Below are 56,877 nucleotides of genomic sequence, written 5' to 3'. Positions count from 1 at the left end.
GGCGTGGCCGGCCAGGCGAGGCAGGCGGTGTACGGCCCGGCGAAGTTCGTCGCGACCGGCCTGACCAAGCACCTGGCGGTGGAGTGGGCGGAGCGCGGGATCCGGGTGAACGCGGTGGCCCCGGGCACGATCGAGACCGAACGCGTCGCCGCCGCGCGCGTGGAGCCGGGCGGGCCCGAGTACCTCGCGGAGATCGTCCGGGCCCACCCGATGGGCCGCTTCGGCACGCCGGAGGAGGTGGCGGCCGCGATCCTCTTCCTGGCGTCGGACGAAGCGTCGTTCGTGACGGGCGTGGTCCTCCCGGTGGACGGCGGCTACCTGGCCCACTGACAACGCCCCCACGGGGCCCGCGCCCGGCGGGGCGGTGCCCCCGCCACCCGCCCGTGTGGGCAGTCGTCCCGCTGGGGCGGGACGGGTGGGCACACGGGACGGCTCCCATAGCGGCGCCTCCGCGTTCCGCGCCTGGACCCGCACCCCGAGCGCCGGTGCACCGGTGGTGGCCGTTCAGGCGCGGGAGCCTGGGCCCGGCAAGGGGCGCCGTTCCGTTGTGCCCACCCTCCCCCAAGCTCTCGGCTTCGCTCGAGCAGGGGGACCCCCTTGCCCCGGCGGAACGACCGCCCACAACGGGGCGGGCGGGGGCACCGTCCGCGGTGGAGCGGACGGTCGGCTAGGGGCGTCGGGGGGCGCGCCGGCGGAGCGTCACCGCGACCGTCACCGCGAGGACCACCCCCGCCCCCGCCACCGCGACCGCCGACGACGGCAGGGACGCGGGCGCGGGCGCGTCGTAACCCCCCGCCGCGCCCTTCCGCGCGTACGGCGACCCCGGCAGCTTGTCGCCGTACGCCCGTACGACCCGCTCCCGGTAGCCCGCGAGGCTCGTCCCGTTCCGGCCCACGGCCCGTACCGCGTCCTCGTCGAGCGGCAGCACCTTCTCGCCCTTCAGGACGTACCACGCGTCGATCTGCGGCTCGCGGAAGACGAAGCCGCGGCCCAGTTCCGCGTAGCGGACCTCGTCGTCGCCGGTGGCGATGTTCACGACCTGCCAGCCGCCGTCCGGCTGCCGTGCCGTCCACAGCGAGGCCTTCTGTCCGTCCGGGGCCACGGCCCTGCTGGCGCGGAACTCGACGCGGGCGACCGGTGCCCCGGGCTTCCCGGCGACGAAGTCCGGGGAGAGGAACCGCACGGGGACGGAGGCGCCCTCGACGCGCGGCGCGGCCGCCGTGCGGGCGAGGGCTCCGTCGCGGGCGAAGAACCGGGACAGGGCGTCCAGGGTCCCCGGCGCGGAGGCGGCCTGCTCGGGGGTCGGCGCGGACGGCAGGCCCTCGGCGGCCGCCGGGAGCGCCCCGAGGCCGACGAGGGCCGCGGCGGCGAGGAGGCCGGCGGCCGTGGCTCGTGCGTTCATCGTCGTCACGCCCCGATCCGGTAGAGCGAGTGGGTCCAGGAGAACGAGCCGTTGTTCACGTACCAGGCGTGCGAGGCCCAGTTGTAGCGGTCGCTGGAGGGCCAGGGGTCGCCCCAGTAGACCCAGCTGTCCGCGTCGTCGTAGCCGTAGACCACGTGCATGTGGCCGCCGCCGCTCGACCACTGGATCCGGGTCTCGACGGGCCGTCCGGCGTTGATCTCGGTCTGGAGGGTGGAGTAGCGCAGCCAGCCGTCGACGTACGAACCGGGGCTGATGCCGGCCCAGCTCAGGCCGGTCTGGACGTTGCCGAGGGTGGCCTGCCAGTTGGGGCAGTCGTAGCCCTGCCGGCGGTCGAAGGCGGCGTTGCAGAACTGGTTCTGGCTGTAGTTCCGGCCGTACCAGGTGGCGATCGTGTTGCCGCTCGCCGCCCAGCACCAGTTGGTCTTCTGCTGGGCCTGCATGGTGATGTTCAGCCGCTTGGACGCGAGGGCCGGGGCGTCCTCGCCGGCGGGGGCGGCGGAGGCCGGGGTGGTGGGGACGAGGAAGAGGGCGGCTGCGGCGAGTGCCGCGAGGTTCAGCTTTCTTCTGCGCATCGCGTTCCTCCCAGGAGCTGGGGATGAGGGGGGTGGAGGAGCGCGTCCGGACGCTGGTCAGGAGCATCTGCCGTTGTCCGGGCCGGGTCAACACGCTTCAATGCGGGATGACATCGGACCGTGAACGGTGTGACCCGGGTGTGAACGGAAACCCCCGGCCCACCTGCCCGCCCGCCCCTCGCGCCGCGTCGGTCCGTGCCCCCGTCGTGAACGTTCACCGAGGAGTCCTCGTGAGCCACACCGAGGCGGATCTGGTGCAGCTGCTGCACACCGGTCCCTTCCACCTGGCGCTGCGCACCGCGCTGGCCGTGCGCGGGCTGCCGCTCCAGCGGGTCCAGCACCATCTCGCGCACCGGGGCGTCAAGGTCGGGGTGACGAGCCTGAGCTACTGGCAGCAGGGCGCCCGCCGCCCGCAGCGGCCGGAGTCCCTGAAGGCCGTCCGGGCCCTGGAGGAGGTCCTCCGGCTGCCGGGGAACTCGCTGCTGCGGCTCCTGGCGGAGGACACGGCCGCCCGCTCCGGAGTGGAGCGCCCGGCGGCCCGCTCGTACCGCTCGCTGGTGGAGGCCTCGGGCTCGGTCGAGGAGCTGCTGGCGGACCTGGAGTCCCCGGCGGACGGCGGGCTGCACACGGTGGGGCACCACGAGCGGGTGCGGATCGGGGCGGGGCGGGAGCTGGTGGGGCGCGAGTCGCAGCACGTGGTGCGGGCGCACCGGGACGGCGTGGACCGCTACCTCGCCATCCACCACGGCGACGCCGGCTGCGACCCGTCCCGGGTGGCCGTGCGGGCGGTGGAGAACTGCCGGACGGGGCGGGTGCGGTGGCACGCCGGCACGGGCGTGGTGGTCGCGGAGCTGCTCTTCGACGCGCGGCTGCGGGCCGGGGACACGTATCTGTTCTCGTACGGCTTCGAGGACGGCACGGCGGGTCCGAGCGGGGAGTACGTGCGCGGGTTCAGCTTCGCGGGCGGGCAGTACGTGCTCCAGGTCCGCTTCGACGAGGCGGCGCTTCCGGTGCGGTGCCGGAGGTTCGCGCAGGCATCGGCGGGGGCGCCGCGCGGCGGCCGTGCGGAGCTGACCCTGAGCGGCCGGCACCGCACGGTGCACCTCGTGGAGCAGGGGGTGCGCCCGGGGATCCTGGGGATCGACTGGGACTGGGCCTGAGGCCGCGGGTTCCGGACCGCTCAGGCCTCGGGTTCCGGACCGCTCAGGCCTCGGGGCCGGCCACCAGCCTGCCGTTCTCGACGCGGATCGGGACCTCGGGGAGCGGGACGGTGGCGGGGCCGCGGAGCGCCTTGCCGGTCGTGACGTCGAAGCGGCTGCCGTGGCAGGGGCAGTTGCCCTCGTTCTCCTCGACCTTGTCGAGGACGCAGCCGGCGTGGGTGCACTGGGCGCTGAAGGCCTTGTACTGGCCCTTGGCCGGGCAGCTCACCACGAGCCGCTGCTCGCGGTAGAGCTTGGAGCCGCCGACGGGCACCTCGTCCGGGGCTCCGAGCGGGACCGGTGCGGTCGGGGTCGGGGTCTGGGCGTGGCCGAGCTTGGACTCCGTGGAGCAGGCGGCGACTCCCAGCCCGGCGGCTCCGGCGAGGGCCGCGCCTTTCAGTACGGTGCGGCGGCTGGACTGGCCGGACATGAGCGCTCCACGGTGAGATCGGGGACAAGACACCCCAGGGGTGACCGAACCGACGATACCGGCGGCCCTCCGGAGCCCGACGCCGGGGCCTGACGTGGGAGGCGGGGCCCCTGTTCGGGGCCCCGCCTCCCTGTCACGCCTGGCCGGCCCTCACGCCTTGCGGGTCCGGGCCGTCGCCTTCTTGGCGGCCGCCTTCTTCGCGGGAACCGCGCCCTGGGCGGCGACCTTCTTGGCGGGGGCCTTCTTCGCGGCGGTCTTCTTCGCCCCGCGGGCCGCCGGGATCTTCCCGCCGGCGTCGCTGATCCGGTCGGCGCCGAGGATCTCGCGGAGGAACTTGCCGGTGTGGCTCTCGGGGACCGAGGCGACCTCCTCCGGCGTGCCCTCGGCGATCACCAGACCACCGCCGCTGCCGCCCTCGGGTCCCATGTCGACGACCCAGTCCGCGGTCTTGATGACATCGAGGTTGTGCTCGATGACGATCACCGAGTTGCCCTTGTCGACCAGACCGGACAGGACCTTGATCAGCTTCGAGATGTCCTCGAAGTGGAGGCCCGTGGTCGGCTCGTCGAGGACGTAGACCGTGCGGCCCGTCGAGCGCTTCTGGAGCTCGGAGGCGAGCTTGACGCGCTGCGCCTCGCCGCCGGAGAGCGTCGGCGCGGACTGGCCGAGCCGGACGTACCCGAGGCCGACCTCGTTGAGCGTGCGCAGGTGGCGCGCGATGGTCGGGACGGCCTCGAAGAAGTCGAGGGCCTCCTCGATCGGCATGTTCAGGACTTCGGCGATGGACTTGCCCTTGTAGTGGACCTCCAGGGTCTCCCGGTTGTACCGGTCGCCGTGGCAGACCTCGCACGGGACGTAGACGTCCGGGAGGAAGTTCATCTCGATCTTGATCGTGCCGTCGCCGGAGCAGTTCTCGCAGCGGCCGCCCTTGACGTTGAAGGAGAAGCGGCCGGGCAGGTAGCCCCGGACCTTGGCCTCCATCGTCTCGGCGAAGAGCTTGCGGACGTGGTCGAAGACGCCGGTGTACGTCGCCGGGTTCGACCGCGGGGTGCGGCCGATCGGGGACTGGTCGACGTGCACGACCTTGTCGACGAGGTCGTCGCCCTCCACGCGCGTGTGCCGTCCGGGCACCGACTTGGCGCCGTTCAGCTCGCGCGCCAGGTGGGTGTAGAGGATGTCGTTGACCAGGGTCGACTTGCCGGAGCCGGAGACGCCGGTGACGGCGGTGAGGACGCCCAGCGGGAAGGAGACGTCGATGTCCCGCAGGTTGTTCTCGCGGGCGCCGTGCACGGTGAGCCGGCGCTCGGGGTCCACCGGGCGGCGGACGTCCGGGGTGGCGATCGCCCTGCGGCCGGACAGGTACTGCCCGGTCATCGACTCCTCGTTGGCGAGGAGCTCCTTCAGGGAGCCGGAGTGGACGACCTTGCCGCCGTGCTCGCCGGCGCCGGGGCCGATGTCGACGACCCAGTCGGCGACCTTGATGGTGTCCTCGTCGTGCTCGACGACGATGAGCGTGTTGCCCATGTCACGGAGCCGGACCAGGGTCTCGATGAGCCGGTGGTTGTCGCGCTGGTGGAGGCCGATGGACGGCTCGTCGAGCACGTAGAGCACGCCGACCAGGCCGGAGCCGATCTGGGTGGCGAGCCGGATGCGCTGGGCCTCGCCGCCGGAGAGCGTGCCCGCCGCCCGGTTGAGGGAGAGGTAGTCGAGGCCGACGTCGACGAGGAAGCGCAGCCGCTCGTTGACCTCCTTGAGCACCCGCTCGGCGATCTTCTTGTCGCGGGCGTTGAGCGTGAGCCGGGAGAGGAACTCGGCGCAGTCGCTGATGGACATCGCGGAGACCTCGGCGATGGACCGGTCCATGACCGTGACCGCGAGGACGATCGGCTTGAGGCGGCTGCCCTCGCAGGTCGGGCAGGGCACCTCGCGCATGTAGCCCTCGAAGCGCTCCCGGCTGGAGTCGCTCTCGGCCTCGCCGTGGCGCCGCTTCACGAAGGAGACGGCGCCCTCGAAGGCGGGGGTGGTCCAGGCGCGCTCGCGCCCGTACCGGTTGCGGTAGCGGACCTCGATCTGGGTCTTGTGGCCGTACATGAGGGCCTTCTTGGCCCGCTGCGGGAGCCCGGCGTACGGGATGTCGGTGCGGAAGCCGAGGGCCTGCGAGAGCCCGTCGATCATCCGGCCGAAGTACTCCTTGGTGTGGCCGTGCGACCAGGGGTGGATGGCCCCCTCGTCGAGGGACTTCTCCTCGTCGGGCACGACCAGCTCGGGGTCGACCTCCATGCGGGTGCCGATGCCGGTGCAGTCGGGGCAGGCGCCGAAGGGCGAGTTGAAGGAGAAGGAGCGCGGCTCCAGCTCCTCGAAGGAGAGGTCGTCGTACGGGCAGTAGAGGTGCTCCGAGTACATCTTCTCGCGCTCGGGGTCGTCCTCGGGGAGGTCGACGAAGTCGAGCACGACCATGCCGCCGGAGAGTCCGAGCGCGGTCTCGACGGAGTCGGTGAGCCGGCGCTTGGCGCTGTCCTTCACGGTGAGGCGGTCGACGACCACCTCGATCGTGTGCTTCTCCTGCTTCTTCAGCGTCGGCGGCTCGGTGAGCTGGATCGTCTTCCCGTCGACGCGGGCGCGGCTGTAGCCCTTGGTCTGGAGGTCGGCGAAGAGGTCGACGAACTCGCCCTTGCGCTCGCGCACGAGCGGGGAGAGCACCTGGAAGCGGCTGCCCTCGGGGAGCTCCAGGACCTTGTCGACGATGGCCTGCGGCGACTGGCGGGAGATGGGCCTGCGGCACTCGGGACAGTGCGGCTTGCCGATGCGGGCGAAGAGCAGACGGAGGTAGTCGTAGACCTCCGTGATGGTGCCGACCGTCGAGCGCGGGTTGCGCGAGGTCGACTTCTGGTCGATGGAGACGGCGGGCGAGAGGCCCTCGATGAAGTCGACGTCCGGCTTGTCCATCTGGCCGAGGAACTGCCGGGCGTACGAGGAGAGCGACTCGACGTACCGGCGCTGCCCCTCGGCGAAGATCGTGTCGAACGCGAGGGAGGACTTGCCCGACCCCGAGAGCCCGGTGAAGACGATGAGGGAGTCACGCGGGAGGTCGAGCGAGACGTTCTTGAGGTTGTGCTCGCGAGCGCCACGGACGATGAGACGGTCGGTCACGCCGGTCCGCACCTTTCTTGAGAGAGCGGATGTGCCTGACACACCCAACAACCAAGGATGCCGGATGCTTCCGTCGAGCCTATAGCACGCACATTCGATTTCCGGTCCCGCGGAGACCGCTTCACCCGAACGAGTGGCGGCGCACGAGCCGCCCCGTCGGTCGGGCGGGACCGGATCTGGCCCGACCCGCACGACACCCCCTAGGGTGCGGGCCATGATCGACCACGAGCGCGACCTCGCTTCCGTACGAGAAGCGACCGAGCGGCTGCTGAACGACGCCGCCTCCTGGGACAACGCGGCCGTCGCCGAGCCGTCACGGCTTCCCGGCTGGACCCGCGGCCACGTCCTTGCCCACGTCTCCCGCAACGCCGACGCCCTGGTGAACGTCCTCCGGGGCCGGCCGATGTACGCCAGCGCCGAGACCCGCGACGCCGACATCGAGCGCGACGCGGACCGCCCCCTCGACGCCCAGCTCGCCGACCTGCGCGCGACCGGCGAGCGCTTCCAGGAGGTCGGCGCGGAGCCCGCCGACTGGAGCCGCACGGTCGAGCTCCGCAACGGGGTCACCGACAGCGCCTCCCGGATCCCCTTCCGCCGCTGGGTGGAGGTGGCCCTGCACCACGTCGACCTGGGCGTCGGCTACGAGCTGGAGGACCTGCCGGAGGAGTTCGTCCTGCGGGAGATCGACTTCCTGACGGAACGGTTCACCGGCAACGCCTCCGTCCCGCCGACCCGGGTCCTGGCCACGGACCGCGCGGGCGCGTGGACCACCGGCTCCGCGGAGGGCACCGAGGTGACCGTGAGCGGCCCCTCCCCCGAGCTCCTCGGCTGGCTCGCCGGCCGCCGCGACGGCTCCGCCCTGAAGACCGAGGGCGGCCCCCTGCCGGAGCTCCCCCCGCTGTGACCGCCGTTGTCGGCCGCCGGAGCTAGTCTGAGGCCATGACGTACAGCGGAGTGGTGAAGGTCGGCGGCGCGGCGGACGTGCACGAGCTGACCGACCTGATGATCTCGAAGGTCGCCGTCGGCCCGATGGACAACAACGCGTATCTGCTGCGCTGCCGGGCGACCGGTGAACAGCTGCTGATCGACGCGGCCAACGAGCCCTCGACGCTGCTCACGCTGATCGGTGACGACGGCATCTCCGCCGTCGTCACCACCCACCGGCACGGCGACCACTGGCAGGCCCTGGAAGAGGTCGTCGCCGCGACCGGCGCCCGGACCTACGCGGGCGCGTACGACGTGGAGGGCATCCCGGTCCCCACCGACGTGCCCGTCGAGGACGGCGACACGATCCGGGTGGGCCGGGTCGAGCTGACCGCGCGCCGCCTCGTGGGGCACACGCCGGGCTCGATCGCCCTGGTCTACGACGATCCGCACGGCCACCCCCACGTCTTCACCGGCGACTGCCTCTTCCCGGGCGGGGTGGGCAACACCTGGAAGGACCCGGAGGCCTTCGCGAGCCTGATCCACGACGTGGAGACCAAGCTCTTCGCGGTCCTCCCGGACGAGTCCTGGATCTACCCCGGCCACGGCCGGGACACCACGCTCGGTGACGAGCGCCCGCACCTCGCGGAGTGGCGCGAGCGCGGCTGGTGACCCCGGCGCGCTCCTCCCGAGCTGCGCACCTCCGTACGCCCCCGTAACCGGGACGGCGGCGGGGTAGTTGGCGCGACATGCGCCACAGTCACCCTCCGTCGCCTTTCCGGCCGCCCTCGATGGGCCGGCTCGCCGCCGCCTCGCTCGTCGGCACCGCCATCGAGTTCTTCGACTTCTTCGTCTACGGGACCGCCGCCGCCCTCGTCCTCGGGCCGCTCTTCTTCCCCACCTTCTCGCCCCTCGCGGGGACCCTGGCCGCCTTCGGCACCTTCGCCGCCGGTTTCCTCGCCCGTCCCCTCGGCTCGGTCCTCTTCGGACACGTCGGCGACAGGTACGGGCGCCGGCCGGTCCTCTTCGTCTCCCTGCTCCTGACGGGCTGCGCCACCGTCGCGGTCGGCTGCGTCCCCACGTACGCGACGCTCGGCATCGCCGCCCCGGCGCTGCTGCTCACCCTCCGCTTCCTGCAGGGGCTCGGCCTGGGCGGCGAGTGGGGCGGGGCGGTCCTGCTCACCGCCGAGCACGCCCCCGCGCACCGGCGCGCGCTGTGGTCGAGCTTCCCGCAGGTCGGCCCGGCGATCGGCTTCCTCCTGGCGAACGGGGTGATGCTGGCGCTCACCGCCGGGCTGAGCGACGCGGAGTTCCGCGCCTGGGGCTGGCGGGTGCCGTTCTGGGCGGCGGGGCTGCTCGCGGTCGGCGGTCTGCTGCTGCGCTCCTCGCTCGCGGAGACCCCGCAGTTCGAGGAGCTGTCCGCGTCCGGGCGGCGCGCGGGCGCCCCGCTCGCGGAGGTCGTCCGCGACCACTGGCGGCTCGTGCTGCTGACGGCCGGGGCGCTCGCGGTCGGGTACGCCGTCTTCTACACGGTCTCCACCTGGGCGCTGGCCTACGGCACCGAGCGGCTCGGGGTGAGCAGCACGGTGATGCTGACCTGTGTCATGGCGGCGGTGGCGGTCATGGGCGCGGTGACCCCGCTGGTGGCCCTGCTCGGCGACCGCTGGGGCCGCCGTCCGCTCTGTCTGGCGGGGTGCGCGGCCTCCGCGCTGTGGATGTTCCCGATGGTGGCGCTGCTGCACACGGCGCGGCCGCTGCTGATGTTCCTCGGGTTCCTCGGCTCGCTGCTGGCCTTCATCACCATGTTCGCGGTGATCGCCGCGTACCTCCCGGAGCTGTACGAGCCCCGCGTCCGCTGTACGGGGGCGGCCGTCGGCTACAACCTGGCCGGCGTCCTGGGCGGCGCGCTGACGCCCGTCGTCGCCACCACCCTCTCCGACGGCGGCTCCGGACCGCCCTGGGGCGTCGCGGCCTACCTCACGCTGGTCGCCCTCGTGAGCCTCGGCTGTTTCGCGCTGCTCCCGGAGACCCTCCCGGGCCGCGCCGGGCGCCCGGCGCCCGAGCCGGCCGCGGCCTGAGCCGTCCCGGCGGCAGGAGACGGCGACGGCCGACCGGGATGGTCCCGGTCGGCCGTCGCCGTGTGCGGGAGGGGCGTCAGGCCTCGACGCTGTCCTTCGGAGTGTCCTCGACGGCGGCCGGGGCCTCGGCCCCGGCGCTCCGGGCCTGCTTCCTGGAGGCGATCAGGCTGGTGACGGTCGTGATGACCAGGACGCCGCCGATGACGCCGAGCGAGAGCGGGATGGAGATCTCGGGGACGTGCACCCCGGACTCGTGCAGGGCGTGCAGCACGAGCTTGACGCCGATGAAGCCGAGGATCACCGACAGGCCGTAGCTCAGGTGGACCAGCTTCTTGAGCAGGCCGCCGATGAGGAAGTACAGCTGCCGCAGACCCATGAGGGCGAAGGCGTTGGCCGTGAAGACGATGTACGGGTCCTGGGTCAGGCCGAAGATCGCCGGGATGGAGTCGAGGGCGAAGAGGATGTCGGTGGTGCCGATGGCGAGCATGACGACCATCAGCGGGGTCAGCACCCGCTTGCCGTTGGTGCGGATGAAGAGCTTGGTGCCGTGGTAGCGGTCGGCGACGCCGAACTTCTTCTCGACGGTCTTGAGGAGGCGGTTCTCCTCCCAGTCGTCCTCCTCCTCGTCGGCACGCGCCTCCTGGATGAGCTTCCAGGCGGTGTAGATCAGGAACGCGCCGAAGAGGTAGAAGACCCAGGAGAAGCTCGCGATGATCGCGGCGCCGGCGGCGATGAAGATCGCGCGGAGCACCAGGGCTATCAGCACGCCCACGAGCAGCACCCGCTGCTGGAGGTGCGTGGGGACCGAGAACTTCGCCATGATCAGGACGAAGACGAAGAGGTTGTCGACGCTGAGCGACTTCTCGGTGATGTAGCCCGCGAAGAACTCGCCGGAGGCCTGGCTGTTGCCGAAGACCAGCAGGCCGAGCCCGAAGAGCGCGGCCAGCACGATCCAGACGATCGTCCAGGTCCCGGCTTCCTTGACCGACACGTCATGGGGCTTGCGCCCGATGAAGAAGTCGGCACCGATCAGGGCGACCAGACCGAGAATGGTCAGCACCCACAGGGTCATTGAAACGTCCACTGCGCCTCCGGCGTCGTACGGCTACTGATCAGCGTCGTCGCTGCCGGAGGTCTCTTCCACCCGGTGGCGGACGGGCCGCCGGGCCGACGCCCCGGGATCGGATCGATGATGATCCGTCCGTACTGACGGGTACGCCGCGTACAGGGAGTACTCCCCTCCGCACCAAGAAGATTACCCGAAAGACCAAGAGAAGGTAAAGGGGAGGGTAAAGGCCCACCAAAACGCCAGCTCAGAACTGCTTTCCATGACGAGCGGCCGCCACTTGCCCGAGGACCTGGCGGAGGATCGCACTGCCCGGCGGAAGGAGCGGCGGCTCGTACGACCAGGCGTGCCCGACCCACGGGTCGGCCAGGTGGTCGTCGGGCACGGGGGTGAGGCGCAGCAGCGAGCGCCACAGCGGATCGAGCAGCGGCCCGTACGCGGCCGCGTCCTCCCGGGCCGCGACCATCAGGAGATGGACGCCCACCGAGGGGCCCTCGTCGGCGAGGTACCGCAGCCGCGTGACCGCCCGGTCGTCGAAGCCGTGCGGGAAGTCGTGCACGATCAGCAGCTGCCGGGCCGTGTCCAGACCGGGCGGCAGCGCGTCGGCCGCCCCGCCCCGCAGCGCCATCTGGAGCAGGTCGACCCGCTCCGTGAGCTGCTCCAGGACCGCCGAGACCCCGGCCGCGCCCCGGGCCGGCGGGGCGGCCGCCCCCGTCTCCACGAGGGGCGCGAGGGCCGCGGCGCCCGCGCCCGCCGGGTCGATCAGATGGACGGTGAACCCGCCGGTCGGATGCGCCGCGAGGAGCCGCGCCGCGTGCGCCACCGCGCAGTCCAGGGCGAGCCGTCGCAGCTCGGCCTCGTCGAGGAGCCCGGCCGCCTCGGAGTGGCCGCGCCCGGAGTCCACCCACAGGCCGCGCTCCAGCGGCAGCCGGACGAGCATGGGGATCCGCAGGTCGGGGCTCTCGGGGAGGTGGAGGTCGCCGAGGCGGACGGCCATCGGCTCCTCGGCCGGGACGCGGTAGGCGTGCCAGACGGGGTTGTCCCAGCGCGCGTAGGCGGCGGGCAGCGCCGGCTCGACGACCTCGGACTCGGCGGCGAGCTGGGCGAGGTCCCGGTCCAGGACCTCACGGGCGCGCGCCACGAGCCCGTCGTGCCGGGCACGGGCGGCGGCCCGCGCGGCGTCGTTCGCGCCTCCGGCCCGGGCGCGGTAGTCGGTGAGCGTCTCGTCGAGCTCCCGGTCGAGCCGGGACTCCGCGAAGTCGCAGGCACTGCGGTAGGCGGCGGCGGTACGGGCCAGGTCCTCGAACATGCCCCACACCTGGTTGTAGAGCCGCTCGTCCATGGACCAGCCCGAGGCGTCCCCGGCGACCGGCGCTGGCGGGGCCTGCCGGGGCTCGGGAGCGGGGGCGGGCCCGGCGGCCGGGGCCGTCCGGCGCCGGGGGTGGGAGTAGTCGATGGGGCCGCCGGCCCCGGTGCCCGTCACCGGGGCGGAGGACGGCCCCGTCGGGTCCGGAGCGGTCGCCGGGGTCACCGGTGCCGGGTCCGGAGCGGTCGCCGGAGTCACCGGTGCCGGGTCCGGAGTGGTGGGCGGCGCCGTGTGGCGTACCCGCTCCGGCCCGGGGACGCGCGACGGAGCGGCGGACGAGGGGGCGCCGGAGGAGACGGGGGCGGAGTCCGGGGACACCGCGGCCAGGATCGTGGCGGCGAACTCCGCGGGGCGCTCCAGGCCCTGGTCGCCGAGCAGGGCGGCGAGCCCGCCCTCGTACCCCTGGCCCATGGCGCGGACCTTCCAGGCGCCCTGGCGGCGGTACAGCTCCAGGGCGACGACGGCGGACTCCGTGCCGAGACCGGTGATGGTGTAGCTGGCGATCTCGGTGCCGTCGGGGCCGGTGACGGCGACGAACGGGGCCGCGAGGGCCCCGAAGCGGACGGCTCCGCCGGTCAGCGCGAGGAGGACCGAGACGCGGTGGACGGCGCCGGGGACGGCGTCCAGATCGACGGCGAGACGATGGTCGGCGGCGGCCCCTCCGGGCACGTCGACGCCGGGCAGGGAGGGCGCGCCGGGGTGGGCGATCCACTCCGCGCCCGCGACCCGGCCCTGCTCGTCGCCGAGCGTGGCTCCGGCGAGGACGGGATGACCGGCCGACACCCGGATCTCCAGTCGGGTCTCGGGCAGGGGGTGGTTCTGCCCCCGGACCAGCTCGGCCGTCATCATCTCTGTCCCCTCGGTGTTTCCAGGTGCGGATCATGCGGACAGCTCCCGGTGGCCTCGCGCCTCCGGGAGCTGTGGGTGTGCCGGGCCGGGCCCTCTACAGGTGCGGCAGGATCGCGGGCATCAGGTCCTGGAAGGTGCGGCCGTTGGCCGGGTTGCCCAAGGCCGTCATCTGCCAGCCGGAGCCGACCCGGTGCACCTTCGCCATGATCTGCGCGGTGTAGTTGCCGCCGCCGTCGAGGGTGTAGCGCGCGAGCTCCTGCCCGTTCGTCTCGTCGACGATCCGGCAGAAGGCGTTCTGCACCTCCTGGAACGTCTGGCCGGTGAAGGAGTTCACCGTGAAGACGATCTGGTCGATGTGGACCGGCACCCGCTCCAGGTCCACGAGGATCGCCTCGTCGTCGCCGCCCTGGCCGGCGCCGCCCACGAGGTTGTCGCCCGTGTGCTTGACCGAGCCGTCGTCGCTGACCAGGTGGCGGAAGAAGACCACGTCCACCGGCTGCTTCTCGGCGAAGAGGACGGCCGAGGCGTCCAGGTCGATCTCCCGGGTGCGCGAGCCGAAGAGGCCGCGGCGCGGCGCCGCCTGCCAGCCGAGCCCCATCCGCACCTGGCTGAGGCTGCCCCCGCCCCTCTTCTCCAGGCTGATGGCCTGACCCTTGGTCATGTTGACCGACACGCGCTTGCCCCTCTCGTTGGCGTTTCCCCGCGCCCGCTGTCCGGTGCGTGCGGTTGTCGAGCACCCTACGCAGCGGCACCGACACCGCGGAGGCGCGGTCCGGTTTTGTGTCGGTCTTGCAACACACCGGACCGCCGCCGACCCTCGCCGGTCAGGCGAGTCCCGCCTCCTTCATCTGGCGCAACTCCTTCTTCAGCTCCCCCACTTCGTCGCGGAGCCGGGCCGCCACCTCGAACTGCAGCTCGGCCGCCGCGGCACGCATCCGGTCGGTCATCTCCTCGATGAGAGCGGCCAGTTCGGTGGCGGGCCGGTCGCCGAGCTCGACGGTGGCGCCGGCCTTGCCGCCCTTGCCCCTGCCCTTGGCCGTGGGGCCGTGCGCGGCGAGCGAGGGCACGGGGGCCTTCGCGCCCTTGCCCTCCTTCGCCTGCCGGTAGCCGGTGCCGAGCAGTTCCTCGGTGTCGATCTCCTCGCGCGCGATGGTCGCGACGATGTCGTTGATCTTCTTGCGGAGCGGCTGCGGGTCGATGCCGTGCTCCGTGTTGTACGCGATCTGCTTCTCGCGGCGCCGGTTGGTCTCGTCGATGGCCTGTTCCATCGCCGGGGTGATCCGGTCCGCGTACATGTGGACCTGGCCCGACACGTTCCGCGCGGCGCGGCCGATCGTCTGGATGAGGGAGGTCCCGGAGCGCAGGAAACCCTGCTTGTCGGCGTCGAGGATGGCGACCAGGGACACCTCGGGCAGGTCGAGGCCCTCCCGGAGGAGGTTGATGCCGACGAGTACGTCGTACTCGCCGGCGCGCAGCTCGCGCAGCAGCTCGATGCGGCGCAGGGTGTCGACGTCGCTGTGGAGGTAGCGCACCTGGATGCCGAGCTCCAGGAAGTAGTCGGTGAGGTCCTCGGCCATCTTCTTGGTGAGGGTGGTGACGAGGACCCGCTCGTCGCGCTCGGCGCGCAGCCGGATCTCGTGGACCAGGTCGTCGATCTGGCCCTCGGTGGGCTTGACGACGACCTCGGGGTCGACGAGTCCGGTGGGACGGATGATCTGCTCGACGAAGCCGTCGCCGCGCGAGAGTTCGTACGTGCCGGGGGTCGCGGAGAGGTAGACGGTCTGGCCGATCCGCTCCTGGAACTCCTCCCACTTCAGCGGGCGGTTGTCGAGGGCGGAGGGGAGCCGGAAGCCGTGGTCGACCAGGGTCCGCTTGCGGGAGGCGTCGCCCTCGTACATCGCGCCGATCTGCGGCACGGTGACGTGCGACTCGTCGATGACGAGGAGGAAGTCCTCCGGGAAGTAGTCGAGGAGGGTGTTGGGCGCGGAGCCGGGCTCGCGGCCGTCGAAGTGCATCGAGTAGTTCTCGATGCCGGAGCAGGAGCCGATCTGCCGCATCATCTCGATGTCGTACGTGGTGCGCATCCGCAGGCGCTGGGACTCCAGGTGCTTGCCCTGCTTGTCCAGCTCGGCGAGGCGGCCCTCCAGCTCGCGCTCGATGTCGTTGATCGCCCGCTCCATGCGCTCGGGGCCGGCGACGTAGTGGCTGGCGGGGAAGACGTACAGCTGGCGGTCCTCGCTGATGACCTCGCCGGTGAGCGGGTGGAGGGTGGAGAGGGCCTCGATCTCGTCGCCGAACATCTCGATGCGGACGGCGAGCTCCTCGTACACCGGGAAGATCTCGATGGTGTCGCCGCGCACCCGGAAGGTGCCGCGGGTGAACGCCAGGTCGTTGCGGGTGTACTGGATGTCGACGAAGCGGCGCAGCAGCTGGTCGCGGTCGATCTCCTCGCCGACCTTGAGCGGGACCATCCGGTCCACGTACTCCTGGGGCGTGCCGAGGCCGTAGATGCAGGAGACCGAGGCGACCACGACGACGTCCCGGCGGGTGAGCAGGGAGTTCGTCGCGGAGTGGCGGAGCCGCTCCACCTCCTCGTTGATCGAGGAGTCCTTCTCGATGTAGGTGTCCGACTGCGGGACGTACGCCTCGGGCTGGTAGTAGTCGTAGTACGAGACGAAGTACTCGACGGCGTTGTTCGGCAGGAGCTCGCGGAACTCGTTCGCCAGCTGGGCGGCCAGCGTCTTGTTCGGCGCCATCACCAGGGTGGGGCGCTGGAGCTTCTCGATCATCCAGGCGGTGGTCGCCGACTTGCCGGTGCCGGTGGCGCCGAGGAGCACGACGTCCTTCTCGCCCGCGCGGATGCGCCGCTCGAGGTCGGCGATGGCGGTCGGCTGGTCGCCGCTGGGCTGGTACTCGCTGACGACCTCGAAGGGCGCCACCGAACGTTCGATCTTGGAAACGGGCCGCATGCAACCACCGTACGACCCGGCACCGACAGTCGGGCGGTGATCGGCTCACCGCCCGGGTGCCGGGCGTCCCGTCACCAGTCCTGGGAACGGTGTCCGCCGCGCGGGACGGCCCTCCGGGCGGCCCGGCCGGCGGCGCGGCCGGCGGGGCGGCCGGCGGGGCGGGCGCTCCAGTTGGCGGGCTCGCCGTAGGACGGGACGTGGCGCGGCGCGGGCACGCCGGGGCGGTGCGGGGTCCGGGCGGCGGGCCGCTGCCAGTCCGGGTCCCCCATCACGAGCAGCGGGTCGAACATGACGACGACGGCGGCCAGGATCAGGAAGACCGCCGGGCCGATCAGCATGGGCAGGAGGAGCGAGGTGGCGGTGTCGCCGGTTCCGGCGCGGGCCCCGGTGCCGTGCAGGTGGACGCTGACGGCGGCCATGGCGGTGTAGTGCATACCACTCACGGCGACGCCCATCACCAGGCTCGCGCCGAGACTGGCCAGAAATCCATGCACGGAGACGGCCGCCCAGAGGGCCGCGGTGGCGGCCACGACGGCGATGACCACGGAGAGGGCGACGGTGACCGTGTCGTACTCGATCCTGCCCTGGAAGCGCATACCGGCCATGCCGAGGTAGTGCATGGTGGCGACGCCGAGGCCGGTGATGGTGCCGCCGGTGACCAGGGTGAGGGCGGTCGCCCCGCGGTAGCCGACGATGAAGATGCCGATGCCGACCATGAGGACGGCGACGCCCAGGCTGGCGAAGGTGATGGGACGGTCGTAGTCGATGGGCGCCTGCGCGACGGAGAAGCCCATCATGGCGATGAAGTGCATCGTCCAGATGCCGGTGCCGATCGAGGTGGCGCCGAGGGCGAGCCAGCCCGCCTTGAAGGTGTCGTGGTGCCGGAGCGATCTGGTGGTGCACCTCAGGCCGAGGGCGCCGCCGAGGCAGGCCATGAGAAAGGCGGCCACCGGCGTGACGAGCCCGTAGCTGAATCCGTCGACCGTGCCCTGCATGAGCGTGTGCCCTCCACCCCTGGTGCAACGTCGTCCGAAAACAGTCGGTACCGCTGGGTAGTACTACCGGGGCGAGATTATGGCGCGCCCGGGACCCGGCGACCATGTGACCGGGGAATTTCCACGCGCGAGACCGGAGCGAGACCGGTCCGTGATCTCGGTGGCGGCTCCGGACCGCGTGGTCGGCGGCGGTTCCGGACCGGCTTGTCCCCGACGGGCGGGGACCGTGCCGCCGGGGAGGCGCCGGGTCGCGTTGCCGGTGAACGACTCCGGACCACGGGGTCGGTGACGGCTCCGGGCCGCGTTGTCGGTGGCGGGTCGTACGGTGGGCGGCATGGACATCGACACGGGGGCGGCGGCGGGGCCGGGCGGCCGGGAGCGGGACGCCACGGTGGAGTGGACGGTCGTGGAGAGCGCCGTCGGGCCGCTCCTCCTCGCCGCGACCGGGCGGGGGCTCGTGCGGGTCGAGTTCCACGCCGACGCGGCGCGGCGGGAGCGGATGCTCGACCGGCTGGCGGGGCAGCTCGGCGCGGAGCCGGTGGAGTGCGCCTCGGGACGGCTCGCGGAGGCGGTACGCCGACTGGACCGGTACTTCGCGGGCGAGCCGGACCGTCTCGACCTGCCGTTGGACTGGAGCCTGACGACCGGCTTCAACCGGCAGGTGCTGCGCGAGCTGGCGACGGGCGTGCCGTACGGCACGGTCGTCGGGTACGGGGAGCTGGCACGGCGCGTGGGGCAGCCGGGCGCGGCGCAGGCGGTCGGAGCGGCGATGGGCGCCAATCCTCTGCCGGTCGTGGTGCCCTGCCACCGGGTGGTGGAGAGCGACGGCGGTCTGGGCGGGTTCGGCGGCGGTCTGGAGACGAAGCGGCGGCTGCTGGCCCTGGAGGGGGTACTGCCGGCACCGCTCTTCTGAGCACGGCCGGCCCTGGAGGAAGGAGGGGGCGTTCCCATCAGATGGGACGGCTGGCACACTCACGTAAGTGACCCACACCCCCAGTGCCCCTGACTCCACCGTGCCCGACGGCATATCCGCCCCCGTCGCCCCCGCCGAGCTGCCGGCGCTCCGTCGGCGGATTCAGGCCGCGCTGATCGCCACCCAGATCCTGGGAGGCCTCGGCATCGCCATCGGTTTCGCCCTGGCCGCCGTCCTGGCGAGGGACGTCAGCGGCACCGAGGCGCTCTCCGGTCTCGCGTCGACGGCGTCGGTGGCCGGTTCCGCGCTGCTCGCCATGCCGCTGGCCACGCTGATGGCCTCGCGGGGGCGCCGGACTGGACTCGTCCTCGCCTACCTGCTGGCGGCGCTGGGCGCCGGTGTGGTGGTGCTCGGGGCGGTCCTCGGGAACTTCCCCGTGCTGCTCCTCGGCCTCGTCGGCTTCGGCGCCGGGTCCTCGGCGAACCTGGCGGCCCGCTTCGCCGCCGCCGACCTCGCCGAACCGGACCGCAGGGCCCGGGCCATCTCCACGGTGGTGTGGGCGACCACGATCGGCGCGGTGCTCGGCCCGAACGTCGCCGCGCCCGCCGGGAAGAGCGTCTCGGACCTGGGCGTCCCGGCCGCCGCCGGCCCGTTCGTCTGGGCCGCCGGCGTCTTCGTGCTCGCGGCGGCCGTGGTGGCCGTGCTGCTGCGCCCGGACCCGCTGCTCACCGCCCGCGCGCTGTCGGCCGCGGAGCCGGGCGAGGCGGGGAAGGGCCGCTCCCTGCGGGCCGGGACGGAAGCGGTGCGGAAGTCCCCGCGGGCACGGCTCGCCCTGGTCACCATCGCCGGCTCGCACACCGCCATGGTGTCGATCATGTCGATGACCCCGGTGGCGCTCACCCATCACGGCGCGGGCATCCAGCTGATCGGGCTCGTGATCAGCGGGCACATCACCGGGATGTACGCCTTCTCGCCGCTGATGGGCTGGCTGTCCGACCGCCTCGGCCGGCTCTCGGTGATCGGGCTCGCGGTCGGTCTCATCGGGACGGCGGCGCTCATAGCGGGCACCGCGGGGCCGTCCCACGGCCGGACCGCCCTGGGGCTCTTCGTCCTCGGTCTCGGCTGGTCGGCGGGGCTGGTGTCCGGTTCGGCGCTGCTCACCGACTCGGTGCCGCAGGCCGCTCGGGCCGCCGTCCAGGGGCTCTCCGACTTCGTGATGAACACGGCCGCCGGGGTCGGCGGCCTCGCGGCGGGCCTGATCGTCTCGCAGGCGGGCTACGGGCCGCTGAACGCGATCGCCGCGTGCCTGCTGCTGCCGATGGCGGCGCTCGCGCTGCGCGGCGCCCTCCGGAAGGCCTGAGCCGACCGCTCCCGGCCTCAGCGCGGCACCGCCGGGGACGAGGCCCCGCCGGCCAGCCGCCGTGGGGCGCCCGTGCCGTCGGCGGGCACCGACCAGACCGCTCCCCCGTATCCGTACGCGAGGGTGCCGGTGTCCGTCCACAGCGCCTGGTCGTCGATGCCGCGCCGCTCGGCGACGGGGTGCTCGCGCCCGGTGCGCAGCTCGTACACGTACAGCCGCCACGGCTCGCGCGGGCCGTCGGACACCCTCTTCTTGAAGGCGATCCGGGTCCCGTCCGGGGAGAGCGAGGGGCATTCGACGTTCTCCCGCAGGGTCCGGGCGGACCAGTTCCGCATGTCGCCCTCGACGAGCCGGGTGCGGCCGCCCGTCGAGACGGTGGCGTAGAAGCGGTTGTCGTCGGCGGCGAAGCTGACGCCCCAGTAGTTGACGTCGGGGGCGTGGTGACGGCGGCCGTCGAGGGTGAGCGGGATCTGCTCGATGTTCTTCACCAGGTAGCCGGTGCGCAGGTCGAGGATCGAGGTGCGGGTGGAGAAGGCCGAGCGCGCGTACGAGTCGCCGGTGGCGAACATCGTCCAGGCCAGCATGCGCCCCGAGGCGGAGACCCTGGCCCGGCTGGGGATGCCGGGCAGGGCGATGCGGCGGACCTCGCGGAGCCGGCCGTCGAGCACGAGGACGTACGAGCGGGCCGGTACGCCCGGCCGCCGCTGGAGGCAGAGGGCGGTGGAACCGGCCGCGTGGAAGCGGTCGCAGGAGGGTCCGCCCGCCACCCGTCCGCCGGGCGCGGCCGGGTCCACGCGCGCGACGCGTCCGCTCGCGGTGTCCCGGACGTAGAGCGCTCCGGTGCCGCCGTCCAGGGTGAAGCCCGGTTCGGCGGTCCCGCCGGCGGCGGCGCGCCCGGAGGCCGCGCGGAGGGTGTAGGCGGTGGCTCCGCCGCCGAGCAGCAGGAGGGCGAGGACGAGGATCCCCACACGCGCGCGCGTGGAGGCGAGGACGGTCACGGCGTGCTCCCTTCGGCGACGGTCACGGCGTGCTCTCCTCGGCGACGGTCCTGGCGCGCTTCCCTTCGGGAGCCGGCCCGGACGGCAGCAGACGGGCGGCGCAGCCCAGGGCCCCTGCGAGGGCCAGGAGCGCCACCAGGAGGGCCGTCCCCGGTCCGCTCGCCGTCCAGACGGCGCCGAAGGCGACGGCGGCGCCCAGCCGGGCGAGCGCCTGCGCGGTCTGGACGACCGCGAGGCCGCCGGCCTGCCGTCCCTCGGCGAGGAACGGCGCGGTGAGGGCCATCAGGACGCCGTCGGTGGCGGCGTAGAAGACCCCGAGCAGGAGGAGGACGCCCACGAGGGCCGCCGCGCCGGGCACGGGGGCGAGGAGCAGTCCGTAGGCGAGGAGCAGGGCCCCGTGCCCGTACAGGAGGGGCCGGCGGCGTCCGAAGCGGTCGGCGAGGCGGCCCGCCGGGACGGCGAGCAGCAGATAGACGGCGGCCGCGCCGAGCGGCAGGAACGGGAACCAGGTGGCGTCGAGGTCGAGGCGCCGCTGGAGCAGCAGGTAGAGGAAGGAGTCGCCGACGGTGGCGGCGCCCAGGAGGGCGGCGCAGAGCACGATCCGGCGGTACGCGGGTGAGCGCGGGGCCGTGAGGAGTACGCCACGCGCGCGTGGCGCCGCCGGGGCCTTCGCTCGCGTCTCCCGGTCGCCCGGCTGCCGGGCGGGCCCCCGCTGCCGTCCGGGGACGAAGAGCAGCCAGAGCAGCACGCCGAACGCGCCGACGCAGAAGCTGACGGCGAAGACCGTCTCGTAGGCCTCTGCCGTCGCCCACAGCAGGGCGAAGGCGGCGAGGGGTCCGAGGAGGGCGCCGGTGGTGTCCATGGCGCGGTGGGTGCCGAAGGCGCGGCCGAGGTCCTCGGGCGGGCTGTGCAGGGTGATGAGCGCGTCGCGCGGGGCGGTGCGGACGCCCTTGCCGAGCCGGTCGGCGGCGAGGGCGCCGGCGATCCAGCCGGTCGCCCCGCCGGCGAGGAGGAGGCCGAGCCGGGAGCAGGCGGAGAGGGCGTAGCCGAGCCCGGCGACCTGTTTGTGGCGGCCGCCGCGGTCGGCGCCGGCGCCGCCGAGGAGCCGTACGAGCGCGGTGGCGCCGGTGGTGAGGCCGTCGAGGAGGCCGAACTGGAGCGGGGAGAGGCCGAGTCCGAGGACCAGGTAGAGCGGCAGGACGGCGGTCACCATCTCCGAGGAGACGTCGGTGACGAGGCTGACCGTGCCGAGGACGAGGACGGTGCCGGGGACGCGCCGCCGGGCCCCGGTGGGGCGGGGCGGCGCGTCCCGGCGACCGGTGGTCGCGAGGTACATCAGTGGCAGGTGTAGGTCGGTCCGGAGTCCTTGACCTGGTCGTCGGTGCCGACGTACTGCCAGGTGTAGGTGGTGTCGGTGAGGTCCAGCTTCAGGACGCCGTACGTCCCGCTGATCCGCTTCTGGCTGTTCGGCTGGACCGTCTCGATGTCGTAGGGCTCGGCGCCGCCCATGCCGCCGACGATCTCGACGATGCCGTCGGCGGTGGCCCGTCCACTCGGGTCCTGCGGGGCGAAGCGCTCGTAGTGGTGGTCGTGTCCGTTGAGGACGAGGTCGGCCTTGGCCCCGTAGAGGATCTGCCAGACGGGCTTGGAGACGGGGTCGTTGCCGTGGCCGCCGGAGGAGTACAGCGGGTGGTGGAAGTAGGCGGCGACACAGCCCTTGGTGTTCCGCGCGAGGTCGTCCTTGAGCCACTGGATCTGCGCGGCGTCGTCGAAGGTGTTGGAGTCGAGGGCGACGAAGTGCCAGTTGCCCTGGTCGTAACTGTAGTAGGGCTTGCCCTGGGGGTAGGCGATCGCGCCGAAGTACGACTTGTAGCCGGAGAACGCGCCGGCCGGGTCGTAGGACTCGTGGTTGCCGGGCACGGGCCGGGTCTGCGCCTTGAAGACGCCCCAGGTCTTGTCGTAGTAGTTGCGGAAGTCCGAGAGACGGGCGTCGTCGTACTGGTTGTCACCCATCGTCAGGTAGAAGGACGGCGCGATCCGTTGGGCCAGCGCGGCGGTCTTCGGGTGGGCGCAGGAGCTGCTGGAGGCGGTGCACTGGGCGGCGATGTCGCCGGCCGCGACCACGGTGAAGGCACCGGTGGGCGGGGGCGTGGTGCCGGTGGTGCCGTAGACCTCCACCGTGTAGAGCGAGTAGCCGTACGAGGTGCCGCGCGCGGTCCCGTAGACGCGCAGGTAGCGGCCGGTGCCGGTGAGCCCGGTCCAGTCGTCCGTGCCGCCGTTGCCCGCGGTCTCGGTGGCGAGGCGGGTCCAGGTGGTGCCGTCGGCGGAGATCTCGACGCGGTAGGCCTTGGCATAGGCGACCTCCCAGACGAGCTTGACGCGGGAGACGGTGGCAGAGGGGCCGAGGTCGACCTTGATCCATTGCGGGTCGACGCCCTCGGTGCTGGCCCAGCGGGTAGTGGAGATGCCGTCGAAGGCCTTCTCCGGACCGAAGGTGGAGTCCTCGACGGAGGAGGACGTGGCCGGCCTGCCCTGGGAGATCAGGGTGTCGGCGGCGGCTCCGGCCCGGTCCGGGAGGGCGAGCAGGAGTCCGCCGACGAGCAGCAGCACGGCGGTGAGGACGAGGGGCAGTCGGTCGGTGGAGCGGCGTGGTGGGGCGGAGGCGAACGGGCGCATACCTGGGGCTCCCTGGCCTGGGGTCGGCGAGAGCTGGACACCGGTGCGGCGCACCACGGACCGGCCCGGGGTGCGGGCCGGGGCGCCCGTGCCGCGGGGGACGGACACGGGCGACCGGCCGGGTGGCGATTCGGGCGCCACACGGCGGGGTGGTGCTCGGCGGCCGGGTCAGAGCTCTCGCTGAGCGCGTCACGCCCCCTTGGACGGGGCGCCGCGCCAAGCCGCTGCCGGGAGGATAGCGGACAGGAAGGTTTCCTACCAGACTCCCGACTCCCCCTCCCCCGCCCGGACTTCAGGGGTTCGGGAGCCCTCAGAGGCTGATGTGGTACGCCTTGCGCAGGGTCTCGTGCACGGTCCAGGTCGTCCGGTCGCCCTCCCGCAGCACGCACGCGTCGCCGGGGCCGATCTCCAGGGTCTCGCCGCCCTCGACGGCGACGGTCGCCCGCCCGGAGACCACCACGAAGAGCTCGTTGGCCTCGGTGTCGGTGACGACGCCGGGCGTGATCTGCCAGATGCCGCGCAGCTGCTTGCCGTCGGCCGACTCCCACAGCACCTTGCCCGTCACCTCGGGCGTGCCGGAGACGATCTGGCCGGGGTCGAGGGGCTCGGCCTCGAGCTCCGCGTCGGGGATGTGCACGGCGAAGGAAGGCAGCTCATGAGTCGTCATGGGCGGTGACTGTAGCCGGGCCCCGAGGGCCTTTCGAGGCCGGGATCCGCTGGAAGAACGGCCTCCGTTCCGGCTCCCACCAGGGGCGATGCCGAGGACCGTCGACGGCGACGAAATCCGCACCGGCCCTCCGGAGCGGCGTCCCAAGGGTGCCGCGACCGTCGTCGCCGCCCCCGTCCGGCGTCCCGTCACGGATTCCGCAGGTGCCTCTCCGGGTGTGGCGGGAGGTCGCCGACGAGGTTTGCGGGGCCGGTGATCGCGCCAAGGAATCACACATGTCCACACAGGTGTCCGAAGAGGTACGGGAAGCGCTCCACGAGGGCCGGCCCGTCGTCGCGCTGGAATCGACGCTCATCGCCCACGGCCTGCCGCGCCCGCGCAACCTCGCCGTGGCGGCGGAGCTGGAGGAGTCCGTACGGGCCGGGGGCGCCGTCCCCGCCACGATCGCGGTGATCGACGGCACGGCCAGGATCGGCCTCGACCGGGCGGCACTGACCCGCATCGCCGAGGACCCGTCGGTGCGGAAGCTGGGCCACCGCGACCTGGCCCCCGCCCTGGCGACCGGGGTGACGGGGGCGACGACGGTCTCGGCGACGGCCTGGCTGGCGGACGCGGCCGGCATACGGGTGTTCGCGACGGGCGGGCTCGGCGGTGTGCACCGCGAGTGGAGCGAGACGCAGGACGAGTCCGCCGACCTGCGGCTGCTCGCCCGGGTCGGGATCACCGTGGTGTGCGCCGGGGTCAAGTCGATCCTCGACGTGCCCGCGACGCTCCAGCGCCTGGAGACCCTGGGGGTGACGGTCGTCGGCTACGGCACGGACCGCTTCCCCGGCTTCTACCTCTCCTCCTCGGGCGAGCCCGTCGACTGGACCCTCCGCACCCCGGAGGAGGTGGCCGGGGTGATACGCGCGCAGGACGCGCTCGGCGGCCCGCGGGCCGCGCTCGTCGTGGCCAACCCGGTCCCGGTGGCCGAGCAGTTGGACCCCGCGCTGCACGACCGGGTGCTCGCGCAGGGCCTGGCGGCGGCGAAGGAGAAGGGCATCACCGGGCAGGCGGTGACGCCGTTCCTCCTCGAATACCTGATGGTGCACACGGAAGGAGCCTCCCTGGAGGCCAACCTCGCGGCGGTGCGCGGCAATGTGCGGCTCGCCGCGGGCATCGCGGGAGCGTACGCGACGGGGACGGGCCGGGCGGCGGGGACGGGGGCCGGCGGTGCGGCGGCTTCCGGCACGGGCGCCCGTGACACCGGGTCGCACCGCGCCCCGGCGGCCGGCGCCGACGGCCGGTGACCCGGGCCGGAGGCGCGCTGCTCGTCGTCGGGGACGTGGTCACGGACGTCGTCGCCCGGCACCGGACCCCGCTCGCCCCCGCCACGGACACGGCGGCGGAGATCCGGACCCTCCCGGGCGGCGCCGGGGCCAACGCGGCCTGCTGGGCGGTGCGTTCGGGACGGGCCGACGTGCGGCTGCTCGGCCGGGTGGGGACGGACGCGGCCGACTGGCACGAGCGGGCGCTGCGCGGGGCGGGCGTGCGCCCCCTGCTCGTCCGGGACGCGGAGGCGGCGACGGCCACCGTGATCGCGCTCGTCGACGGCTCGTCGGAGCGCACCTTCCTGACGGACAGCGGCGCCGCGCTGCGCCTCTCCCCCGCCGACTGGTCAGCGAGGCTGCTCGACGGCGTGGCCAGGCTGCACCTCTCGGGGTACCTGTTCTTCGCCGCGCCCAGCCGTGAGACGGCCCGCCGGGCGCTGCGGGACGCACGGGACGCCGGGGTTCCGGTGAGCGTGGACCCGGCCTCCGCGGGGTTCCTGGCGGAGCTGGGGGCGGACCGGTTCCTCGCGGCGGCGGAGGGCGCCGAGACGCTGCTGCCCAACGCGGACGAGGCCCGGTCGCTCACCGGGTGCGGCGAACCGGAGGCGGCGGCAGCGGAGTTGAGCCGGCGTTTCCCGCTGGTCGTGGTCACCCTCGGGGCGGCGGGCGCGCTGGTCGCCGAGGACGGCGCGGTCACCGCGCGGGTGGCGGCGCCGCCGGTGCGGCCGGTGGACTCGACGGGCGCGGGCGACGCGTTCACCGGCGCGTTCCTGGCCGCGCGGCTCACGGGCGCGGACCCGGCGCGGGCAGCGGAGGCGGGCTGCCGCGCGGGCGCGGAGGCGGTCACCACCGTGGGCGGCAGACCCCCGGCGGACCCGGCCGTCGGCTGACCGGGCCATGCGCCGGACGGGCGGAAGCCGGACGGACGGAAGCCTGACGGACGGAAGCCGGACGGACGGAAGCCGGACGGGCGAACCCCGGACGAGGCCCAGGAGACGGGCGCCCCGGCCGTCGGTTGACCGGAATTCATGCACCGGACCGCCCGGAGGCGGGTGACCGGGGAGGCGGGTGACCGGGCAGTCGGGTGACCGGGAGGGAGGCGGGTGACCGGGGGCGGACGGCCCGGAAGCCCGGCGCTACGTCCGCAGCCCCGTCCAGGCCGGGTGGCGCGGGTCGTCGGCGCGCACGACGGCGTCCGCGACCTCGGCGGGGCCGACCTCCATCTCGTACCGGGCGAAGGCGGGCAGGGTCCAGGACTCCTCCGTGCGCCGGGCGAGGGCGCCGGGCGAGAGGCGCAGGTGCACGGTGAGGTCGAAGGGGAACCAGTGGCCGAGCAGGAAGGTCCCGTGCAGCACGAGCACCCCGCGCGGCGGCAGCGTGACGTACGGGCTGCGGGTCGCGCGGTCCGTGACCGGGTCCCACAGGTCGGGCAGCACGCGCCCGGTGCCGCCGGGGTCCAGCGGCCCGAAGCCCTCCCGCCACAGGGCCCCGGTGTCGGTCCACCCGCTGTAGTACGCGTCGGGGTCCTGCTTCCCGTACTCGTACCGGAGGGAAGCGGGTCTCAGGAAGCCGCCGGTGCTCACGACCTGGACCGCTCGCCCCCGCGTGCGCAGCGCCTCGGCGAGGAGCCCGGCGAGTTCGGCCCCAGGCGCGGCGGGCGGGCCGTCGATGCCCACCTTGAGCCAGTCGTCGCCCGCCGCGGCGGCGGACGCGTCGAGGTGGCCGGCGAGCGTCTCCGCCAGCCGGTCCCAGGTGATCGCCTCGTATCGCATGCCCCCATCCTGCCTGCCGCACCCGCCTCTGACGTGTACCGGCCGACGTCTTCGGCCGTACGGTGACGTGGCCGCGCGACCGCACGGCAGCCACGGAGGAGAGGACTGGTTCCCCATGAGCCGGCGTCAGGAAGCCCTGCCCTACGAGACCGCGGAGGCGACCACGCCCTTCGGCCTCGGGCTGCACCACGTGCAGCTCTCCCTGCCGCCGGGCGAGGAGGAGGTGTGCCGCCGGTTCTACGTGGACGTGCTGGGCATGACCGAGATCCAGAAGCCGCCGGTCCTCGCGGCGCGCGGCGGTCTGTGGGTGCGCTCGGACGCGCTGGAGATCCATCTGGGCGTCGAGGAGGACTTCCGGCCGGCCCGCAAGGGGCACCCGGGCATCCTGGTCGCCGACCTCGACGGCCTGGCCGAGCGGCTGACCGGTCTGGGCGTCGAGGTGACGTGGGACGACGACTTCCCGGGCCACCGCCGCTTCTACGTCGCCGACTGCCACGGGAACCGGCTGGAGTTCCTCCGCCCCGAGCGCTGAGCCGGGCTTGACCTTGTCACTGGCGTCAGGGTTCGACCATCGGATCCATGGACACCACCACACCCACCAGGGTCGTCGTCGTCACCGGTGCGGGCACCGGCATCGGCCGGGCCACCGCGCGCTCGTTCGCCGCACAGGGGGCGACTGTCGTCGCCGTCGGCCGCCGGGCGGAGCCGCTGCGGGAGACCGCCGAGGGGCACCCGGGCATCCACCCGCTCGCCGCCGACATCACGGCGGAGGGCGCGGCCGAGGAGATCGTCCGCGCCGCGCTGACGGACCACGGCCGGCTCGACGTCCTCGTCAACAACGCCGGGATCGCCGCCGGCGGCCCCCTCGGCACCCTCGACCGCTCCGTGATCGCCCCGCTCCTGGAGACGAACCTCGTCGCCCCGGTCCTGCTCACCCAGGCGGCCGTCCCCGCGCTCCGGGAGTCCCGGGGGGTCGTGGTGAACGTGACGACGACGGTCGGCCAGCGCGGCTGGCCCGGCAACTCCGTCTATCCGGCGACCAAGAGCGCCCTGGAGACCCTGACCCGCTGCTGGGCGGTGGAGCTCGCGCCGGCCGGCGTCCGGGTCGTGGCGGTCGCGCCCGGTGCGATCGAGACCCCGATCGCGGACCACATGGGCCTCACCCCCGGGCAGCGCAAGGCGGTGCGGGCCTGGCAGCTCGCGCACACCCCGCTGGGGCGGATCGGACGGCCGGAGGAGGTCGCCTGGGCGATCACGGCGCTCGCCGCCCCGGACGCCGCCTTCCTGACCGGCACCGTCCTGCCCGTCGACGGGGGCGCGCTGGTCTCGTGATACGACTGTGCGAGGAGGTGGCGTCCTTGCGCATCGGTGAACTGGCCCGGCGGACCGGGGCGTCGGCCCGCGCGCTGCGGCACTACGAGCGGGCGGGGCTGATCACGTCGGTCCGCGCGGCCAACGGGTACCGGGTGTACGAGGAGATCGCCGTCGCGCGGGTGTCGAACATCCGGTACCTGCTGGAGGCGGGGTTCACGCTGGACGACGTCTCGGCGTTCCGCACCTGCCTGGACGGGGACGTCTCGGCGGTCCCGCCGTCCGCCCGCGCCCTGGAGATCGCCCGCGAGCGCCTCGCCGTGATCGACGCGCGCATCGCGGCGCAGACCGCGGCCCGCGACCGCCTGGCGAAGGCCCTGGCCGCACAGTCCTGAGCGGGGCCCGCCCCCACAGTCCTGCGGCAAGCCCCTGGCGCGCAGTCCTGCGGCAAGACCGTGGCACGCAGTCCTGACGCAGGACCCTGCCCCCGTCCTGAGGCAAGACCCTGGCCGCGCGGTCCTCGCGCGAGCCCTGGCGCGCAGCCCGGCCTCAGGTCTGCGCGGCTTCCGCCGCGGAGACCGACATCGCGGCCGGCGCGGGCCGTTCCAGTGCGGCGCGGCCCGATCCGAGCGCCTCGTTCAGCGTCAGTTCCCCCGCGGCGAGGGCCCTGCAGGTCGCCGTGTCGGTCCGCAGCCGGGCATCGGGGACGTCCACCCCTCCGTCCCCGTAGGCCACGCCGCCGTCGGCTCCGAGCCGTACGTGGAACTCGCCCTCGTCGAGGGTCACCTGGACGACCCCCGTGCCGAGTTCCGCCAGCGCGCCGAGGAGCGGGATCGCGTACCAGTGGGCGCGGACGGCGTCGGTGGGCCGCGGCTCCCCGAGTTCGGGCGCGCCCCAGGCGGCGAGGGTGCGCAGGACGGGCAGCAGGTCACGTCCGCGCGGGGTGAGCTCGTACACGTACGCCGAGGCGGGCGGGGGCAGTCGGCGCCGGGTGACGAGTTCGGCGCCCTCCATGTCCTTGAGGCGGCCGGCGAGCATGTCGGTGCTGACGCCGGGCAGGTCGGCGTGGAGATCGGTGTAGCGGCGCGGTCCGGCGAGGAGTTCGCGGACGACGAGCAGGGTCCAGCGGTCGCCGACGAGGTCGAGGGCGCGCGCGGCGGCGCAGTGCTGGTCGTAGCTGCGGCGGCGTGGCTGACGTGGCATGCGACGCAGTCTAGACATGTTGTTGGACTTTCCAAGCTCGAACTTGGTAAAACCAAGCAACAACACTTCTGGGGAGGTCGGCGCATGGAGTTCCGGCAGTCGAGCAAGCTGAGCGAGGTCTGCTACGAGATCCGCGGCCCGGTCATCGAGCAGGCCAACGCCCTGGAGGAGGCGGGCCACAGCGTCCTGCGCCTCAACACCGGCAACCCCGCGCTCTTCGGCTTCGAGGCGCCCGAGGAGATCGTCCAGGACATGATCCGGATGCTCCCCAAGGCCCATGGCTACACCGACTCCCGCGGCATCCTGTCCGCCCGCCGCGCCGTCGTGCAGCGCTGCCAGTCGATGGGTCTGACCGAGGTCGACGTCGACGACGTCTACCTCGGCAACGGCGTCTCGGAGCTCATCTCGATGGCCACCCAGGCCCTTCTGGAGGACGGCGACGAGGTCCTGATCCCGGCCCCCGACTACCCCCTGTGGACGGCCGTCACGACCCTCGCGGGCGGCAAGCCCGTGCACTACCTCTGCGACGAGTCGGCCGACTGGTACCCGGACCTCGACGACATGGCGTCGAAGATCACCGACCGGACCCGGGCCGTCGTCGTCATCAACCCCAACAACCCCACCGGCGCGGTCTATCCGAAGGAGGTCCTGGAGGGCATCCTCGACCTCGCCCGCCGCCACGGCCTCATGGTCCTCGCCGACGAGATCTACGACCAGATCGTCTACGACGAGGCCGTCCACCACCCGATCGCCGCCCTCGCCCCCGACCTGGTCGTCCTCACCTTCGGCGGCCTCTCCAAGACCTACCGGGTCGCCGGCTTCCGCTCCGGCTGGCTGGTCGTCACCGGCCCGAAGCAGCACGCCAGGAACTACCTGGAGGGCCTCACCATGCTGGCCTCCATGCGGCTCTGCCCCAACGCCCCCGCCCAGTACGCCATCCAGGCCGCGCTCGGCGGCCGACAGTCGATCCACGAACTGTGCGCCCCGGGCGGCCGGCTGCGCGAACAGCGCGACCGGGCCTGGGAGAAGCTCAACGAGATCCCGGGCGTCTCCTGCGTGAAGCCGAAGGGCGCGCTGTACGCCTTCCCGCGCCTCGACCCCGCCGTGCACAAGATCCACGACGACGAGAAGTTCGTCCTCGACCTGCTGCTGCGGGAGAAGATCCAGGTCGTGCAGGGCACCGGCTTCAACTGGCCGCGTCCGGACCACTTCCGCATCCTGACCCTGCCGTACGCCGACGACCTCGACGCCGCAGTCAGCCGCATCGGCCGATTCCTGAGCGGCTACCGGCAGTGACGCCGGACCCCTCGTGCTGTCATGATCTACGGGTCTGAAGGCCGAGGGAGCACGGGAGGGCGGCCGGTCATGGATGCGGCGTCGACAGCCGTGGCGGGAACCCTGCTGGGCGTGGTCTTCACGCACTGGTTCCAGGCGCGGGCCACCGAGCGCACGGCCGCGCTCGCCCGCACCGAGCAGCTCCGGCAGGAGCGGATCGAGGCCGACCGCGCCCGCCGCTCCGAGCGGGCCGAGGAGGCGCTCTCCCTGTTCATCGCCGTCGCCGCGCCCGGCGTCCGCTGAGCGGGGACCGGCCGTGGACCTCGTCGCGCCCGTCGTCGTCGAGCCGCTCCGGCGCCGCCGCTGTTCGGAATGCCACCGGGGGCCGCTGGACCGGATGATCGTCGAGTTCAACGCGCCGGTCTGTCTGGACTGCGCCGACCTCGGCCATCTGGTCTTCCTGCGCCGGGGCGACACCGCGCTCACCCGCCGCGCCCGGGAGGCCAGCACGCTCTGGGCCGTGGTCGTACGGCACAACCGGCGCCGCACGCGGTACGAGCGGCAGGGCCTGCTCGTCGAGGAGGCCGCGCTCGCCGAGGCGGAACGGGCCTGCCTGGCGGACGCCGAGGCGCGGGCCGCGCGCCGGGCCCGGGACGCGGTGCGGCGCGCGGCCGCCGACGCCGAGATCACCGCGGCGCTCCTGGCGGAGATCCTGCGGCTCTTCCCCTCCTGCCCGGCGGACCGGGCCACGGAGATCGCCGTCCACGCCTCGGCGAAGGGCAGCGGACGGGTGGGGCGCACGGCCGCGGGCCGCTCGCTCGACCGCGGCGCGGTCACCGCCGCGGTACGAGCTTCCGTACGGCATGTCGACACGCCGTACGACTCCCTGCTGATGCAAGGGGTTCCCCGGCACCAGGCCCGGACGAGGGTCGCGCCCGCCATCGAGGCGGTGCTCCGGGTCTGGCGCCAGGGCGGCGGGACCACGAGCGGCCGGGAACGCGGCTGACGGCTCGGGCGTCAGCCCGCGTCGGCCGGGCCGCGAGGAGCCGGTCCTCAGGCCTGGTCGCCGGCGCGGCGCCCACGGCGGTACAGCAGGGCGCCGCCGAGGAGCAGCGCGGCGCTCACGGAGCCGGCGTAGCCCATGGCGTCCGAGCCCGTGGCGGCCAGCGAGGACGTGCTCGTCTCGCCCTGTGCCTGCGGCGCGGGGGCAGGGGCGGGGGGCACGGTCTCGGCCCGCGGCCCCGGCACGTGCCGCACGGGGGTCTGCGGGCGCGGCGTCGGCGTCTCGATCGGCTGCTGGGGCTTGGCCGGGCCGTTCACCGCGGTGTTGCCGAAGACCGGGTTGGCGATGCCGACCACGTTGACCGAGTTGCCGCTGACGTTCACGGGGAGGTCGACGGGCAGCTGGATGCCGTTCCCGGAGAGCACGCCGGGGGAGCCCTGGGCGTGGGTCTCGGCGGTGGACCCGCCGCCGTTGGAGGAACCGCCGCCGTGGGAGCCGCTCTGGGAACCGCCGGCCTGCTCGCCGCCGCGCGGGGTGCCGGGCACGTCCTTGTGGGAGCCGCCGCCGTTCTCGTCCCCGTACCCCCCGGCCTCGCGCTCCGTGGAGTGGTTGGCGCAGCTGTTGCCGAAGGCCGGGTTGAGCAGCCCCACGACGTTGACGGTGTTGCCGCAGGCGTTGACCGGCACGTGCACCGGCAGCTGGACCGTGTTGCCGGAACCGACTCCCGGCGAACCGACCGCAGCGCCCTCGGCGCCGGCGTCGGCGTGCGCGGCGCCCGCCGAGAGGGCGAGCGCTCCGCCCGTGACCAACAGTGTGGCCAGACCACTTCGGCGAATCTGCCTCATGGCTTCCTGCCTTCCGGAGGTGTGCACGGGCAAGTGCCCGTACCGGAATCAACGCGACAAACACGCGGGCCGGATCCGGCCGTTGACGGGTTTCACTCCATCGAGTGGGAATCCGTTCGAGTGTCGGGTCAACACCCGTCGACGTCCGCCACGCCGGTCGACGCCCGTCAGTGCCCCAGGAGGTCGGTGAGGGCGCCCACCGGGTCCGGATCGGGGGCGCCGCGCGGCCACCAGTCCTCACGGCCGGCGTCCGACTCGTATCCGTACCAGAGGCCGTCCCGGCCGAGCCGGAGCTGGAGGGACTCCGTGGAGAGCCGGTTGCGCCAGGGGCGGAAGGCGGGGAAGTCGGCGGCGAGCAGCGCGGGTCTGGCCCGGTCGAACGGACCGGCCGGCGGATCCCAGGGCTCCTCGAGGACGGCGAGGCCCGCCGCGCCGCCCTGGCGCCAGGCGGCGACGGCGCGGGCGAGGTCCGTGGGGGTGCGGTCGAGGGCGCCCGCCAGGTCCCGGTAGAGCGCGCGCGACGAGGCGGTGAGGCCGGAGCCGGGGTGCGCGGCGGCCAGCCGGACCGCGTCCTGCCAGGGGGTGAGCGCTGCCACCGGATCGTGGCCGGTGGCGAGGAAGACGTGGGCGCGGGCGGCGGCCTCGGTGGCGAGGAGCTCCAGGGAGAGCGGATCGGGGGCGTCCGGGTCCGGCGGGAAGACGGCCGGGCGGCCGGGCCGGTCCGGGACCGGCAGCTCGGGCGGCAGCGGCGGGAGCCCGGCCCCGGTGGCCGAGGCGAGCGCGGTGCGGGCGGGGACCGTGGGCATCGACGGGGCGGCGGCGCCCGTCTCCGCGGCGCCCCGGGCGGCGTTGCGCCGGGTGAGCTCGGCGAGGAGCTCCTGCTCCCCGCGGCCGCGCATCAGGAAGAGGACGAACGGGTCCTCGTCGAGGAGACGGGCCGCCTGGTAGCAGAGGGCGGCGGCGTGCTTGCAGGGGTAACCGTCGTCCGGGCAGGAGCAGTCGGGGACGAGGTCGCCCGGCGCGGGCAGCAGTCCGGTGACCACCTCCAGGGCGTGCGGCACGTCCTTGTCGAGGAGGGCCGCGATGTGGTCGGGGCGGGCGGCGGCCTCGTCGAGGAACCGCTCCCAGCCGTCGTCGCCGAGGGTCCGCATCCTGATCTCGGTGCGGTACGGGCGGGGCCGGGTGCCGTGGACGTAGGCGACGACCCGGCCGGGGGTGACCGTGATCGCGTCGACGTGGCCGCGCCCCGCGTACGCCTTGCCGCGCGCGAGCCGGGCCGGGTCGAGGGCGGTGTCCTCCAGGGCGGCCACCCAGGCGTTCCCCCACCAGGTGGCGGCGAACCGGCCGTCGGGGGCCGAGCGCGGCGCGACCTGCGGGAAGCTGCGGCGGCGGTCGTCGTGGCGGGGGACGGCGCCCCGAGCGCCCCGCGCGCCCTTGGCGTGGTTCACGAGGGCCTCCTCAGGGAGACCAGGTCGGCGAGCTCCCGGTCGGTGAGTTCGGTGAGTGCGGCCTCGCCGGAGCCGAGGACGGCGTCGGCCAGGGCCCGTTTGGCGCGGAGCATCTCGGCGATGCGGTCCTCGACGGTGCCCTCGGCGACGAGCCGGTGGACCTGCACCGGTTGGGTCTGCCCGATGCGGTAGGCCCGGTCGGTGGCCTGCTCCTCGACGGCCGGGTTCCACCAGCGGTCGTAGTGCACCACATGGCCGGCCCGGGTGAGGTTGAGGCCGGTGCCCGCGGCCTTCAGGGAGAGCAGGAAGACGGGGACCTCGCCGGCCTGGAAGCGGTCGACCATCCGCTCCCGCTCGGCCACCGGGGTGCCGCCGTGCAGGAGTTGGGCGGGAATGCCCCGCGCGGCCAGGTGGTCGGCGAGGAGCCGTGCCATCGACACGTACTGGGTGAAGACGAGCACGGACCCGTCCTCCGCGAGGATCGTGTCGAGGAGTTCGTCGAGCAGGGCGAGCTTCCCGGAGCGACCGGCGAGCCGGGCCGTGCCGCCGCCGCGCGGGGCCTGTTCCTTGAGGTACTGCGCGGGATGGTTGCAGATCTGCTTGAGGGAGGTCAGCAGGCTCATGACGAGACCCCGGCGGGCCATGCCCTCGGCGCCCTCGATCCGCGCCATGGTCTCGCGGACGACCGCCTCGTAGAGCGAGGCCTGCTCCCGGGTGAGGGCGACGGGATGGTCGGACTCCGTCTTCGGCGGGAGTTCGGGGACGATCCCCGGGTCGGACTTGCGGCGGCGCAGCAGGAAGGGCCGCACGAGCCGGGCGAGCCGCTCGACGGCCTCCTCGTGCTCGATCTCCTCGTGGTTCTCCACGGCCCGGGCGTGGCGGGAGCGGAAGGCCTTGAGCGGGCCGAGGAGGCCGGGGGTGGTCCAGTCGAGGAGCGCCCAGAGTTCGGAGAGGTTGTTCTCCACGGGGGTGCCGGTGAGGGCGACCCTGGCGGGGGCGGGGATCTCGCGCAGCGCCTTGGCGGTCGCCGAGAAGGGGTTCTTGACGTGCTGCGCCTCGTCGGCGACGACCATCCCCCACTCCCGCTCGGCCAGTCGGGCGGCGCTGGTGCGCAGGGTGCCGTAGGTGGTGAGGACGAAGCCGCCCTCGGTGCCGTCGAGGTCCCGGTCCGTGCCGTGGAAGCGCCGGACGGGCACGTCGGGGGCGAACTTCCGCACCTCCCGCTGCCAGTTGCCGAGGAGGGAGGCCGGGCAGACGACCAGGGTGGGGGCGCGGCGGGCGCGGCGCAGGTGGAGGGCGATGAGGGTGACGGTCTTGCCGAGTCCCATGTCGTCGGCGAGGCAGCCGCCGAGACCGAGGGAGGTCATCAGGTCCAGCCAGGCGAGCCCGCGGAGCTGGTAGTCGCGCAGGGTGGCGGTGAGGCCGGGCGGAGCCTGCACGTCCTCGGGACCCGCCAGGAGCCGGTCCCGGAGCGCGGCGAGGGCTCCGACGGGGACGGCGGGGACGGACTCGCCGTCCACCTCGGCGGTGCCGGTGAGCGCGGCGGCGAGGGCGTCGACCGGTTCGAGCAGGCCGAGTTCGCGCTTGCGGGCCTTGCGGACGAGGGCGGGGTCGACGACGACCCACTGGTCGCGGAGGCGCACGATGGGCCGGTGGGCCTCGGCCAGGAGGTCCATCTCGCGCTCGGTGAGCGGATCGCCGTCGAGCGCCAGCTGCCAGTTGAACCGCAGGAGCTCCTCGCTGTCGAAGAAGGAGGTGCCGTCGGTGGCCGAGCCGGGCGCGGCGTGCGCGGGGCGGACGACGGCGGAGGCGCTGAGCGAGCGGGCGAGTTCCCGCGGCCAGTGGAGGGCGACCCCGGCGTCGGCGAGGCGCGCGGCGGCTGGACCGAGCAGTTCGTACAACTCGCCCTCGGTGACGGCGAGGACGTCGGGCACGTCCCGCTCCAGGAGCCGGGAGAGCGGGAACCAGACGCGGGCGGCCCGCCGCAGGGCGAGGACGGCGTCGATCCGGGCGCGGGGCCCGAAGTGCTCGCCGTCCCCCGCCCACAGGTCCACGGCGTCGATGACGAGGGTGGGATCGGCGAGGCTGTGGATCTGGAGGAGCGCGGCGGCGGCGTGGCGCTCCCCGCCGTCTCCGTCCCCGGCCGTGCCGGCGGTGTCCGTGCTGTCGAAGAGTTCGTACGGCGACAGGTCCAGGCGGAGCGAGACCCGCACTCCCGCGTCCATCCCGGCCGCCGCCTCGGCGGCCCAGGCACGCGCGCGGGGCAGGTGCTGCGGGACTCGCGCCGCGAACGGCGCGCCGACCGCGTGGGCGGCGGCCGGGGTCCGGGGCAGGATGTCGGCGACCGCGTCGAGGAAGGCGCGGACGAGGGCCTCGGGCTCGGGCAGCCGCAGCGGACCGCGCCCCGGCACCGGCACCGCGTACCCCTCGTACGGCAGGGCGGCGGCGACGGCCCGCAGATGGGCGATGTCCTCGGCGTCCAGCGGTCCGGCCCGCCAGGCGTCCAGGTCGTCGGCGGTCAGGCCGGGCAGCAGCCGTCCGCGCGCGGCCAGGTGCAGGGCGTGGAGGGCGGCGGCGCCCCAGCCGGCGGTGGCGGGGTGCGCGGCCGGGTGGTGGCGGGCCGCGACGAGGTGGGGCAGCGCGGCCTCGACGGGCAGGGTCACGGCGGGCACGGAGCGGCCCCGGGCACCGCTGCCGTGCCGCCGGGCCACGGTCAGCTCGACCCGCTCCGCCCCGCTCACCGCCGGGTCCGGCGGCGCGCCGCCGTCGGGGGCCCAGAAGGCGACCCGGCCGTCACGGGGAAGGGCGGCCGGCAGGAAGACGGCGGCGCTGGTCATCCAGGTGTGTGCCACGGCTGCGCTCCCCTCCCTGGTGTGACGTCCTTCGGCTGCCGGAGCCCGTAGACGGGGGTCCGACTGGATCTCCGACCTTACGGGTGGGGTCTGACAACGACCGCGACGAGGGGTTCCCCCGGGTGGCCCAACAGCGGGTGACAGCGGGCCGCACAGGCGTCATCGTGGCCTGGACGTCCGAGGCCGTGACGTCCGCACGACACGACAGAAGAGGATCCGCCATGTCCGTTCGCCGGCGTCTCACGACCGCCACCGGGGCCGTGCTGCTCACTCTCGCCGTCGCCGGCTGCTCGGGCCTCGGCCGCAGCGCCGTGGGCACGATCACGTACGAGACGGAGCGCGACCTGGTGGTGACCGTGACCAGTCCGTCGGTTAAGGGCTGCCACCGCCTGGCGCCCTCGGGCGTGACCAAGGTCGAGAACAACTCCCTGAACGACATCGTGATGTACCGGACCCGCGACTGCCAGGGAGGGAACTCCATCTACGTGCCCAGCAACAGCGGGGACAAGATCGCCCCGGACACCCTGCCCTGGCGCAGCTACAGCGTCGTCCACTAGCCGGGGCGGCCGCCGGGCCGGCGTTCCGTTTCCCCCGCCCGGGGTACATGCTGGAAGTGACCTCGGGACTCCGAGGGGAGATGCGACCGTCATGCGAACGGGGAACGAACCGGCCACCGCGCGCAGTGCCCTGCGCCTGCGGTTCTGGCTGAGCGTGTGGGGGCTGCTGTGGGCGGCCTTCGGCACGACCGTGTTCTCCCTGGTGGGCCGCCCGGGCTGGGCGGCGGCCTGCGGGGCGCTGTTCCTGGTCGTCGTGGTCGACCTGGCGGTGGTGCTGCGCCGTCTCCACCAGGGCGCCCACTGGCAACCGGGCCGGAGCGTCCCGCCGTACGAGCCGGATCGCGGCGGCACCGGGCGCTGACCTCCCGCCCGCCTCGGTTCCGCGTGCTCAGTTCCGCGTGTCGAAGCCCGCCGCCTGGAGGTACTCCGGCTTCGGGTCGAGGGCGGCGGCGAGGCGGAAGTGCCGCGTGGCCTGGGCGGTCTGCCCGGAGCGCTCGAAGGTGCGGGCCAGCGCGAAGTGGGCGAAGGCGTTGTCCGGCTCGCGCTCCAGGACCAGCTCGAACTCCAGCTGCGCCGGCCGGAGCTGGGCGGCGGCGAAGAACGCCCGGGCGCGCAGCAGGCGCGCGGCCGTGTTCTCGGGGTGGGCGGCGATGACCGAGTCCAGCAGCTTCACGGCCCCACGGGGGTCCCGCGCGGCCAGCAGGTGCTCGGCGGCGCGGAAGTCGATGACGTGCGTTTCCGGGTTCCTGTCGGCCACGATGGAATCCTTCCCCTCGATCCGGTGGTTGAACACCGGACCCCGGGACCGCATTCCACCGGAAGATCCCCCAGGAACCCGCTTCCGGACCGTACCGGGCTCGCGGGACCCGGCCGTGATCCCGCCGGACAGGCCCTAGTCGTCGGTGGCCTTGGCGCGGCGCTCCAGCTCGTCCCAGACCTTCCGCACCTGGGGCTCGAGGGCGTCGAGCGGTCCGTCGTTGTCGATCACGAGGTCCGCGACGGCCAGTCGCTGCGCGCGCGTGGCCTGGGCCGCCATCCGGGCCTCGGCCTCGGCAGCGGCCATGCCGCGGAGCCGCACCAGCCGGTCGAGCTGGGTCTCCGGGGACGCGTCCACGACCACGACCAGGTCGTACAGCGGCGCGAGCCCGTTCTCGGTGAGCAGGGGCACGTCGTGGACGACGACGTCCCCGGCGCCCGCGCGGCTCTCCAGCTCCGCGGACCGGGCCCCGACCAGCGGGTGCACGATGGCGTTGAGGGCGGCCAGGCGGTCCGCGTCGGAGAACACGATGGAGCCGAGCCTGGGCCGGTCCAGCGTCCCCTCCTCGGTGAGGACGTCGTCGCCGAAGGCCGCGACGACGGCCGCGAGCCCCGGGGTACCGGGCTCGACGACCTCGCGCGCGATCCGGTCCGCGTCGATCAGTACGGCTCCGTACGAGACGAGCAGCCGCGACACTTCGCTCTTGCCGGCGCCGATCCCGCCGGTCAGGCCCACCTTCAGCATGAGCGGCAGCTTAGGGCCTGCCCCGACGGGGCTAGGAGTCGCCCTCCCGCTCCGCGAGGAAGCGCTCGAACTCGCGGCCCAGTTCGTCGGCCGACGGCAGGTCGACCGGCTCGGCGACGAGGCTGCCGCGCGTCTCGGCACCGGCCGCCGCGTCGTACTGGTGCTCAAGGCCCTGGACGAGCGCGACCAGCTCATCGTCGCCCTCGCCGATCTGGCGGTCGATCTCGGTCTGGGTGCGGCGGGCCTCGGTCCGCAGGGAGTGGGCGACGCCCGGCAGGACGAGGCCGGTGGCGGCGGTGACGGCCTCCAGGGCGGTCAGGGCCGCGTCCGGGTACGGGGACCGGGCCACGTAGTGCGGGACGTGGGCGGCGACGCCGAGGGTGTCGTGGCCGGCTTCGGTGAGCCGGTACTCGACGAGGGCCTCGGCGCTGCCGGGGACCTGCGCCTCGTCGAAGGGGCTGCGATGGCCCGGCATGAGGTCGGTGCGGCTGCCGTGTGGCGTGAGGCCGACCGGGCGGGTGTGCGGCACGCCCATGGGGATGCCGTGGAAGTTGACGGAGAGGCGCACCCCGAGGCGCTCGACGATCTGCCGGACGGCGGCGGCGAAGCGCTCCCACTCCACGTCCGGCTCCGGTCCGGAGAGGACGAGGAAGGGTGCGCCGGTGGCGTCCTGCACGAGGCGGACCTCGATGGACGGCGTCTCGTACGCGGTCCAGCGGTCGCGCCGGAAGGTCAGCAGGGGGCGGCGGGCCCGGTAGTCCACGAGTCGGTCGTGGTCGAAGCGGGCCACCAGCTGGTGCGGAAGGGTGTCGAGCAGGCCGTCGATGATCTGCTCACCGGTCTCGCCCGCGTCGATGTAGCCGTCGAAGTGGTACAGCATGACCAGTCCGGCCGACTCCTGCGCCAGGGCCAGGTCGACGACGGCCACGCCCTTCGGGTCCCATTCGTACAAATCCTGGGGATCAAGCACGATTACCGCTCCTCCTCGTGTTCTCTCTGGAAACGCCGTGCGCTGCGGCGCCATTCCCGGGACGCGCGATCTTCCGGGGGAATCGGCGGGTCCGGCGACCCGGTTCGGAGAAACGACCGAGGCCCGCTCCCCCGAAGGGGAACGGGCCTCGGTTTCGCTAGCGGCTAGCGCTCAGCGGAGAGCCTGTTCAGCTCTGGCCGCCGGCCAGCTTCTCGCGCAGGGCGGCGAGCGCCTCGTCCGACGCCAGGGCGCCGGAGTTGTCGTCCGACTCCGAGGAGTACGAACCACCCGAGATGCCCGCACCGGCGTTGCCGGCGGCCGGGGCGGCAGCGCCCTCGGCAGCGGCGGCCTCGTCGGCCTCGCGGGACTTGATGACCTGAGCCTGGTGCTGCTCGAAGCGAGCCTGCGCCTCGGCGTACTGGGTCTCCCAGGCCTCGCGCTGAGCCTCGTAGCCCTCGAGCCAGTCGTTGGTCTCGGGGTCGAAGCCCTCGGGGTAGATGTAGTTGCCCTGGTCGTCGTAGGACGCGGCCATGCCGTACAGGGTCGGGTCGAACTCGACCGAGGCCGGGTCGGCACCGAAGGACTCGTTGGCCTGCTTCAGCGAGAGGCTGATGCGACGACGCTCGAGGTCGATGTCGATGACCTTGACGAAGATCTCGTCGTTGACCTGGACGACCTGCTCCGGGATCTCCACGTGGCGCTCGGCCAGCTCGGAGATGTGGACCAGACCCTCGATGCCCTCGTCCACGCGGACGAACGCACCGAACGGAACCAGCTTGGTGACCTTACCCGGGACGACCTGGCCGATCTGGTGGGTCCGGGCGAACTGCTGCCACGGGTCCTCCTGCGTCGCCTTCAGCGACAGGGAGACGCGCTCGCGGTCCATGTCCACGTCGAGAACCTCGACGGTGACCTCCTGGCCGACCTCGACGACCTCGGACGGGTGGTCGATGTGCTTCCAGGACAGCTCGGAGACGTGCACGAGACCGTCGACGCCACCCAGGTCCACGAAGGCACCGAAGTTGACGATCGAGGACACGACGCCGGAGCGGACCTGACCCTTCTGGAGGGTCGTGAGGAAGGTCTGGCGGACCTCGGACTGGGTCTGCTCCAGCCAGGCGCGGCGGGACAGGACCACGTTGTTGCGGTTCTTGTCCAGCTCGATGATCTTCGCCTCGAGCTCCTTGCCCACGTAGGGCTGGAGGTCGCGGACACGACGCATCTCGACCAGGGAGGCCGGGAGGAAGCCGCGGAGGCCGATGTCGAGGATGAGACCACCCTTGACGACCTCGATGACGGTACCGGTGACGATGCCGTCCTCTTCCTTGATCTTCTCGATGGTGCCCCAGGCGCGCTCGTACTGGGCGCGCTTCTTCGAGAGGATCAGGCGGCCTTCCTTGTCCTCCTTCTGGAGAACCAGGGCCTCGATCTCGTCGCCGACCTTGACGACCTCGTTCGGGTCGACGTCGTGCTTGATCGAGAGCTCGCGGCTCGGGATGACACCTTCGGTCTTGTAACCGATGTCGAGCAGGACCTCGTCCCGGTCGACCTTCACGATGACGCCGTCGACGATGTCGCCGTCGTTGAAGTACTTGATCGTCTCGTCGATCGCGGCGAGGAAGGCTTCCTCGTTACCGATGTCGTTGACCGCAACCTGCGGGGTGGTGGCGGTGGTCTCGGTGCTGCTCGTCATGTGGGAAAGGGCTCCGGTTACGGACAGAAAGTCGTAGGTACTGCTACGCCGAGAGCCCGTATCGCACCAAGAAGCCGGACAGCCAATGAAGCGCCCTTCCGCGAACGGGAGGGAACCTCGAAAACCGAGGGGACATACAACAGGTGCGAGCACGGCCTGCTCCGTCTGAGGCGCGCAGGCCCGCAGCGCAACCTTTAGCATACGGGGGCGGCCGGACAGGGTCAATGCGCGAAGCGCGCACCCGAGGCAGATCCGCTCAATTCCGGCACCACTCATGCCTCTTGCGCCACCACGGCGGGGTCCGCCGCACGGTTGTACTGAGCGCAAACTACATCGGCGGGCGAGATGAACCAAGAGTACGGACAGGAAGACGCGGTCGACGGGGAGGCCGACGAGGCCGAGGCGACCCGGCGTGACGCGGGGGACGCGGAGAGCAGCCGGGCGAGCCGCGGCTGGTGGGACCGGAACGCCGACGAGTACCAGAGCGAGCACGGCTCCTTCCTGGGCGACGACCGGTTCGTATGGGGCCCCGAGGGGCTCGACGAGGCCGAGGCCGGGCTCCTCGGGCCCGCCGCCTCCCTGAAGGGCCTCGACGTCCTGGAGATCGGCGCGGGCGCGGCGCAGTGCTCGCGGTGGCTGGCGGCCCAGGGCGCGCGGCCGGTGGCCCTCGACCTCTCGCACCGGCAGCTCCAGCACGCGCTGCGGATCGGCGGGGAGGTGCCGCTGGTGGAGGCGGACGCGGGGGCGCTGCCCTTCCGGGACGGCTCCTTCGACCTGGCGTGCTCGGCGTACGGCGCGGTGCCGTTCGTCGCCGATCCGGTACGGGTCTTCCGCGAGGTGCGCCGGGTGCTGCGGCCGGGCGGCCGCTGGGTGTTCTCGGTGACGCACCCGATCCGCTGGGCGTTCCCGGACGAGCCGGGGCCGGAGGGCCTGTCGGTCGCCGCCTCGTACTTCGACCGCACGCCGTACGTCGAGCAGGACGAGCAGGGCCGGGCCGTGTACGTGGAGCACCACCGGACCGTCGGGGACCGGGTGCGGGACGTGGTGGCCGGCGGCTTCCGGCTCGTGGACCTGGTCGAGCCGGAGTGGCCGGCCTGGAACAGCCAGGAGTGGGGCGGCTGGTCCCCGCTGAGGGGGAACCTGATCCCGGGTACGGCGATCTTCGTCTGCGAGCGGGACGGCTAGCTCCCGCACGGTCGGCCGCATCACGGTCGGTCGCATCACGGTCGGCCGCCCCTCCGCGACGAGTCCCGCCGATAGTCGTATCGATGCAGATCGGTCATATGAATGAAGGGCCCTGTGGACGACGGGGCCTTTCTTTTCGGCGTCGCGTACGAGACTGAGTGCGTGATCCGAAACGACGCACTCGACCGTCTCCCCGTCCGCCATGCCGTCCCCGAGCTGCTCTCCGTGCTCGCGGAGCGCGGCGCGGCGGTGCTGTCCGCCCCTCCCGGAACCGGCAAGACGACCCTGGTGCCGCTGGCGCTGGCCGGGCTCATAGGGGACGGACCGGTGCGGCGCGTGCTCGTGGCCGAGCCGCGGAGGATGGCGGTGCGGGCGGCGGCCCGGCGGATGGCCTGGCTGCTCGGCGAGGAGGTCGGCGGCGCGGTCGGCTTCTCGGTGCGCGGCGAGCGGCGGACCGGTGCCGCGACGCGGGTCGAGGTGGTGACGACGGGCATCCTGCTCCAGCGGCTCCAGCGCGATCCGGAGCTGGCGGGCGTGGACGTGGTGCTGCTCGACGAGTGTCACGAGCGGCATCTCGACGCCGACACGGCCATGGCCTTCCTGGTGGACGTCCGGGCGACGCTGCGGCCGGAGCTGAAGCTGATCGCCGCGTCGGCGACGAGCGACGCGGCCGCGTGGGCGGATCTCCTCACGGTCCTGGACGGCACCGGGCCTGCGCCGGTGGTGCGGAGCAGGGCCGAGGGCCACGGTTGCCGGGTCTTCTTCGCGGCGCCGCCCCCGGGCGTCCGGCCGGCGCACGGCACATGGGTGGACCCGGCGCTGCTGCGGCACGTCGCCGCGACGGTCCGGCTCGCGATGGAGCGGCACGAGGGGGACGTCCTCTGCTTCCTGCCCGGGACGGGGGAGATCGCTCGGACGGCCGGGATGCTGGACGGCGTCGACGCGGAGGTGCTCCAGCTGCACGGACGGGCTCCGGCGGCGGTGCAGGACGCGGTCCTGCGCGGTACGGAGCCGGGCGGGCGGCGCCGCGTGGTCCTCGCGACCTCGGTGGCGGAGTCCAGCCTGACGGTGCCGGGGGTCCGGATCGTCGTGGACTCGGGGCTCGCCCGGGAGCCGCGCATGGACCACGCCCGGGGGCTCGGCTCGCTGGCGACGGTGACGGTCTCCGAGGCGACGGCGACCCAGCGCCTCGGCCGGGCCGGCCGGGAGGCCTTCGGCTTCGTGTACCGCTGCTGGCCGGAGGCGAGCGACGGGGGCAGGCCCCGCTTCCCCTCCCCCGAGATCAAGGTCGCCGATCTGGCGGACTTCGCCCTGCGGGCCGCCTGCTGGGGCGATCCGACGGCGGAGGGACTCGCGCTGCTCGACGCGCCCCCGGCCGGGGCGATGGCGGCGGCCCGCGCGGTGCTCGGGTCGATCGGAGCCGTGGACGGGGACGGCCGGGCCACGGAGCGGGGGGTACGGATGTCCCGGCTCGGGCTGCATCCCCGGCTGGGGCGCGCGCTCCTGGACGGTGCGCCCGAGGTCGGGGTGCGGCGGGCGGCGGAGGTGGTGGCGCTGCTCAGCGAGGAGCCGCCGCGCGACTACGGGGACGACCTGGTGGCGGCCTGGCGCACGGCCCGCCGGGGCGCCGACGGCTACGGCGCGCGGTGGAAGGCGGAGGCGCGGCGTCTGGAGCGGTCGGCCGGCGAGGAGGTGGGCGGGGGCGCCGCCGGGGAGCGGGAGAGCGACGACGCCGTGGCCGGTCTGGTGACGGCGCTGGCGTTTCCGGAGCGGGTGGCCAGGGCCCGGGAGCAGGGCGGCTGTCTGATGGTGTCGGGGAGCGGGGCGCGGCTGGCCGAGGGTTCCCGGCTGCGGTCCAGCCCGTGGCTCGCCGTGGCGGTGGCGGACCGCACCGCGCGGGACGCCACGGCGCGGGTGCGGCTCGCGGCGGTGGTGGACGAGTCCACGGCGTGCCGGGCGGCCGGGCACCTGCGGAGCACCGGCGAGGAGGTCCACTGGGAGGACGGGGACGTGGTCGCGCGGTCCGTGGACCGGCTGGGCGCGGTCGAGTTGACGGTCCGTCCCCTGGGCGCCGGGGCCGAGCCGGCCCTCGTGCGGGAGGCGCTGCTCGACGGCCTGCGGCGCGAGGGGCTGGGGCTGCTGCGGTGGCGCCGGGAGGCCGGGGAGCTGCGCGAGCGGCTCTCCTTCCTCCACCGGGAGCTGGGTGAGCCCTGGCCGGACGTCTCGGAGGAGGTGCTGGTCGACCGGGCCGGGGAGTGGCTGGAGCCGGAGCTGTCCCGGGCGTCGCGCCGGGCCGATCTGGGGCGGATCGACGCCGGGGAGGCGCTGCGGCGGCTGCTGCCGTGGGCGTCGGGCGAGGCGGTCCGGCTGGACGAGCTGGCGCCGGAGCGGATCGAGGTGCCGAGCGGTTCGCGGATACGGGTCGAATACGGGGGTGAGCGGCCGGTGCTCGCGGTGAAGCTGCAGGAGATGTTCGGCCTGGCCGAGACGCCCCGGGTGGCGGGGGTCCCGGTGCTCGTCCACCTCCTCTCCCCCGCCGGCAGGCCGGCGGCGGTGACGGCCGACCTGGCGTCGTTCTGGCGGGACGGCTACCGCGCGGTGCGGGCGGAGCTGCGGGGGCGGTATCCGAAGCACCCGTGGCCCGAGGATCCGTCCGCCGCGGTGCCGACCCGGCACACCAGCGCGCGGCTCAGAGGGGAGCGCTGACCGGTGTCGGGGCGGGGGCGGCGGGCGGCTCCGGTTCGGGGCGGCGCGAGCGGGCCTCCAGCCAGAGCGCGAGGGCGAGGAGGACCAGAGCGAGGAGGGTGAGGCTCCACGGGACGTAGGAGACGAGCATGAGGACCACGAGGCGGTTGGAGGAGACCATCTCGCCGACGCTCTCGAGGTAGTCCTCGCGCATCTTCACGTGCCCCGCGAAGACGGTGAGGGTGTCCCGCCCCATCAGCGCCTTGGCGTTGCGGAGTTCCTCCTTGTGGATCTCCTCGCCGTTGACGGGGGCGCCGGTGACCGGCTCGATCCAGAACATGCGCTTGGTCGTGTACCAGCGGGTGAGGCCGGAGTCGGCGAGGATCTTCGGGGTGATGCCCTTGACCGGCATGGTCTTGGGCATGGGGACCCTGGTCCAGGGGATGGTCTGCTCGAAGTAGTAGACCTCCATGCCGCGGAAGGTGCGGGTGCCCTTGTAGTGGATGGGGGCGGCGGTGCGGGTCTGGGCGTCGAAGTACTGGTAGTCGCGCTTCTCGGTCAGGAAGGGGAACTTGAACTCGATGCCCTCGCGCCGGACCGGGTCGCCGTCGACCGATTCGCCGGTGGCGTGCACGGGGTCCTGGGTGTGGGCGTCGAAGACGTACCGCTCGGGGATCTTGGAGACCATCTTGCCGTCGGGCCCCGTGACGTAGGCGAGGGCGTCCCAGACGACGACGTCGCGCCCGGCGTCGCGTTCGATGCGCCGCGACTCCTCCACGTTGCCCTTGAGGGTCTGGATGATCGTGATCTTGTCGACCTTCTCGGCCCGGAGCGTGGAGTAGTCGAGGAGGGTCGCGGGCCGCGCCTCGAGGACGGTCTCCTGGTACTGGTTGGGCGGGATCTTCGCGAGGCGGGGAAAGGCGTACCAGCGCAGGACCGGGGCCATCGCGGCGCAGAAGACGGCGAGGGAGAGCAGGACGAGGCTGGCTCGGCGGCGCACGGTCGGCCCCCTACTTCTTGGGGCCGGGGTCGGCGGTCAGGAGGGGCTTGGGCGAGGTGGGGCCGTCGGGCGGCAGATCGACCACGGCGAGGAGCAGGACGAAGAGGAGGACTGGGGCGAGTCCGATGGCGGCGGCGACGAGGGCGCGCATGGTCGGCCTCCCGGGTGCGATCTGATAGGTCGTCAGGGCGGGGGCACCGTAGCAACGCGGCCGCTAGATGAGAACACGTTGCACCCGGGTGACGCGAAGCGCCGTCCCCCGTCCGGTGCGGACGGGGGACGGCGCGGAGGGACGCGGCGCGGAGCGCGGGCGGTCAGGCCGAGGGCGAGGTGCTGGGCGAGGGGGTGGCCTCGGGCGAGTCGCTGCCGGAGGGCGTCGGCTCCGGGCTCGGCTGCGGGTCCGTCGTGGCGGGGGCGCCGACCGTCAGGTCGATGAAGGTGGTGCCGCCGCCCGGTGCGGTCAACTGCAGGTAGTACGTGCCGGCCTTGTCGCCCGCGAGGAGGTCGCCGGGCGCGAGGGTCAGCAGTCCGTCCGTGCCGGTCACGAGGGTGACGGTACGGACGGTGGTGCCGTCCGCGCTCTTGAAGGACGGGCCCTCGGCGCTCTCCTTGGGGTCCGTCTTCGAGGTGACGATCACCGCGGTGACGCGCACGCCGGGGGCGAGGGCGCCCTTGTCGGTGGCCTTCACCTGGACCTTCTGGGCGAAGGCGGTGCCGGCCGTGGCCGACAGCGGGTCACCGGCGAGCCGGGTGAGGGTGTCCGCCTGACGCTCCGTGACGGTCGCGGCGAAGTCGGCCGCGTTCAGGGTCCGGCCCACCACGGTGGCCCGCACGGTGAAGGGTCCCGTCTTCTCGCCGGCCCGGAGGGCGGGCGAGGTGGCGAGGCCGGTCGAGCCGGTGGTGACGGTGGCGGCGGTCCCGCCGCCGCCGAACCGGGCGTCGGTGGCTCCGATGATCTCGAAGCGGACGTTCACGCCGGGGACCGGCTTGCCCGAGGCGTCGAGGGCGGCGACGCGGGGAAGCCCCGTGAAGGCGCTGCCGGTGGTCGTGGTCGGCTTCTCGTTGGCCACGATCGCGAGCCGTGCGACCTTGGCGACCGCCGGGAGGGCGGGCGGCGTCACCGGCGAGGTGACCGGGGGCTTGGTGGGAACGGTCGGCGGCTCGACCGGTCCGGGAGTGGTCTGCGGCGGCTTCGGCTTCTGGGTGCCCGGCGTCGGCGCCGGAGTCGTGGGGACGGTCGAGGGCGGCGTGACGGGCCGGGTGCGGTTGCCCCTGTTGCCGTTGTCGCTGCGCTGGATCGGCAGCACGCCCGTGCCGTCCGGGACCTGGTGGGTGCCGCGCTCGTAGAAGGCGACCCAGGACAGGACCGTGTTCAGGTACTCCCTCGACCGGTTGTAGCTGAGGATCGCCTGGTCGAGGTCGGCCTTGAGCGCGAGGTTGCGGTCGTTCGCGCAGAGGTAGAGGCCGGCGGCCTGCGCCGCGTCGTAGATGTTGTTCGGGTCCTTCTTGCCGTCGCTGTTGGCGTCCTGGCCCCAGGTCGCCCAGGTGGACGGGATGAACTGCATCGGACCGACGGCCCGGTCGAGCTTCGTGTCGCCGTCGTAGGCGCCGTCGTCGGTGTCGGTGATCAGGGCGAAGCCGTTGCCGTTGAGGGCGGGGCCGAGGATCCGCGGCGACGCCGTGCCGTTGGCGTCGACCCTGCCGCCGTTCGCCTGGCCGGACTCGACCTTGCCGATGCCCGCGAGCAGCTGCCACGGCAGGTTGCAGCCGGGGTCGGTCGAGCGTATCGAGAGCTCGGCCCGCTTGTAGGCGGAGTAGACGGACGCGGGTATGCCGGCCTCGGCGGGGCCGGTCGTCAACGGCAGATTGGTGCTCGCCCCGGGCTGGTTCGGCGTGATCAGCGGCGGCAGGTCCGTGTAGTACGGCGAATCGCCCGTCACGGACCCGTTTCCGGACGGCGAAGTCGTGTCACCCGCACCGATGGCCTGGTCCCCGCCGGTGTTGTCCGCGGCCGGCGGGATCGCCTCCGGCGCCTGCGAGGCGGCGAGCGCGGCAACCGCCGCGGCCACCACCGCACCACTGGTGGCTCCCTTGCGCAGTCGGCGGCCGATGTGCGCTGCCATATCCGTCGTTCCCTCCCCATCTACGCGGTCCCACGCTCCCCGCGTGAGACCTCAGGCGACCCTATGCCAACTCCGGACCTTCGAACACCGGGCCCTGACCGTGTTTCACGGTTTCGTCACCTCTTGGCCGCCTGCCGACCAGGTGAGTCCGGGAACCGACCGGAGCGTCCCGCCCCTCTTGCACTCCGGCCGGCCACGCGCACCGGTCGTCGTCACCGTCGGAACCCTGGGGGAACTCCCGTTGCCGTTCACGCTGAGTCACGCCGCCGCCGTGCTGCCCGCGCTGCGCCGGGACGGGACCGCGCGCGGGCCGCTGGTCGCGTCCGCCCTCGTCGCAGGATCCTTCTCGCCCGATATGACCTACTTCGCCGCGACCGCGTTCCCCGGGGCGATGGTCCTCGGGGACGTCACCCACTCCCCCGTCGGGATCGTCACGGCCGACGTGCTGATCACCGCCGCCCTCGTGGGCCTGTGGCTGACCGTGCGCGAGCCGCTCGTCGCGCTGCTGCCCGAGCGGTGGCGGGGCAGGGTGTACGGGCTCGTCCGGGGCCGTCCCTGGCGGGAGCGGCACCCGGCGGCGCTCGTCGGGTGGTTCTGCCTCTCGGCGATGCTCGGTGCCACCACCCACGTGGTGTGGGACTCCTTCACCCACCTCGACCGCTGGGGCACCCGCTCGATCCCCTTCCTCGGCGAGATCGTCGCCGGGTTCCCGGTCTATCTCTACGCGCAGTACGGGGGCTCGGCGCTGGCGCTCGCAATCCTCGGCTGGTACGCGGCACGGGCGCTGCGCACCTCCTCTCCGGGGGCGGAGCTGCCGTCCCGGGTCCCGGTCCCCGGCCCGCGCGGCTGGCTCCTGGCCGCCGGGCTGATAGGCGGCTGCGTCCTCGCGGGTGTCGCCCACCGGGTGCTGCGCTGGGCCGCGTACTGGGGCTGGGACCGGATCGAGACGCCCCTCGACGTCATCCCGACGGCATGCTTCGGCGCCGGCGCGGGGCTCGCCGTCGGGCTCGTGCTGTACGGGACGGGGGCGCGGCTCCTCGGATCGCCGCGGGCCCGGACGCCTCCGGCCACGCCGGTCCCCCGGGATCTCCCCGACCCGGCACCTCGGCCGGAGCGCTCCCGTCCGGGATCTCGCTGATGTTCTCCGGCGGGGTGTAGCCGCGGGCCGCGGCGCCGCCGGAGAGCCTGCGGTGCACGACGTGGGCGACGCTCTCCAGGGTGCGGACGCCGTATCGCATGGTGGGGTTGTCATGGCTCAGGAGGACGATCCGGTAGTCGACCGCGGGACTCGCCGTGCCGGTGCCGGTGTCGGTGCCCGTGCCTGTGCCCGTCGGGGCCGCCGTCGGGCGCACGATGCCGACGCTGTGGACGCGCCAGGCATGGGTCGCGCGGGGCAGCCAGCCGTTCTTGAGGTGGACCTTGACCCTGCGGGGCGCGCCCGCGGTGACGCCCCAGGCCTGTGAGCGGACGACCTGCCCCATCAGGGACAGGGCCTCGCTGCGGCGTGACACGGCGGCGAGGAGGGCGAGTTGGTCGCGTGCGGTGGTGCGGGTGAGGCCCCAGTAGTTGCGGTGGCCCAGGACGGTGCCCTGGGCCCCGGCCTCCCGCAGCACCCTGTTCAGCCGGGCGCGGGACAGCCCCTCCCACAGTTCGGTGGCGGCGGTGTTGTCGGAGCGGGTGATCATCGCCTTCAGCCGCCGCGCCTCCAGCCGGGTCGGCGCCCGGCCCAGCTCCTCCGCGCGCCCCAGGACCGCCTGCATGATCAGGACCTTGGCGATGCTGGCGGAGTCGTACGCCAGGGTGTCGGCGAGCCGGCAGCGCAGTCCGCGCGCGGGGTCGTGGACCGCGACGGAGACCGTGCCCTTGCGGCCCTTGAGCACCGTCGCGATGTCCTGGGACAGGCGGGCGGCGAGGGCCGGCTCGCGGGACGAGGTGCAGAGCGCGGGAGCCCGGTGTGCCTCGGCGGGCCGGGACCAGGCGGTGCCCGATGCGCCGAGGAGGGCGCCGAGGAGAGCCCAGGCGGGGAGGTGGTGGGGGCGGCGGATCATGCCTCCCAGTCTTGGGAGGCGGGGGGCTTGGGCGCCCTCCGACTGGTCCGACTGGCGCACATCCGCGGGGCGGTGCCCTTCCGCCACCCGCCCGTGTGGGCGGTCGTCCCGCTGGGACAGGGGGGACCCCCCTGCTCGAGCGAAGCCGAGAGCTTGGGGAGGGTGGGCACACGGGACGGCGCCCTCGCCGGCGCCTCCGCGTCCCGCGCCTGGACCCGCACCCCGTGTGCGCCGCACAGCGGGTGCGGGTTCAGGCCCCGGAGCCTCGGGCGCCGGCGAGGGCGCCGTTCCGTTGTGCCCACCCGTTCCGCTCCTTGCGGAACGGGTGGGCACAACGGGGTGGGCGCCGTCTCGGTGTCAGTGTGCTGCCGCGTCCCAGTTCTGGCCCACGCCCACCGAGACGTCCAGGGGGGCGCGGAGGTCGGCGGCGGCCGACATCTGCTCGCGGACCAGGGACTCGACCTGCTCGCGCTCGCCGGGGGCGAGTTCGAGCACGATTTCGTCGTGGACCTGGAGGAGCATCCGGGAGGCGAGGCCCGCCTCGGTGAGCGCCCGGTCGACGTTCAGCATGGCGACCTTGACGATGTCGGCGGCCGTTCCCTGGATGGGGGCGTTGAGCGCCATCCGCTCGGCGGCCTCGCGGCGCTGCCGGTTGTCGCTGTTGAGGTCCGGGAGGTAGCGGCGGCGGCCCAGCATCGTCTCGGTGTAGCCGGTGGCGCGGGCCTCGTCGACGACGCGGCGCAGGTAGTCCCGTACCCCGCCGAAGCGCTCGAAGTAGGTCTCCATCAGGATCCGGGCCTCGGCCGGGTCGATGGTGAGCTGCTGCGAGAGGCCGAAGGCGGAGAGGCCGTAGGCCAGGCCGTACGACATGGCCTTGATCTTGCGGCGCATCTCGGCGTCGACGGCGGACCGCTCGACGCCGAAGACCTGGGAGGCGACGGTGGTGTGCAGGTCCTCGCCGGAGGTGAAGGCCTCGATGAGGCCCTCGTCCTCGGAGAGGTGGGCCATGACGCGCAGCTCGATCTGGCTGTAGTCGGCGGTCATGAGGGCCTCGAAGCCATCGCCGACGACGAAGCCGTGCCGGATGGCCCGGCCCTCGTCCGTCCGGACCGGCACGTTCTGCAGGTTGGGGTCGGTGGAGGACAGGCGGCCGGTCGCCGCGACCGTCTGGCTGAAGGTGGTGTGGATGCGGCCGTCCGCCGCGACGGTCTTGATCAGGCCCTCGACCGTGGAGCGCAGACGGGCCTGCTCGCGGTGGCGGAGCATGATCACCGGCAGTTCGTGCTCGGTCTGGCCGGCCAGCCAGGCGAGCGCGTCGGCGTCCGTCGTGTAGCCGGTCTTGGTCTTCTTGGTCTTCGGGAGGTTCAGCTCGCCGAAGAAGACCTCCTGGAGCTGCTTGGGCGAGCCGAGGTTGAACTCGTGGCCGACGGAGGCGTGGGCCTCCTTGACGGCCTGCTGGACCGCGCCGGCGAACTGCTGCTCCATGGCCTCCAGGTGGTCGCGGTCGGCGGCGATGCCGTGCCGCTCCAGGCGGGCGAGGAGGGCGGAGGTGGGGAGCTCGACCTCGTGGAGGAGTTCGCGGGCGCCGACCTCGGCGAGCCGCTCGTCGAAGGCCTCGCCGAGGTCGAGGACGGCCCGCGCCTGGCTCATGAGGGCCTCGGCCTCGGCGGTGTCGTCGGCGCCGAAGGCGAGCTGGCCGTCGGCGGGGGCCGCCGGGGCGAGCTCGCGGCCGAGGTACTCGACGGTGAGGGCGTCGAGGGCGAAGGAGCGCCGGCCGGGCTTGACCAGATAGGCGGCGAGGGCGGTGTCCATGGTGACGCCGGCGATGCTCCAGCCGTGCTCGGGGAAGACCCGCATGGCGCCCTTGGCGTTGTGCATGACCTTCGGCCGGTCGGGGTCGGAGATCCACGCGGCCCAGGCCTGCTCGTCGGCCTCGTCGAGCGTGCTGGGGTCGAACCAGGCGGCGGCTCCCCCGGCGGCGGCGAGGGCGACCTCGCTGACGTTCCCCGTGCCGAGGGCCCAGCTGTCGACGGTGGCGATGCCGAGGGGCCCGGTGGCGTGCTCGGCGAGCCAGGGGGCGAGCTCGCCGGCGCCGAGGACGGCGAAGTCGAGCTCCAGGCCCGCGGCGGGGGCGGGCGCGGCCTCCTCGGCGGAGCCCGGGTCGACGGCGAGGAGCCGCTCGCGCAGCGAGGGGTTGCGGATCTCCAGGGTGTCGAGGACGAGGGCGACGGCCGCGCGGTCGTACGGCTCGCGGGCGAGGTCCGCGACGGTCTTCGGCAGTTCGACGTCCCGGACCATCTCGGTCAGGCGGCGGTTGAGCTTGACCGACTCCAGGTGGTCGCGGAAGTTCTGGCCGGCCTTGCCCTTGACCTCCTCGGCGCGCTCGACGAGCTCGGCGAAGGAGCCGAACTGGTTGATCCACTTGGCGGCGGTCTTCTCGCCGACGCCGGGGATGCCCGGGAGGTTGTCGGACGGGTCGCCGCGCAGGGCGGCGAAGTCGGGGTACTGCGAGGGGCTCAGGCCGTACTTCTCCTGGACCTTCTCCGGGGTGAAGCGGGTGAGCTCGGAGACGCCCTTGGTCGGGTAGAGCACGGTGGTGCGGTCGGTGACGAGCTGGAAGGAGTCCCGGTCGCCGGTGACGATGAGGACCTCGAAGCCCTCGGCCTCGGCCTGGGTGGCGAGGGTGGCGATGACGTCGTCGGCCTCGAAGCCGTCGACGGCGAAGCGGGGCGCGTGCATCGCGTCGAGGAGCTCGCCGATCAGCTCGACCTGGCCCTTGAACTCGTCGGGGGTCTTCGAGCGGTTCGCCTTGTACTCCGGGAACTCCTCGGACCGCCAGGTCTTGCGGGACACGTCGAACGCGACCGCGAAGTGCGTGGGCGCCTCGTCGCGGAGCGTGTTCGCCAGCATCGAGGCGAACCCGTAGATCGCGTTCGTCGGCTGTCCGGTCGCGGTGGTGAAGTTCTCCGCGGGCAGCGCGAAGAACGCCCGGTACGCGAGCGAGTGCCCGTCCATGAGGAGCAGGCGGGGGCGGGTGTCTGCGGGGGTCTTCGATGCTGTCTCGGCCACAGGACGATCCTGCCACGGTCCACTGACAATCCCGTCCACACCGGCCGGGCACTCCCGTCCACACCGATCGGGCACTCCCGTCCACACCGATCGGGCACTCCCGTCCGCACCGGTCGGCCGCTTCCGTCCGCAGCGGCCGGGGTGCCGGTCTGTCGGTGCCCCGTGACAGGATCGGAGACGTACGCCAGAGGATTACCGCTCAAGGGAGAGCGCGATGGTCAGCAAGCCGCCGGCCGGTGACCCGGTCCAGGACGCACCGCAGGTCACGCCGCCGCAGCACGCCGCCGCCGGCCTGCCCGCCATCGGGCACACGCTGCGGATCGCGCAGGAGCAGATGGGCCTGCGGCGGACCGCGCGGACCCTGCTCAAGGTCAATCAGAAGGACGGCTTCGACTGTCCCGGCTGCGCCTGGCCGGAGGGCAACAAGCGGCACGTGGCGGAGTTCTGCGAGAACGGCGCGAAGGCGGTCGCCGAGGAGGCGACGCTGCGCCGGGTGACGCCGGAGTTCTTCGCCGCGCACCCGGTGGCGGACCTGGCGACCCGCAGCGGGTACTGGCTGGGCCAGCAGGGCCGGATCACGCAGCCGATGCTGCTCCCTGAGGGCGGCGAGCGGTACGAGCCGGTGTCCTGGGAGCGGGCCTTCGAGGTCATCGCGGAGGAGCTGCGGGCCCTGGCCTCCCCGGACGAGGCGCTCTTCTACACCTCGGGGCGGACGAGCAACGAGGCGGCGTTCCTGCTCCAGCTCTTCGCGCGCGAGTTCGGCACGAACAACCTGCCGGACTGCTCCAACATGTGCCACGAGTCCTCGGGCTCGGCGCTGACGGAGACGATCGGCATCGGCAAGGGCAGCGTCTCCCTGGAGGACCTGCACCGGGCGGACCTGATCATCGTGGCCGGGCAGAACCCGGGGACGAACCATCCGCGCATGCTCTCGGCGCTGGAGAAGGCGAAGGCCTCGGGCGCCCGGATCATCTCGGTGAACCCGCTGCCGGAGGCGGGTCTGGAGCGCTTCAAGAACCCGCAGACCCCGCAGGGCATGCTCAAGGGCGCGGCGCTCACGGACCTCTTCCTGCAGATCCGGATCGGCGGCGACCAGGCCCTCTTCCGGCTGCTCAACAAGCTGGTCCTGGAGACGGCGGGGGCGGTCGACGAGGAGTTCGTACGGGACCACACCCACGGGTACGAGGAGTTCGCGGCGGCGGCGAAGGCGGCCGACTGGGACGAGACGCTCGCCGCGACCGGGCTGAGCCGCTCCGAGATCGAGCGGGCCCTGGAGATGGTGCTCGCCTCGGAGCGCACGATCGTCTGCTGGGCGATGGGCCTCACCCAGCACAAGCACTCCGTGCCGACCATCCGCGAGGTGGTCAACTTCCTGCTGCTGCGCGGGAACATCGGCCGGCCGGGCGCGGGCGTGTGCCCGGTGCGCGGCCATTCGAACGTGCAGGGCGACCGCACGATGGGCATCTTCGAGCGCCCGGCGCCCGCCTTCCTCGACGCCCTGGACAAGGAGTTCGGGATCGTCTCGCCGCGTCACCACGGCTTCGACGTGGTGCGTTCGATCCAGGCGCTGCGGGACGGCGAGGCGAAGGTGTTCTTCGCGATGGGCGGCAACTTCGTGGGTGCGACGCCCGACACGGAGGTGACGGAGGCCGCGATGCGGAACGCGCGCCTGACCGTGCACGTCTCGACGAAGCTGAACCGCTCGCACGCGGTGACGGGCAGGCGCGCGCTGATCCTGCCGACGCTCGGCCGCACCGACAGGGACACGCAGAAGAGCGGCCGGCAGTTCGTGACGGTCGAGGACTCGATGAGCCTGGTGCACGCCTCCCGGGGCAACCTGCCGCCGGCGAGCCCGCACCTGCTGTCCGAGCCGGCGATCGTGGCGCGGATGGCCCGGGCCGTCCTCGGCGACGGATCGGCCACGCCCTGGGAGGAGTTCGAGGCGGACTACGCCAGGATCCGGGACCGCATCGCGCGCGTGGTGCCGGGCTTCGAGGACTTCAACGCCCGGCTCGCGGCGAGCCCGGGGGGCTTCGCGCTGCCGCACGGCCCGCGCGACGAGCGCCGCTTCCCCACGAAGACCGGCAAGGCGAACTTCACGGCCGCCCCCGTCGAGTACCCCAGGGTGCCCGAGGGCCGGCTGCTGCTGCAGACGCTGCGCTCGCACGACCAGTACAACACCACGATCTACGGCCTGGACGACCGCTACCGGGGGATCAGGAACGGCCGCCGGGTGGTCCTCGTGCACCCCGAGGACGCGGCGGCGTCCGGTCTCGCGGACGGGGCGTACGCGGATCTGGTGAGCGAGTGGACGGACGGCACGGAGCGGCGGGCGCCCGGTTTCCGGGTGGTGCACTACCCGACGTCCCGGGGGTGCGCGGCCGCCTACTACCCGGAGACGAACGTGCTGGTCCCGCTGGAGTCGACGGCGGACGTCAGCAACACCCCCGCCAGCAAGTCCGTGATCGTGCGTCTGGAACAATCACAGTCCGCCTAAGCGTTTGCTCAGGCGCGCGCAGCAGGCAGACCACACGCAGATCAGCAGCCGTACGAAGACGAACGGAGCCGGCCCCATGGGTGAGCAGCAGCACGTGAAGTTCCCGCAGGAGGTCATCGACGAGTACGCGGCGCTGGGCGTCGACCTCCCGGCGCTCTTCTCGGCCGGGCACCTCGGGAACCGGATGGGCGTCCAGATCGTGGAGGCCTCGGCCGAGAAGGTCGTCGGCACCATGCCGGTCGAGGGCAACACCCAGCCGTACGGGCTGCTGCACGGCGGCGCTTCGGCGGTGCTCGCCGAGACGCTCGGGTCCATCGGCTCGATGCTGCACGGCGGGGTCTCGAAGATCGCCGTCGGCGTCGACCTCAACTGCACCCACCACCGGGGGGTGCGCAGCGGCCTGGTCACCGGCGTGGCGACCCCGGTCCACCGGGGCCGGTCGACCGCCACGTACGAGATCGTGATCACGGACGAGCAGGACAAGCGGGTCTGCTCGGCGCGGCTGACCTGTCTGCTCCGCGAGGTCGACGCGAAGGCCGCGGACGACCTGCCGTCGGCGGGTCGGGCGTAACGGCACTCCGCGGGCCGTCCCGACGATTCGACGGCACTCCGCGGGCAATCGCGACGAAGGGGGCGGGGCGCAGGTGCGCCCCGCCCCCTTCGTCGCTCCGCCCTCTTGTCGCGCGGCGGGCACAGCCGCTTCACTGGCGGCCTCCCCCACAGGAGAACACCTGATCCATTCACCCATCGAGGGGTTCTTCGTGACAGCCGTACGCACCACCACAGCGATGACCGCCGTCACCGCCGCCGCCTGCGCCGCCGTGATCGCCACCGCGATCCCGTCCTCGGCGATCAACTCGTACAACGCGGCCCCCGCCCCCGAGCGCACCGAGGT

The 56,877-nt window shown here is 73.5% G+C and carries 48 protein-coding genes and 1 pseudogene (1 of these 49 only partly in view); 22 read left to right on the top strand and 27 right to left on the bottom strand.

Annotated features, from left to right (window positions below; all coding sequences use genetic code 11):
- Positions 1–330: the 3' end of an SDR family NAD(P)-dependent oxidoreductase gene (locus tag K7G60_RS11370; RefSeq protein WP_225800716.1), read on the top strand. Its footprint begins 423 nt before the window's first position; only the last 330 of its 753 coding nucleotides appear in the window; its start codon lies beyond the left edge, outside the window; the stop codon is at positions 328–330.
- Between the two features lie 337 nt (positions 331–667).
- Here the strand turns inward: K7G60_RS11370 and K7G60_RS11365 are convergent, their stop codons facing one another.
- On the bottom strand, positions 668–1,402 hold the full coding sequence (locus K7G60_RS11365) for a hypothetical protein (protein ID WP_263985785.1): 735 nt from the start codon (positions 1,400–1,402) through the stop codon (positions 668–670).
- A 5-nt stretch (positions 1,403–1,407) separates the two neighbouring features.
- Positions 1,408–1,995, bottom strand: coding sequence for a papain-like cysteine protease family protein (locus K7G60_RS11360; RefSeq protein WP_225800714.1), 588 nt, complete (start codon positions 1,993–1,995; stop codon positions 1,408–1,410).
- Positions 1,996–2,225: 230 nt separating this feature from the next.
- On the opposite strand from K7G60_RS11360, the gene K7G60_RS11355 reads away from it, so the two are divergent.
- Positions 2,226–3,155 (top strand): hypothetical protein, encoded by a 930-nt coding sequence (locus tag K7G60_RS11355; RefSeq protein WP_225800713.1) that lies wholly within the window; start codon positions 2,226–2,228, stop codon positions 3,153–3,155.
- Between the two features lie 43 nt (positions 3,156–3,198).
- Here the strand turns inward: K7G60_RS11355 and K7G60_RS11350 are convergent, their stop codons facing one another.
- Complete coding sequence (locus tag K7G60_RS11350; protein ID WP_225800712.1) at positions 3,199–3,624, bottom strand: Rieske (2Fe-2S) protein; 426 nt, start codon at positions 3,622–3,624, stop codon at positions 3,199–3,201.
- Positions 3,625–3,774: 150 nt separating this feature from the next.
- The gene (gene uvrA / locus K7G60_RS11345; RefSeq protein WP_225800711.1) at positions 3,775–6,774 is read right to left on the bottom strand and encodes an excinuclease ABC subunit UvrA; all 3,000 of its coding nucleotides are present in this window, start codon (positions 6,772–6,774) and stop codon (positions 3,775–3,777) included.
- A gap of 214 nt (positions 6,775–6,988) precedes the next feature.
- Between uvrA and K7G60_RS11340 the strand changes: the two genes are divergently transcribed.
- The 3 genes from K7G60_RS11340 to K7G60_RS11330 all read left to right on the top strand — a co-directional run bounded on the left by K7G60_RS11340 (position 6,989) and on the right by K7G60_RS11330 (position 9,776).
- Complete coding sequence (locus K7G60_RS11340) at positions 6,989–7,678, top strand: maleylpyruvate isomerase family mycothiol-dependent enzyme (protein WP_225800710.1); 690 nt, start codon at positions 6,989–6,991, stop codon at positions 7,676–7,678.
- 35 nt (positions 7,679–7,713) lie between these two features.
- The gene (locus tag K7G60_RS11335; protein WP_225800709.1) at positions 7,714–8,370 is read left to right on the top strand and encodes an MBL fold metallo-hydrolase; all 657 of its coding nucleotides are present in this window, start codon (positions 7,714–7,716) and stop codon (positions 8,368–8,370) included.
- 119 nt (positions 8,371–8,489) lie between these two features.
- Complete coding sequence (locus tag K7G60_RS11330) at positions 8,490–9,776, top strand: MFS transporter (protein ID WP_225800763.1); 1,287 nt, start codon at positions 8,490–8,492, stop codon at positions 9,774–9,776.
- 76 nt (positions 9,777–9,852) lie between these two features.
- Here K7G60_RS11330 and K7G60_RS11325 read toward each other — a convergent pair whose 3' ends face one another.
- From K7G60_RS11325 to K7G60_RS11305, 5 genes are all read right to left on the bottom strand, one after another.
- Complete coding sequence (locus K7G60_RS11325; protein ID WP_225800708.1) at positions 9,853–10,860, bottom strand: TerC/Alx family metal homeostasis membrane protein; 1,008 nt, start codon at positions 10,858–10,860, stop codon at positions 9,853–9,855.
- A gap of 229 nt (positions 10,861–11,089) precedes the next feature.
- Positions 11,090–13,054: a TerD family protein gene (locus K7G60_RS11320; RefSeq protein ID WP_225800762.1), complete on the bottom strand. Its 1,965-nt coding sequence runs from the start codon at positions 13,052–13,054 to the stop codon at positions 11,090–11,092.
- A 97-nt stretch (positions 13,055–13,151) separates the two neighbouring features.
- Positions 13,152–13,730: a TerD family protein gene (locus K7G60_RS11315; RefSeq protein ID WP_041128672.1), complete on the bottom strand. Its 579-nt coding sequence runs from the start codon at positions 13,728–13,730 to the stop codon at positions 13,152–13,154.
- Positions 13,731–13,881: 151 nt separating this feature from the next.
- The gene (gene uvrB / locus K7G60_RS11310) at positions 13,882–16,026 is read right to left on the bottom strand and encodes an excinuclease ABC subunit UvrB (RefSeq protein ID WP_225800707.1); all 2,145 of its coding nucleotides are present in this window, start codon (positions 16,024–16,026) and stop codon (positions 13,882–13,884) included.
- A 71-nt stretch (positions 16,027–16,097) separates the two neighbouring features.
- Positions 16,098–17,021, bottom strand: a complete 924-nt coding sequence (locus K7G60_RS11305) for an MHYT domain-containing protein (RefSeq protein ID WP_225800706.1) — start codon at positions 17,019–17,021, stop codon at positions 16,098–16,100.
- Positions 17,022–17,355: 334 nt separating this feature from the next.
- Here K7G60_RS11305 and K7G60_RS11300 point away from each other — a divergent pair, with 334 nt between their 5' ends.
- Entirely contained in the window at positions 17,356–17,934 is a 579-nt protein-coding gene (locus tag K7G60_RS11300; RefSeq protein WP_225800705.1) for a methylated-DNA--[protein]-cysteine S-methyltransferase, read from the top strand.
- 67 nt (positions 17,935–18,001) lie between these two features.
- Positions 18,002–19,294 carry an MFS transporter gene (locus tag K7G60_RS11295; protein WP_225800704.1) on the top strand — a complete coding sequence of 431 codons (1,293 nt, stop codon included), beginning with the start codon at positions 18,002–18,004 and terminating at the stop codon, positions 19,292–19,294.
- 17 nt (positions 19,295–19,311) lie between these two features.
- Here K7G60_RS11295 and K7G60_RS11290 read toward each other — a convergent pair whose 3' ends face one another.
- From K7G60_RS11290 to K7G60_RS11275, 4 genes are all read right to left on the bottom strand, one after another.
- Positions 19,312–20,292, bottom strand: coding sequence for a hypothetical protein (locus K7G60_RS11290; protein WP_225800703.1), 981 nt, complete (start codon positions 20,290–20,292; stop codon positions 19,312–19,314).
- Between the two features lie 22 nt (positions 20,293–20,314).
- Positions 20,315–21,628 (bottom strand): MFS transporter, encoded by a 1,314-nt coding sequence (locus K7G60_RS11285; RefSeq protein WP_225800702.1) that lies wholly within the window; start codon positions 21,626–21,628, stop codon positions 20,315–20,317.
- Positions 21,628–22,968 carry a discoidin domain-containing protein gene (locus K7G60_RS11280; protein WP_225800701.1) on the bottom strand — a complete coding sequence of 447 codons (1,341 nt, stop codon included), beginning with the start codon at positions 22,966–22,968 and terminating at the stop codon, positions 21,628–21,630. Before K7G60_RS11280 ends, K7G60_RS11285 begins: the two co-directional genes overlap by 1 nt.
- Before the next feature lie 310 nt (positions 22,969–23,278).
- The gene (locus K7G60_RS11275) at positions 23,279–23,635 is read right to left on the bottom strand and encodes a cupin domain-containing protein (RefSeq protein WP_225800700.1); all 357 of its coding nucleotides are present in this window, start codon (positions 23,633–23,635) and stop codon (positions 23,279–23,281) included.
- A gap of 275 nt (positions 23,636–23,910) precedes the next feature.
- Between K7G60_RS11275 and K7G60_RS11270 the strand changes: the two genes are divergently transcribed.
- Together K7G60_RS11270 and K7G60_RS11265 are read left to right on the top strand one after the other, a co-directional pair.
- Positions 23,911–24,924 (top strand): pseudouridine-5'-phosphate glycosidase, encoded by a 1,014-nt coding sequence (locus tag K7G60_RS11270; protein WP_225800699.1) that lies wholly within the window; start codon positions 23,911–23,913, stop codon positions 24,922–24,924.
- Positions 24,921–25,835 (top strand): carbohydrate kinase family protein, encoded by a 915-nt coding sequence (locus tag K7G60_RS11265; RefSeq protein ID WP_225800698.1) that lies wholly within the window; start codon positions 24,921–24,923, stop codon positions 25,833–25,835. Before K7G60_RS11270 ends, K7G60_RS11265 begins: the two co-directional genes overlap by 4 nt.
- A gap of 246 nt (positions 25,836–26,081) precedes the next feature.
- On the opposite strand, the gene K7G60_RS11260 is transcribed toward K7G60_RS11265, so the two are convergent.
- Complete coding sequence (locus K7G60_RS11260) at positions 26,082–26,717, bottom strand: uridine kinase (protein ID WP_225800697.1); 636 nt, start codon at positions 26,715–26,717, stop codon at positions 26,082–26,084.
- 115 nt (positions 26,718–26,832) lie between these two features.
- Here K7G60_RS11260 and K7G60_RS11255 point away from each other — a divergent pair, with 115 nt between their 5' ends.
- Genes K7G60_RS11255 through K7G60_RS11245 form a run of 3 tightly spaced genes read left to right on the top strand, consistent with a single transcriptional unit; the run spans position 26,833 to position 28,423 of the window.
- The gene (locus tag K7G60_RS11255; RefSeq protein ID WP_225800696.1) at positions 26,833–27,249 is read left to right on the top strand and encodes a VOC family protein; all 417 of its coding nucleotides are present in this window, start codon (positions 26,833–26,835) and stop codon (positions 27,247–27,249) included.
- Positions 27,250–27,296: 47 nt separating this feature from the next.
- Entirely contained in the window at positions 27,297–28,049 is a 753-nt protein-coding gene (locus K7G60_RS11250; RefSeq protein ID WP_225800695.1) for an SDR family NAD(P)-dependent oxidoreductase, read from the top strand.
- Between the two features lie 26 nt (positions 28,050–28,075).
- The gene (locus tag K7G60_RS11245) at positions 28,076–28,423 is read left to right on the top strand and encodes a MerR family transcriptional regulator (protein WP_225800694.1); all 348 of its coding nucleotides are present in this window, start codon (positions 28,076–28,078) and stop codon (positions 28,421–28,423) included.
- 154 nt (positions 28,424–28,577) lie between these two features.
- On the opposite strand, the gene K7G60_RS11240 is transcribed toward K7G60_RS11245, so the two are convergent.
- Positions 28,578–29,231: a helix-turn-helix domain-containing protein gene (locus K7G60_RS11240; RefSeq protein ID WP_225800693.1), complete on the bottom strand. Its 654-nt coding sequence runs from the start codon at positions 29,229–29,231 to the stop codon at positions 28,578–28,580.
- Between the two features lie 84 nt (positions 29,232–29,315).
- On the opposite strand from K7G60_RS11240, the gene K7G60_RS11235 reads away from it, so the two are divergent.
- The 3 genes from K7G60_RS11235 (at position 29,316) to K7G60_RS11225 (ending at position 31,512) form a co-directional block, all read left to right on the top strand.
- Complete coding sequence (locus K7G60_RS11235) at positions 29,316–30,527, top strand: pyridoxal phosphate-dependent aminotransferase (protein WP_225800692.1); 1,212 nt, start codon at positions 29,316–29,318, stop codon at positions 30,525–30,527.
- A 69-nt stretch (positions 30,528–30,596) separates the two neighbouring features.
- Positions 30,597–30,809 (top strand): hypothetical protein, encoded by a 213-nt coding sequence (locus tag K7G60_RS11230; protein ID WP_225800691.1) that lies wholly within the window; start codon positions 30,597–30,599, stop codon positions 30,807–30,809.
- A 13-nt stretch (positions 30,810–30,822) separates the two neighbouring features.
- Positions 30,823–31,512, top strand: coding sequence for a DUF2293 domain-containing protein (locus K7G60_RS11225; RefSeq protein WP_225800690.1), 690 nt, complete (start codon positions 30,823–30,825; stop codon positions 31,510–31,512).
- Positions 31,513–31,559: 47 nt separating this feature from the next.
- Here K7G60_RS11225 and K7G60_RS39145 read toward each other — a convergent pair whose 3' ends face one another.
- The 3 genes from K7G60_RS39145 to K7G60_RS11210 form a co-directional block, all read right to left on the bottom strand.
- A complete protein-coding gene (locus tag K7G60_RS39145; RefSeq protein ID WP_225800689.1) occupies positions 31,560–32,354 on the bottom strand; it encodes a chaplin in 795 nt (264 codons plus the stop codon).
- Positions 32,355–32,521: 167 nt separating this feature from the next.
- Positions 32,522–33,802, bottom strand: coding sequence for an SWIM zinc finger family protein (locus tag K7G60_RS11215; protein WP_225800688.1), 1,281 nt, complete (start codon positions 33,800–33,802; stop codon positions 32,522–32,524).
- On the bottom strand, positions 33,799–36,639 hold the full coding sequence (locus K7G60_RS11210) for a DEAD/DEAH box helicase (protein WP_225800761.1): 2,841 nt from the start codon (positions 36,637–36,639) through the stop codon (positions 33,799–33,801). The genes K7G60_RS11215 and K7G60_RS11210 overlap by 4 nt, the downstream gene beginning before the upstream one ends.
- Before the next feature lie 236 nt (positions 36,640–36,875).
- On the opposite strand from K7G60_RS11210, the gene K7G60_RS11205 reads away from it, so the two are divergent.
- The gene (locus K7G60_RS11205; protein WP_225800687.1) at positions 36,876–37,211 is read left to right on the top strand and encodes a hypothetical protein; all 336 of its coding nucleotides are present in this window, start codon (positions 36,876–36,878) and stop codon (positions 37,209–37,211) included.
- Between the two features lie 91 nt (positions 37,212–37,302).
- Positions 37,303–37,572: a DUF6343 family protein gene (locus K7G60_RS11200; RefSeq protein WP_225800686.1), complete on the top strand. Its 270-nt coding sequence runs from the start codon at positions 37,303–37,305 to the stop codon at positions 37,570–37,572.
- Positions 37,573–37,599: 27 nt separating this feature from the next.
- Here the strand turns inward: K7G60_RS11200 and K7G60_RS11195 are convergent, their stop codons facing one another.
- The 4 genes from K7G60_RS11195 to rpsA form a co-directional block, all read right to left on the bottom strand.
- Entirely contained in the window at positions 37,600–37,968 is a 369-nt protein-coding gene (locus K7G60_RS11195; RefSeq protein WP_190157040.1) for a tetratricopeptide repeat protein, read from the bottom strand.
- A gap of 135 nt (positions 37,969–38,103) precedes the next feature.
- On the bottom strand, positions 38,104–38,712 hold the full coding sequence (gene coaE / locus K7G60_RS11190; protein ID WP_225800685.1) for a dephospho-CoA kinase: 609 nt from the start codon (positions 38,710–38,712) through the stop codon (positions 38,104–38,106).
- 31 nt (positions 38,713–38,743) lie between these two features.
- Positions 38,744–39,682 (bottom strand): PAC2 family protein, encoded by a 939-nt coding sequence (locus K7G60_RS11185; RefSeq protein WP_225800684.1) that lies wholly within the window; start codon positions 39,680–39,682, stop codon positions 38,744–38,746.
- A 187-nt stretch (positions 39,683–39,869) separates the two neighbouring features.
- Entirely contained in the window at positions 39,870–41,375 is a 1,506-nt protein-coding gene (gene rpsA, locus K7G60_RS11180; protein ID WP_030692649.1) for a 30S ribosomal protein S1, read from the bottom strand.
- A gap of 345 nt (positions 41,376–41,720) precedes the next feature.
- Between rpsA and K7G60_RS11175 the strand changes: the two genes are divergently transcribed.
- Together K7G60_RS11175 and hrpB are read left to right on the top strand one after the other, a co-directional pair.
- Positions 41,721–42,560 (top strand): class I SAM-dependent methyltransferase, encoded by an 840-nt coding sequence (locus tag K7G60_RS11175; RefSeq protein WP_225800683.1) that lies wholly within the window; start codon positions 41,721–41,723, stop codon positions 42,558–42,560.
- Positions 42,561–42,722: 162 nt separating this feature from the next.
- Positions 42,723–45,266 carry an ATP-dependent helicase HrpB gene (gene hrpB, locus K7G60_RS11170; protein WP_225800682.1) on the top strand — a complete coding sequence of 848 codons (2,544 nt, stop codon included), beginning with the start codon at positions 42,723–42,725 and terminating at the stop codon, positions 45,264–45,266.
- Here hrpB and K7G60_RS11165 read toward each other — a convergent pair.
- From K7G60_RS11165 to K7G60_RS11155, 3 genes are all read right to left on the bottom strand, one after another.
- A complete protein-coding gene (locus K7G60_RS11165; protein ID WP_225800681.1) occupies positions 45,250–46,245 on the bottom strand; it encodes a DUF3068 domain-containing protein in 996 nt (331 codons plus the stop codon). The genes hrpB and K7G60_RS11165 overlap by 17 nt on opposite strands.
- Before the next feature lie 10 nt (positions 46,246–46,255).
- On the bottom strand, positions 46,256–46,396 hold the full coding sequence (locus K7G60_RS11160) for an SPW_0924 family protein (protein ID WP_225800680.1): 141 nt from the start codon (positions 46,394–46,396) through the stop codon (positions 46,256–46,258).
- Between the two features lie 163 nt (positions 46,397–46,559).
- Positions 46,560–48,368 carry a lytic transglycosylase gene (locus K7G60_RS11155; RefSeq protein ID WP_225800679.1) on the bottom strand — a complete coding sequence of 603 codons (1,809 nt, stop codon included), beginning with the start codon at positions 48,366–48,368 and terminating at the stop codon, positions 46,560–46,562.
- A gap of 241 nt (positions 48,369–48,609) precedes the next feature.
- Here K7G60_RS11155 and K7G60_RS11150 point away from each other — a divergent pair, with 241 nt between their 5' ends.
- The gene (locus K7G60_RS11150) at positions 48,610–49,506 is read left to right on the top strand and encodes a DUF4184 family protein (protein ID WP_225800678.1); all 897 of its coding nucleotides are present in this window, start codon (positions 48,610–48,612) and stop codon (positions 49,504–49,506) included.
- Positions 49,507–49,723: 217 nt separating this feature from the next.
- Here K7G60_RS11150 and K7G60_RS11145 read toward each other — a convergent pair.
- Positions 49,724–50,053, bottom strand: a pseudogene (locus K7G60_RS11145) (serine hydrolase); the annotation flags it as partial.
- Positions 50,054–50,773: 720 nt separating this feature from the next.
- Positions 50,774–53,485, bottom strand: a complete 2,712-nt coding sequence (gene polA / locus K7G60_RS11140) for a DNA polymerase I (protein WP_225800677.1) — start codon at positions 53,483–53,485, stop codon at positions 50,774–50,776.
- Between the two features lie 214 nt (positions 53,486–53,699).
- Here polA and K7G60_RS11135 point away from each other — a divergent pair, with 214 nt between their 5' ends.
- Entirely contained in the window at positions 53,700–55,982 is a 2,283-nt protein-coding gene (locus K7G60_RS11135) for an FdhF/YdeP family oxidoreductase (RefSeq protein WP_225800676.1), read from the top strand.
- Positions 55,983–56,058: 76 nt separating this feature from the next.
- Positions 56,059–56,553, top strand: coding sequence for a PaaI family thioesterase (locus K7G60_RS11130; RefSeq protein WP_225800675.1), 495 nt, complete (start codon positions 56,059–56,061; stop codon positions 56,551–56,553).
- The last annotated feature ends 324 nt before the right edge of the window (positions 56,554–56,877 follow it).

It is taken from the genome of Streptomyces sp. NK15101 (assembly GCF_020400725.1).
GTDB lineage: Bacteria > Actinomycetota > Actinomycetes > Streptomycetales > Streptomycetaceae > Streptomyces.
This window is presented reverse-complemented; position numbering and strand designations above follow the sequence as displayed.

Excerpts from the sequence above, each read along its gene's own strand:
- K7G60_RS11365 (WP_263985785.1), bottom strand. The coding sequence starts at position 1,402 with ATGAACGCACGAGCCACGGCCGCCGGCCTCCTCGCCGCCGCGGCCCTC.
- K7G60_RS11360 (WP_225800714.1), bottom strand. The coding sequence starts at position 1,995 with ATGCGCAGAAGAAAGCTGAACCTCGCGGCACTCGCCGCAGCCGCCCTC.
- K7G60_RS11350 (WP_225800712.1), bottom strand. The coding sequence starts at position 3,624 with ATGTCCGGCCAGTCCAGCCGCCGCACCGTACTGAAAGGCGCGGCCCTC.
- K7G60_RS11340 (WP_225800710.1), top strand. The coding sequence starts at position 6,989 with ATGATCGACCACGAGCGCGACCTCGCTTCCGTACGAGAAGCGACCGAG.
- K7G60_RS11335 (WP_225800709.1), top strand. The coding sequence starts at position 7,714 with ATGACGTACAGCGGAGTGGTGAAGGTCGGCGGCGCGGCGGACGTGCAC.
- K7G60_RS11330 (WP_225800763.1), top strand. The coding sequence starts at position 8,490 with ATGGGCCGGCTCGCCGCCGCCTCGCTCGTCGGCACCGCCATCGAGTTC.
- K7G60_RS11320 (WP_225800762.1), bottom strand. The coding sequence starts at position 13,054 with ATGACGGCCGAGCTGGTCCGGGGGCAGAACCACCCCCTGCCCGAGACC.
- uvrB (WP_225800707.1), bottom strand. The coding sequence starts at position 16,026 with ATGCGGCCCGTTTCCAAGATCGAACGTTCGGTGGCGCCCTTCGAGGTC.
- K7G60_RS11305 (WP_225800706.1), bottom strand. The coding sequence starts at position 17,021 with ATGCAGGGCACGGTCGACGGATTCAGCTACGGGCTCGTCACGCCGGTG.
- K7G60_RS11300 (WP_225800705.1), top strand. The coding sequence starts at position 17,356 with ATGGACATCGACACGGGGGCGGCGGCGGGGCCGGGCGGCCGGGAGCGG.
- K7G60_RS11285 (WP_225800702.1), bottom strand. The coding sequence starts at position 21,628 with ATGTACCTCGCGACCACCGGTCGCCGGGACGCGCCGCCCCGCCCCACC.
- K7G60_RS11280 (WP_225800701.1), bottom strand. The coding sequence starts at position 22,968 with ATGCGCCCGTTCGCCTCCGCCCCACCACGCCGCTCCACCGACCGACTG.
- K7G60_RS11275 (WP_225800700.1), bottom strand. The coding sequence starts at position 23,635 with ATGACGACTCATGAGCTGCCTTCCTTCGCCGTGCACATCCCCGACGCG.
- K7G60_RS11270 (WP_225800699.1), top strand. The coding sequence starts at position 23,911 with ATGTCCACACAGGTGTCCGAAGAGGTACGGGAAGCGCTCCACGAGGGC.
- K7G60_RS11260 (WP_225800697.1), bottom strand. The coding sequence starts at position 26,717 with ATGCGATACGAGGCGATCACCTGGGACCGGCTGGCGGAGACGCTCGCC.
- K7G60_RS11255 (WP_225800696.1), top strand. The coding sequence starts at position 26,833 with ATGAGCCGGCGTCAGGAAGCCCTGCCCTACGAGACCGCGGAGGCGACC.
- K7G60_RS11250 (WP_225800695.1), top strand. The coding sequence starts at position 27,297 with ATGGACACCACCACACCCACCAGGGTCGTCGTCGTCACCGGTGCGGGC.
- K7G60_RS11240 (WP_225800693.1), bottom strand. The coding sequence starts at position 29,231 with ATGCCACGTCAGCCACGCCGCCGCAGCTACGACCAGCACTGCGCCGCC.
- K7G60_RS11235 (WP_225800692.1), top strand. The coding sequence starts at position 29,316 with ATGGAGTTCCGGCAGTCGAGCAAGCTGAGCGAGGTCTGCTACGAGATC.
- K7G60_RS11230 (WP_225800691.1), top strand. The coding sequence starts at position 30,597 with ATGGATGCGGCGTCGACAGCCGTGGCGGGAACCCTGCTGGGCGTGGTC.
- K7G60_RS39145 (WP_225800689.1), bottom strand. The coding sequence starts at position 32,354 with ATGAGGCAGATTCGCCGAAGTGGTCTGGCCACACTGTTGGTCACGGGC.
- K7G60_RS11210 (WP_225800761.1), bottom strand. The coding sequence starts at position 36,639 with ATGACCAGCGCCGCCGTCTTCCTGCCGGCCGCCCTTCCCCGTGACGGC.
- K7G60_RS11205 (WP_225800687.1), top strand. The coding sequence starts at position 36,876 with ATGTCCGTTCGCCGGCGTCTCACGACCGCCACCGGGGCCGTGCTGCTC.
- K7G60_RS11200 (WP_225800686.1), top strand. The coding sequence starts at position 37,303 with ATGCGAACGGGGAACGAACCGGCCACCGCGCGCAGTGCCCTGCGCCTG.
- coaE (WP_225800685.1), bottom strand. The coding sequence starts at position 38,712 with ATGCTGAAGGTGGGCCTGACCGGCGGGATCGGCGCCGGCAAGAGCGAA.
- rpsA (WP_030692649.1), bottom strand. The coding sequence starts at position 41,375 with ATGACGAGCAGCACCGAGACCACCGCCACCACCCCGCAGGTTGCGGTC.
- K7G60_RS11175 (WP_225800683.1), top strand. The coding sequence starts at position 41,721 with ATGAACCAAGAGTACGGACAGGAAGACGCGGTCGACGGGGAGGCCGAC.
- K7G60_RS11160 (WP_225800680.1), bottom strand. The coding sequence starts at position 46,396 with ATGCGCGCCCTCGTCGCCGCCGCCATCGGACTCGCCCCAGTCCTCCTC.
- K7G60_RS11155 (WP_225800679.1), bottom strand. The coding sequence starts at position 48,368 with ATGGCAGCGCACATCGGCCGCCGACTGCGCAAGGGAGCCACCAGTGGT.
- K7G60_RS11135 (WP_225800676.1), top strand. The coding sequence starts at position 53,700 with ATGGTCAGCAAGCCGCCGGCCGGTGACCCGGTCCAGGACGCACCGCAG.
- K7G60_RS11130 (WP_225800675.1), top strand. The coding sequence starts at position 56,059 with ATGGGTGAGCAGCAGCACGTGAAGTTCCCGCAGGAGGTCATCGACGAG.